54 protein-coding genes and 4 tRNA genes (1 of these 58 only partly in view) are annotated in these 56,739 nt (G+C 66.8%); 33 read left to right on the top strand and 25 right to left on the bottom strand.

Annotated elements, in window-relative coordinates; genetic code table 11:
• From G154_RS04790 to G154_RS04765, 6 genes are all read right to left on the bottom strand, one after another.
• Positions 1–716: the 5' portion of a DUF1837 domain-containing protein gene (locus G154_RS04790; protein WP_019512684.1), read on the bottom strand. The gene continues 169 nt to the left of window position 1, outside the view; the window shows 716 of its 885 coding nt (coding positions 1–716); the start codon lies at positions 714–716; its stop codon lies beyond the left edge, outside the window.
• 487 nt (positions 717–1,203) lie between these two features.
• Positions 1,204–1,278, bottom strand: a tRNA-Val gene (locus G154_RS04785).
• Positions 1,279–1,291: 13 nt separating this feature from the next.
• A tRNA-Cys gene (locus G154_RS04780) sits at positions 1,292–1,365 on the bottom strand.
• A gap of 27 nt (positions 1,366–1,392) precedes the next feature.
• Positions 1,393–1,465: transfer RNA gene (locus G154_RS04775), tRNA-Gly, on the bottom strand.
• Positions 1,466–1,560: 95 nt separating this feature from the next.
• Entirely contained in the window at positions 1,561–1,977 is a 417-nt protein-coding gene (locus G154_RS04770) for a DUF6636 domain-containing protein (protein WP_019512683.1), read from the bottom strand.
• A gap of 22 nt (positions 1,978–1,999) precedes the next feature.
• Positions 2,000–3,013 (bottom strand): alcohol dehydrogenase catalytic domain-containing protein, encoded by a 1,014-nt coding sequence (locus G154_RS04765; protein WP_019512682.1) that lies wholly within the window; start codon positions 3,011–3,013, stop codon positions 2,000–2,002.
• A gap of 146 nt (positions 3,014–3,159) precedes the next feature.
• Here G154_RS04765 and G154_RS04760 point away from each other — a divergent pair.
• The 4 genes from G154_RS04760 to pip all read left to right on the top strand — a co-directional run bounded on the left by G154_RS04760 (position 3,160) and on the right by pip (position 8,348).
• Positions 3,160–3,231: transfer RNA gene (locus tag G154_RS04760), tRNA-Val, on the top strand.
• A 160-nt stretch (positions 3,232–3,391) separates the two neighbouring features.
• On the top strand, positions 3,392–6,709 hold the full coding sequence (locus tag G154_RS04755) for an EAL domain-containing protein (protein ID WP_019512681.1): 3,318 nt from the start codon (positions 3,392–3,394) through the stop codon (positions 6,707–6,709).
• An 88-nt stretch (positions 6,710–6,797) separates the two neighbouring features.
• On the top strand, positions 6,798–7,421 hold the full coding sequence (locus G154_RS04750; RefSeq protein ID WP_019512680.1) for a flavin reductase family protein: 624 nt from the start codon (positions 6,798–6,800) through the stop codon (positions 7,419–7,421).
• Between the two features lie 6 nt (positions 7,422–7,427).
• Positions 7,428–8,348 (top strand): prolyl aminopeptidase, encoded by a 921-nt coding sequence (gene pip, locus G154_RS04745; RefSeq protein ID WP_019512679.1) that lies wholly within the window; start codon positions 7,428–7,430, stop codon positions 8,346–8,348.
• A gap of 5 nt (positions 8,349–8,353) precedes the next feature.
• Here the strand turns inward: pip and G154_RS04740 are convergent, their stop codons facing one another.
• The 8 genes from G154_RS04740 to G154_RS04710 all read right to left on the bottom strand — a co-directional run bounded on the left by G154_RS04740 (position 8,354) and on the right by G154_RS04710 (position 17,971).
• The gene (locus G154_RS04740; protein WP_019512678.1) at positions 8,354–8,722 is read right to left on the bottom strand and encodes an STAS/SEC14 domain-containing protein; all 369 of its coding nucleotides are present in this window, start codon (positions 8,720–8,722) and stop codon (positions 8,354–8,356) included.
• A gap of 32 nt (positions 8,723–8,754) precedes the next feature.
• Positions 8,755–9,108: a ferredoxin gene (gene fdxA / locus G154_RS04735; RefSeq protein ID WP_019512677.1), complete on the bottom strand. Its 354-nt coding sequence runs from the start codon at positions 9,106–9,108 to the stop codon at positions 8,755–8,757.
• A 74-nt stretch (positions 9,109–9,182) separates the two neighbouring features.
• The gene (locus G154_RS04730) at positions 9,183–10,523 is read right to left on the bottom strand and encodes an NtaA/DmoA family FMN-dependent monooxygenase (protein ID WP_019512676.1); all 1,341 of its coding nucleotides are present in this window, start codon (positions 10,521–10,523) and stop codon (positions 9,183–9,185) included.
• Between the two features lie 7 nt (positions 10,524–10,530).
• The gene (locus G154_RS04725; protein ID WP_234713174.1) at positions 10,531–11,676 is read right to left on the bottom strand and encodes an LLM class flavin-dependent oxidoreductase; all 1,146 of its coding nucleotides are present in this window, start codon (positions 11,674–11,676) and stop codon (positions 10,531–10,533) included.
• Positions 11,677–11,746: 70 nt separating this feature from the next.
• Entirely contained in the window at positions 11,747–12,841 is a 1,095-nt protein-coding gene (locus G154_RS04720; protein WP_019512674.1) for a 12-oxophytodienoate reductase, read from the bottom strand.
• A gap of 42 nt (positions 12,842–12,883) precedes the next feature.
• Positions 12,884–13,009: a hypothetical protein gene (locus G154_RS27285; protein WP_019512673.1), complete on the bottom strand. Its 126-nt coding sequence runs from the start codon at positions 13,007–13,009 to the stop codon at positions 12,884–12,886.
• A 64-nt stretch (positions 13,010–13,073) separates the two neighbouring features.
• On the bottom strand, positions 13,074–15,437 hold the full coding sequence (locus G154_RS04715) for a phosphoketolase (protein ID WP_019512672.1): 2,364 nt from the start codon (positions 15,435–15,437) through the stop codon (positions 13,074–13,076).
• A 41-nt stretch (positions 15,438–15,478) separates the two neighbouring features.
• Positions 15,479–17,971, bottom strand: a complete 2,493-nt coding sequence (locus tag G154_RS04710; RefSeq protein WP_019512671.1) for a glycogen/starch/alpha-glucan phosphorylase — start codon at positions 17,969–17,971, stop codon at positions 15,479–15,481.
• 81 nt (positions 17,972–18,052) lie between these two features.
• On the opposite strand from G154_RS04710, the gene G154_RS04705 reads away from it, so the two are divergent.
• On the top strand, positions 18,053–19,102 hold the full coding sequence (locus tag G154_RS04705) for a phosphotransferase family protein (RefSeq protein WP_019512670.1): 1,050 nt from the start codon (positions 18,053–18,055) through the stop codon (positions 19,100–19,102).
• A gap of 11 nt (positions 19,103–19,113) precedes the next feature.
• Here the strand turns inward: G154_RS04705 and G154_RS04700 are convergent, their stop codons facing one another.
• Entirely contained in the window at positions 19,114–19,587 is a 474-nt protein-coding gene (locus G154_RS04700; protein ID WP_019512669.1) for a DUF1990 domain-containing protein, read from the bottom strand.
• 61 nt (positions 19,588–19,648) lie between these two features.
• Here G154_RS04700 and G154_RS26325 point away from each other — a divergent pair, with 61 nt between their 5' ends.
• The 11 genes from G154_RS26325 (at position 19,649) to pdxT (ending at position 29,598) form a co-directional block, all read left to right on the top strand.
• A complete protein-coding gene (locus tag G154_RS26325; protein WP_019512668.1) occupies positions 19,649–20,266 on the top strand; it encodes a PaaI family thioesterase in 618 nt (205 codons plus the stop codon).
• Positions 20,263–20,688, top strand: coding sequence for a TIGR02611 family protein (locus G154_RS26320; protein ID WP_019512667.1), 426 nt, complete (start codon positions 20,263–20,265; stop codon positions 20,686–20,688). The genes G154_RS26325 and G154_RS26320 overlap by 4 nt, the downstream gene beginning before the upstream one ends.
• Before the next feature lie 66 nt (positions 20,689–20,754).
• A complete protein-coding gene (gene thrS / locus G154_RS04685; RefSeq protein WP_023985676.1) occupies positions 20,755–22,809 on the top strand; it encodes a threonine--tRNA ligase in 2,055 nt (684 codons plus the stop codon).
• Positions 22,806–23,390, top strand: a complete 585-nt coding sequence (locus tag G154_RS04680) for an HIT domain-containing protein (RefSeq protein WP_019512665.1) — start codon at positions 22,806–22,808, stop codon at positions 23,388–23,390. Before thrS ends, G154_RS04680 begins: the two co-directional genes overlap by 4 nt.
• The gene (gene pgsA / locus G154_RS04675) at positions 23,387–24,043 is read left to right on the top strand and encodes a phosphatidylinositol phosphate synthase (protein ID WP_019512664.1); all 657 of its coding nucleotides are present in this window, start codon (positions 23,387–23,389) and stop codon (positions 24,041–24,043) included. Before G154_RS04680 ends, pgsA begins: the two co-directional genes overlap by 4 nt.
• Positions 24,044–24,069: 26 nt before the next feature.
• Positions 24,070–24,990 (top strand): phosphatidylinositol mannoside acyltransferase, encoded by a 921-nt coding sequence (locus G154_RS04670; protein WP_031601457.1) that lies wholly within the window; start codon positions 24,070–24,072, stop codon positions 24,988–24,990.
• 8 nt (positions 24,991–24,998) lie between these two features.
• Positions 24,999–26,144, top strand: a complete 1,146-nt coding sequence (locus G154_RS04665) for a glycosyltransferase family 4 protein (protein ID WP_019512662.1) — start codon at positions 24,999–25,001, stop codon at positions 26,142–26,144.
• A complete protein-coding gene (locus G154_RS04660; protein ID WP_023985677.1) occupies positions 26,141–27,163 on the top strand; it encodes an NUDIX domain-containing protein in 1,023 nt (340 codons plus the stop codon). The genes G154_RS04665 and G154_RS04660 overlap by 4 nt, the downstream gene beginning before the upstream one ends.
• A 67-nt stretch (positions 27,164–27,230) precedes the next feature.
• Positions 27,231–28,133, top strand: coding sequence for a pyridoxal 5'-phosphate synthase lyase subunit PdxS (pdxS, locus tag G154_RS04655; RefSeq protein WP_019511267.1), 903 nt, complete (start codon positions 27,231–27,233; stop codon positions 28,131–28,133).
• 35 nt (positions 28,134–28,168) lie between these two features.
• Positions 28,169–29,017 (top strand): acyl-CoA thioesterase II, encoded by an 849-nt coding sequence (tesB, locus tag G154_RS04650; protein WP_019511268.1) that lies wholly within the window; start codon positions 28,169–28,171, stop codon positions 29,015–29,017.
• Positions 29,014–29,598 (top strand): pyridoxal 5'-phosphate synthase glutaminase subunit PdxT, encoded by a 585-nt coding sequence (pdxT, locus tag G154_RS04645; protein ID WP_019511269.1) that lies wholly within the window; start codon positions 29,014–29,016, stop codon positions 29,596–29,598. The genes tesB and pdxT overlap by 4 nt, the downstream gene beginning before the upstream one ends.
• Here pdxT and G154_RS04640 read toward each other — a convergent pair whose 3' ends face one another.
• On the bottom strand, positions 29,599–30,810 hold the full coding sequence (locus tag G154_RS04640) for an acyl-CoA dehydrogenase family protein (protein ID WP_019511270.1): 1,212 nt from the start codon (positions 30,808–30,810) through the stop codon (positions 29,599–29,601).
• A gap of 169 nt (positions 30,811–30,979) precedes the next feature.
• Between G154_RS04640 and G154_RS04635 the strand changes: the two genes are divergently transcribed.
• On the top strand, positions 30,980–31,735 hold the full coding sequence (locus G154_RS04635; protein WP_019511271.1) for a YebC/PmpR family DNA-binding transcriptional regulator: 756 nt from the start codon (positions 30,980–30,982) through the stop codon (positions 31,733–31,735).
• Positions 31,736–31,745: 10 nt separating this feature from the next.
• Here G154_RS04635 and G154_RS04630 read toward each other — a convergent pair whose 3' ends face one another.
• On the bottom strand, positions 31,746–32,393 hold the full coding sequence (locus G154_RS04630) for an NAD(P)H-binding protein (protein ID WP_019511272.1): 648 nt from the start codon (positions 32,391–32,393) through the stop codon (positions 31,746–31,748).
• 91 nt (positions 32,394–32,484) lie between these two features.
• On the opposite strand from G154_RS04630, the gene ruvC reads away from it, so the two are divergent.
• From ruvC to G154_RS04605, 5 genes are read left to right on the top strand one after another with little or no spacing between them, the layout of a single operon-like run.
• Positions 32,485–33,042 (top strand): crossover junction endodeoxyribonuclease RuvC, encoded by a 558-nt coding sequence (ruvC, locus tag G154_RS04625; RefSeq protein WP_023985678.1) that lies wholly within the window; start codon positions 32,485–32,487, stop codon positions 33,040–33,042.
• Positions 33,039–33,629 carry a Holliday junction branch migration protein RuvA gene (gene ruvA, locus G154_RS04620; RefSeq protein WP_019511274.1) on the top strand — a complete coding sequence of 197 codons (591 nt, stop codon included), beginning with the start codon at positions 33,039–33,041 and terminating at the stop codon, positions 33,627–33,629. Before ruvC ends, ruvA begins: the two co-directional genes overlap by 4 nt.
• A 2-nt stretch (positions 33,630–33,631) precedes the next feature.
• A complete protein-coding gene (ruvB, locus tag G154_RS04615) occupies positions 33,632–34,687 on the top strand; it encodes a Holliday junction branch migration DNA helicase RuvB (protein ID WP_019511275.1) in 1,056 nt (351 codons plus the stop codon).
• Between the two features lie 5 nt (positions 34,688–34,692).
• The gene (locus tag G154_RS04610) at positions 34,693–35,079 is read left to right on the top strand and encodes a DUF1304 domain-containing protein (RefSeq protein WP_019511276.1); all 387 of its coding nucleotides are present in this window, start codon (positions 34,693–34,695) and stop codon (positions 35,077–35,079) included.
• A 54-nt stretch (positions 35,080–35,133) separates the two neighbouring features.
• Positions 35,134–35,841, top strand: a complete 708-nt coding sequence (locus G154_RS04605; RefSeq protein WP_023985679.1) for a hypothetical protein — start codon at positions 35,134–35,136, stop codon at positions 35,839–35,841.
• A gap of 19 nt (positions 35,842–35,860) precedes the next feature.
• On the opposite strand, the gene gabT is transcribed toward G154_RS04605, so the two are convergent.
• Positions 35,861–37,204 carry a 4-aminobutyrate--2-oxoglutarate transaminase gene (gabT, locus tag G154_RS04600; protein ID WP_019511278.1) on the bottom strand — a complete coding sequence of 448 codons (1,344 nt, stop codon included), beginning with the start codon at positions 37,202–37,204 and terminating at the stop codon, positions 35,861–35,863.
• 197 nt (positions 37,205–37,401) lie between these two features.
• Between gabT and yajC the strand changes: the two genes are divergently transcribed.
• From yajC to G154_RS04570, 6 genes are all read left to right on the top strand, one after another.
• A complete protein-coding gene (yajC, locus tag G154_RS04595; RefSeq protein WP_019511279.1) occupies positions 37,402–37,761 on the top strand; it encodes a preprotein translocase subunit YajC in 360 nt (119 codons plus the stop codon).
• An 80-nt stretch (positions 37,762–37,841) separates the two neighbouring features.
• Entirely contained in the window at positions 37,842–39,641 is a 1,800-nt protein-coding gene (secD, locus tag G154_RS04590; protein ID WP_019511280.1) for a protein translocase subunit SecD, read from the top strand.
• Positions 39,642–39,645: 4 nt separating this feature from the next.
• A complete protein-coding gene (secF, locus tag G154_RS04585; protein WP_019511281.1) occupies positions 39,646–40,878 on the top strand; it encodes a protein translocase subunit SecF in 1,233 nt (410 codons plus the stop codon).
• Positions 40,879–40,916: 38 nt separating this feature from the next.
• Positions 40,917–42,557 carry an ABC transporter substrate-binding protein gene (locus tag G154_RS04580; RefSeq protein WP_019511282.1) on the top strand — a complete coding sequence of 547 codons (1,641 nt, stop codon included), beginning with the start codon at positions 40,917–40,919 and terminating at the stop codon, positions 42,555–42,557.
• Between the two features lie 31 nt (positions 42,558–42,588).
• A complete protein-coding gene (locus G154_RS04575) occupies positions 42,589–43,113 on the top strand; it encodes an adenine phosphoribosyltransferase (protein WP_019511283.1) in 525 nt (174 codons plus the stop codon).
• Between the two features lie 79 nt (positions 43,114–43,192).
• On the top strand, positions 43,193–45,502 hold the full coding sequence (locus G154_RS04570) for a bifunctional (p)ppGpp synthetase/guanosine-3',5'-bis(diphosphate) 3'-pyrophosphohydrolase (RefSeq protein WP_081649931.1): 2,310 nt from the start codon (positions 43,193–43,195) through the stop codon (positions 45,500–45,502).
• A 56-nt stretch (positions 45,503–45,558) separates the two neighbouring features.
• Here the strand turns inward: G154_RS04570 and G154_RS04565 are convergent, their stop codons facing one another.
• Complete coding sequence (locus G154_RS04565; protein ID WP_019511285.1) at positions 45,559–46,551, bottom strand: peptidylprolyl isomerase; 993 nt, start codon at positions 46,549–46,551, stop codon at positions 45,559–45,561.
• A gap of 28 nt (positions 46,552–46,579) precedes the next feature.
• The gene (locus G154_RS04560; RefSeq protein WP_019511286.1) at positions 46,580–47,455 is read right to left on the bottom strand and encodes a peptidylprolyl isomerase; all 876 of its coding nucleotides are present in this window, start codon (positions 47,453–47,455) and stop codon (positions 46,580–46,582) included.
• Between the two features lie 120 nt (positions 47,456–47,575).
• Between G154_RS04560 and G154_RS04555 the strand changes: the two genes are divergently transcribed.
• The 3 genes from G154_RS04555 (at position 47,576) to dtd (ending at position 50,076) form a co-directional block, all read left to right on the top strand.
• On the top strand, positions 47,576–48,244 hold the full coding sequence (locus tag G154_RS04555) for an MBL fold metallo-hydrolase (RefSeq protein WP_019511287.1): 669 nt from the start codon (positions 47,576–47,578) through the stop codon (positions 48,242–48,244).
• Entirely contained in the window at positions 48,241–49,500 is a 1,260-nt protein-coding gene (gene hisS / locus G154_RS04550) for a histidine--tRNA ligase (protein WP_019511288.1), read from the top strand. The genes G154_RS04555 and hisS overlap by 4 nt, the downstream gene beginning before the upstream one ends.
• Before the next feature lie 138 nt (positions 49,501–49,638).
• Entirely contained in the window at positions 49,639–50,076 is a 438-nt protein-coding gene (gene dtd, locus G154_RS04545; RefSeq protein WP_019511289.1) for a D-aminoacyl-tRNA deacylase, read from the top strand.
• Positions 50,077–50,090: 14 nt separating this feature from the next.
• Here dtd and urtE read toward each other — a convergent pair whose 3' ends face one another.
• From urtE to urtA, 5 genes are read right to left on the bottom strand one after another with little or no spacing between them, the layout of a single operon-like run.
• Entirely contained in the window at positions 50,091–50,783 is a 693-nt protein-coding gene (gene urtE, locus G154_RS04540; protein ID WP_019511290.1) for an urea ABC transporter ATP-binding subunit UrtE, read from the bottom strand.
• Positions 50,783–51,616, bottom strand: coding sequence for an urea ABC transporter ATP-binding protein UrtD (gene urtD / locus G154_RS04535; protein ID WP_019511291.1), 834 nt, complete (start codon positions 51,614–51,616; stop codon positions 50,783–50,785). Before urtD ends, urtE begins: the two co-directional genes overlap by 1 nt.
• Positions 51,613–52,743: an urea ABC transporter permease subunit UrtC gene (urtC, locus tag G154_RS04530; protein WP_023985680.1), complete on the bottom strand. Its 1,131-nt coding sequence runs from the start codon at positions 52,741–52,743 to the stop codon at positions 51,613–51,615. Before urtC ends, urtD begins: the two co-directional genes overlap by 4 nt.
• Positions 52,740–53,624: an urea ABC transporter permease subunit UrtB gene (urtB, locus tag G154_RS04525; RefSeq protein WP_019511293.1), complete on the bottom strand. Its 885-nt coding sequence runs from the start codon at positions 53,622–53,624 to the stop codon at positions 52,740–52,742. The genes urtC and urtB overlap by 4 nt, the downstream gene beginning before the upstream one ends.
• Before the next feature lie 7 nt (positions 53,625–53,631).
• Positions 53,632–54,894: an urea ABC transporter substrate-binding protein gene (gene urtA, locus G154_RS04520; protein ID WP_023985681.1), complete on the bottom strand. Its 1,263-nt coding sequence runs from the start codon at positions 54,892–54,894 to the stop codon at positions 53,632–53,634.
• Between the two features lie 208 nt (positions 54,895–55,102).
• Between urtA and G154_RS04515 the strand changes: the two genes are divergently transcribed.
• On the top strand, positions 55,103–55,546 hold the full coding sequence (locus G154_RS04515; RefSeq protein WP_023985682.1) for a hypothetical protein: 444 nt from the start codon (positions 55,103–55,105) through the stop codon (positions 55,544–55,546).
• A 48-nt stretch (positions 55,547–55,594) separates the two neighbouring features.
• Entirely contained in the window at positions 55,595–56,638 is a 1,044-nt protein-coding gene (locus G154_RS04510; protein WP_023985683.1) for an Rv2578c family radical SAM protein, read from the top strand.
• The last annotated feature ends 101 nt before the right edge of the window (positions 56,639–56,739 follow it).

Genomic DNA, 56,739 nt, shown 5'->3' with positions numbered 1-56,739 from the left:
TGAATGGCAGTTTTATATTCTGCAGAAAATGAAGTGTGATTTGTCGTAGTTGGACTGTCAAATGTTATGAATACCGGAACAACCACGCTCTCAAACACAGTGTCAAGGGAGACCGTGCGGTCCAGAAGTGCTTTAACTTCTTCTTTGTACGCCCAGCCGGCAGGAATTTTATCGCAGATTACGCCGAACTCGGCCCGCAAATAGTCCGCCTGGAGATGTTCTTTGAGTTCTGCAATAATGGCGTACATGGCTGAGGAGCTGTCAGTGTAAAATTTTGACTCACCCAACCACAATTGTAACTTCTTGCCGCTGTTTGGCTCGGGCTCAACTATGTGGACCGCGTCAAACCCTTTCACGGTATCGTTGGTCGCGTCCTTAAAATACATACGCGATATTACTTTTTGAGTCTTCATGAAACGACGCAAGATTATGTGTAAAAGCAGCTCGCCAATTTCTCCGCGTCGCTCGTAGTCCGTTGTTTTGTAGATTCGAGCTAGAGCTTTACCGACTTGGTCTAGCGCGTTGGCGTACCCGACCCCGCTTAGCTCTGCGGGGGTCAATACCCAATCAAGCGCCCAGCCGAGCAGGTCGAGGGAGAGCTGAGAGCAACGCCAACAACCGTCTTCGTAGCCAGCACACACCCCAAGGAGATGCACTGCGTCGTGCGGCTCGGTCACAACGACTTCGAGAATCGAGTCGGGAAGCGTTTGAGTCACGGCATATCAACCCATGGTTTGCGGTGCACGGTCGACCTGCTAGTCACTCGAATCCTTGTTGCTTAAGCAATGCTTGTGGGGCGAATGCACCCGTGTTCGTACCAACGGCGTCAGTATTGCATCCCCGAATCGCTATTACTCGTATGCCGCGCTTAGTTTGATGACGCGCCACCTTCCGGTTGAGCCGGCCGGGGGGCTACTGGGACGTGTTGATTCGCGGATTGTTCCGTATTGCATCGGCTCGAATGCCTCGGCGATGGCCTTCGGGAGTGGCTGGCGCATTGGAACTGCTCGCCGCGACCGGCCTGGCCGTGGTTGGCAAAAGGTCGGTGGCGTGCTGAGCGTTGACCCGCAGATCCGTCAGGGGGTCGGCATTAGAGAGCCGCCAACTTCCGTGGAGATCAACACATTGCGGAAGCGTCAGTTCACGTTCAGTTCACGGGCTGGCGATCGAACGCCTGTCAGGCGTCGTGAGCAGGCCAAACTGTGGTGCGCGATACTGGGATTGAACCAGTGACCTCTTCCGTGTCAGGGAAGCGCTCTCCCGCTGAGCTAATCGCGCCGGGGGTCGAACTTGGAGGTGGAGACGGGAATCGAACCCGTGTGCACGGCTTTGCAGGCCGTTGCCTCACCACTCGGCCACTCCACCATTGGGGTTGATGCCACTGCACCTTCGAGCGGATGACGGGATTCGAACCCGCGACCCTCACCTTGGCAAGGTGATGCGCTACCAACTGCGCTACATCCGCGTGCTCCGAGTGAGATCGTCACCCGGTGCGGATCAGAACATTAGTCCAACCCCACGCGTAACCACAAATCACTCGAAACATGCAGGCAATCAGTCCTAAAACACCTGGTAAACCTGGCGTGAGATCGAGAAGCCGTGTCCGCCGTCGCCCTCCCGGCACGACATCGCGCTCTCGGTGCTGGTGCAACTGAGCGCTCCGCGCGTGATCGTCTGGCCGTATCCCAGGACGTCGGCTCCGCCCAGCGTCGTATCCCCAGCACAGACGAACGTCGCAGGCTCGCCGACAGCCATCTGCAAGCCCTGACCGTAATCAAACTCACAGTCGGCCGGTCGGGCCGGCGGTGCCCAATCCCGCTCGGAGATATCGCAGCGCACATAGTCCACATCCAGCACGCACCCGACGTTGCCGCTCGGCGAGCGGAAGTGCGTCAGGTCCTGCGCGACGGCCGGAGCCGCCCACACGATCGTCGCGGCACCGGTGAAGGCAAGCGCGACCGCCACCCGAATGATCATGGCGCAAATCTAACGCCCCAGGTCAGACCGTGAGCACCATTCGGTAGCGGGCCTTGCCGGTATCCATCGCCGTATACGCCTCGGCCGCCTGTGCCAGCGGCAGCTCCTGGATGCGGGCCCGCACCCCGGACTGCACCGCGAACTTCATGGTGTCCTCGACATCGCGCGCGGTCCCCGACGGATGCCCGGTGATGCTTACCCCGGGCGTGATCAGCTGCAGCGGGCTCACCGGCAGAGGATCGGGCGTCACCCCGACCACAATCAGCTCACCGCGGGGGAGCAGCCCGCCGACGGTATCGGCCATCGCCTGGGAGTTGGCCGCCGTGGCCAGCACCACCTGGACCCCGCCGAGCCCCTGCAGCGCCTCGCTGACATCACCGGCCCTGGAGTCGATGTAGTGATGCGCCCCGAGGTCGAGGGCGTCCTGCTTCTTGTCGGCCCCACGCGCGATGGCGACGGTCTCGAAGCCCATCGCCCTGGCGAACTGCACGCCCAGATGCCCTAGGCCGCCGACGCCGAGCACGGCCACCCGGTCACCGGGCTTGGCGCGGGTCTCGCGCAATCCGTGGAACACCGTGACACCCGCACACGCCATCGGGGCGGCCTCGGCGAAGGACAGGCCCTCGGGAATCCGGGCGAGCGCGCTCGCCGGCGCCGTCACCGATTCGGCATAACCGCCGGGGTAGTGCCAGCTGGGAATCTGGCCGTTCTCGCAGTGGATGAAATCGCCCTTGCGGCACTGGGTGCAGTGCCCACAGTTGCCGCCGAACCAGCCGACGGCCACCCGGTCGCCCACCGCGAACTCCTGCACGCCGTCGCCGATCTCGGCGATGGTGCCCGCGATCTCGTGGCCCGGCGTCAGCGGCCAGCTCAGCCCGGGGAAACCGCCGTTGACGAAGGCGTGGTCGGTGCCGCAGACCCCGCAGGCCGCTACCGCGATACGGACGTGGTCGCGGCCCGGCGACGTGGTCTCGACATCGGTGAGTTCCAGCGGCGCTCCGGCCGATGCGACATGTACCGCTTGATGACGTGCCATCTCGTTCCTCGCTCCTCGGTGGTGGTGTCATATACATACCCACGCATGGGTCATTCGAGAGCACGGATTCGCCGAAAATCGCGCCACCGTGACCAGCGGATTCCAGCTGGCAGGTAAGTGCGTGCTAGTCTTCGTCCTCGTTCCCCGGTCTCGTAGCTCAGGGGGAGAGCGTCCGCCTCACACGCGGAAGGTCACTGGTTCGATCCCAGTCGGGACCACAACAATGCCGCCCGTATGGGCGGCATTTTGCTTGAGTCAGTAGCGAGCTTCAGCAAAGGCCGGACTCCGCCATCGGCCGTTCATTCATCAATTCACCTCGCGGTGGGCCTTTCGAGCGCGCATGCTGATAATTGACGCTTCCGACAAAGTGGGGGTGCCATGACGCTACGTGCACGTTCGGCGACGATCCTGGTCGTCTTCGCGGTGGCCTATGCGCTGGCCATCGCCGCAGGACGTGCGACTCGGCTGGTCGGTGGTGAGGTGGCACTGGCGTGGCCCGCGGCCGCGGTGGCAATCATGTGGCTGCTCGTGGTGCAGCGCCGTGGACCGGTGGAACGAGGTGTCCACCTCACGACCCTGGCGATCGTCACCTTCGCCACCAATCTGGCCACCGGGGCGCCGCTGGGACTGGCCGCCTGGTTCGTTCTGGTCAACCTCGTCCTCGCGGTGGTCACCGTCCGCTTGCTGCAGTGGCGGGGCACCGCGGCGACGCTGTGCGACCCGGCGGATCTGGCGCACTTGGTCGTGGCGGTGATCGGCGGCGCGAGTTGCGCGGCTGTGCTGGCCACGGTGTACCTCTACGCGAACGGCGATACTCGGATCTGGGAGACATTCGCCCTGTTTCTCGTCCGGAACGGAACATCTGCGCTGCTCGGGGTGTCGATCTGGCTGAGGTTGCGCAATGTGCAGTGGCTGCGCCCGAGGTTCACCGTAGGAAAGGCCGTTGAAGCGGTGGCCGTTACAGCGGCGGTGACTGTGGTGTTCGTCTGGACGTTCTGGGTCAACACCGGTGCGTCACTGGCATTCCTGAGTCTGGTTCCGGCGATGTGGCTGGCACTGCGCTACAGCACCACGGTGAACACGGTGTTCCTCGCGCTGGCCGGCACCTGGATCATCTACGCGACGCTGTCGCATCGGGGAGGGTTCGCGCTTGCCGAGGCGGAGACCCGCGCGCTGCTGGCGCAGACGACGGTGTGCACGCTGACCATCGTGACGCTGGCGCTGTCGCTGTACCGAGATTCCCGGGCGCGACTCATCACGCAATTGGAAGCTGCACGTGACCGGGCGGACCGTGACTCGCAGATGCTGGGCGCCGTCCTGGACAGTATCCATGACGGCGTGGTCGTGGTTGCTCCGGATGGAACGGTGGTGCTGGAGAACGCTCGGGCAGGCGAGTCGAATCTGGTAACGGAGGTGCTCTCCGCTGTCGAGTTATCGGATCCGGCCGGCAGCGAAAGCGATGACACCGCAAGGCGAGACGTCATCGTCGCTTCCCATGACGCCCGGGTGATCGAGGTGACTGCGTCGCCGATGGCAGACCTGCCCCGACACAAGGTCATCGCGTTCCGAGACGTGACCGACGAACGCAAAAACGCGGACGCCCTGCGGGAGGCGCGCGATCTGTTCGCCAGCGTCTTGCAGGCCGCGTCAGAACAGGCGATCATCGGCACGGACCCCGCTGGCCGGGTCACAGTGTTCAACAACGGAGCCGAGCGACTGCTCGGCTGGGCCCGTGCGGAGATGGTGGGTCGTTCGCTGCTGACCATCCACCACATGCCCGAGGTCCGTTCCCGTGCAGCAGAGTTGGACATCCCCGCGGGTTTCGAGGTGCTCACCCACCGGGTCTCGCCGGGCCATGCCGAAGTTCGCGAGTGGACATACGTCAAACGTGATGGTGCTTCCATCCGCGTCAACCTGGCGGTATCGCAGATGTCCGACCCCGACGGTGCGTGCTCCGGGTACATCGGTGTCGCCACGGACATCACCGAGCGGGCAGCCGCCGAGCAGGCACTGGCCGAGAGTGAAGAGCGATTCAGGCTCGCCTTCGACACCGCACCCATGGGGATGTTCCTGTTCGACGCGGCAACGGGATCCGCTGGACGAATCACTCGGTGCAACCAGGCGATGGCGAATCTGCTCGGGCGGCGGGTGGACGAGATACCAGGAATGCTCGTCACCGATCTCTGTGACTGTGAGGAAGATTCGTGTTCTGAGAGTCTGGGGCAACTGCGCGAGCTTCTGGTCGGCGACCGATTCGAAGCCGAGATTGCCCTGCGTCGAGCAGACGGTTGTGTCGAATGGGGTTCGGCGTCGGCGTCGGTCATCGCTGCCGGCGGAGCAGTACCGTACGGCATCTGCATGGTCGAGCACATCACCGCGCGGAAACAGGCCGAGGCCACTCTGCAGCACATGGTTTCGCATGATCAGTTGACGGGTCTGGCCAACCGCGCATTTTTGGTGGACCGCGTGGAGCAGGCACTATCCGACGCAGGACGCGACGGGGTCGGCACCGTCGGGATGATCTTCCTGGACCTCGACGGCTTCAAGGCGGTCAACGACACCTGGGGTCACGGCGAGGGCGACGACGTTCTGACGGTGGTGGCTCAGCGGATCCAGTCGGTGATCAGGGCGGGTGACACCGCGGCGCGATTGGGCGGGGATGAGTTCGCGGTGCTGTGCCCCGATATTGCCGACCCCGGCGTGGTGCAGCGGGTGGCAGAACGTATTCGCACCGAGGTCAGCCGGCCGATACAACTGTCCACTGGGCACATCGTCGATCAATTGTCGGTCAGTGCGGGTGTGACGCTCTCGCAACCGGATTCCACGGCAGAGACGCTCTTGCGGAGAGCGGACGAGTTGATGTACTCGTCCAAGCGCAGCGGCAAGAACAGCATCACGTTGGGAGGCCAGTTCGACACGACGACCGTGATGTTTGCATCGCAACTGATCTCGGAGTTGGAGCGTGCTGTCCGGCTCGGGGAGCTGGTCGTGCACTTTCAGCCGATCGTCGACTTGGCTACGGGTCGCTGCGCGGCAATGGAGGCCTTACTGCGGTGGCAACACCCGGAACAGGGTCTCTTGCTGCCTGACAGGTTTCTCGATGTCGCGGAGAACTCGCCCCACATGCCGGCGATCGGACGCTTCGTGTTGCACGAGGCGTGTCGCCAGGCCGCCCAGTGGACCGAATCCCTGGCGTCGGCGGCCATCCACGTCAATGTGTCCGGACGCCAGCTCGAAGTCAGCGATCTGTACTCCGATGTCACCAATGCGTTGAAAAGCTCGCAGCTGACTTCGGACAGGCTGGTGCTGGAGTTGACGGAAACCTACGCGGGGCGAATCATCCAGTCCGCCAAGGCCGATCTGGTGCGGTTGCACAAAGCGGGTGTGCGCATAGCCATCGATGACGTCGGTACCGGGTTCAGCAGTCTGTCGAAGATCGTCGATTTGCCGGTCGACATCTTGAAGATCGACAAGCAGTTCATCGCCGGCTTACCCCACGACGCGCGGTGTGCGGCCGTCACTCAGGCGGTGCTGAGTCTGGGGGAGACCCTGGGTTTGTCGACCATCGCGGAGGGTATCGAGACGGAGATGCAGCGTGAGCTGCTGATGGATTGGGGCTGTGCGCTCGGACAGGGATTCTTGTTCGGGCGCAGCGCAGCGCAGGGTGGGAATACCGATGAGCTCGCCGCCAGGTGACCGGGTCATCGGCTCGGCACCAGGGTTCTTCATCGGGGGTCGGTAGGGTTGACGTGTCGACGCGAATTCCGAGAAGGAAGAGGGTGCAGTGGCCGGACCAGAGGCCCATTTCTATCTGACCGCCGAGGGCACCGGGCTGCCGCACGACCCCTTCAACGCCATCGTGGGGCCCCGGCCGATCGGCTGGATCTCCACGGTCAACGCCGAGGGTGTCCGCAACCTGGCGCCCTACAGCTTCTTCAACGGATTCAACTACCGGCCGCCGATCATCGGGTTCTCCTCGGTCGGCTGGAAGGACAGCGTCGCCAACATCGAGGCCACCGGGGAGTTCGTCTGGAATCTGGCCACCCGCGACCTCGCCGTGGCGATGAACGAGACCTCGGCATCGCTGCCCCCGGACGAGGACGAATTCGTCCGCGCCGGGTTGACCGCCGCGCCGTCGCGCACCGTTGCCGCACCGCGCGTGCTGGAAAGCCCGGTCAACTTCGAATGTGTACTCACCCAACTGATTCAGCTCCGCGACACCGCAGGTGACCCTGTCGACACCTGGATGGTGCTCGGCCAGGTGATCGCGGTGCACATCGACCGGCAGTGGCTGGTCGACGGGGTCTATGACACCACGGGTCCACGTCCGATCCTGCGCGCCGGCGGCCCGGCCAACTATTCCGAGGCCGGCCCCGACGGTGTGTTCGCCATGCAGCGACCGAACTGACCGAGCATGGGACTGCTCGACGTCGGTGACGGCAACCAGATCTTCTGGGAGCGGCGCGGCAATCCGGACGGCCCCACCGTGCTGATCGTGCACGGCGGTCCCGGCAGCGGTCGATCCCGGACGGCGCACAAGACGTTCGACGACAACCACTTTCAGATCGTGTCCTTCGATCAGCGAGGTTGCGGGGACAGCCGGCCGCACGCCGCCGACCCGGCCACCGACATGAGCGTCAACACCACCTGGCACCTGATCGCCGATATGGAGAAACTGCGCGAGCACCTCGGCGTGCAACGCTGGCTGCTCTTCGGCGGTTCCTGGGCGTCCACGCTGATCCTGGCCTACGCGCAGCAGTACCCGCAGCGCGTCTGCGGCATCATCCTGATCGGGGTCACCATGACCCGGCCCGCCGAGATCGACTGGCTCTACCGCGGCCTGCGGCTACTGCTGCCCGCGCAGTGGGAGCGTTTCCGTGCAGCGGTGCCCCCGTCATTGCGCGACGGCAACCTCGTCGAGGCCTACCGGCAGTTGATGGAGGACCCCGATCCGGCGGTGCGCCACCGGGCCGCGCATGAATGGTGCACCTGGGAGGACGCTGCGATCGCCCACGAGCACACCGGCACGCCCGGACAGTACAGCGCGAAACCGGATACCGCGAAACTGGCGTTCGTGCGTATCTGCACGCACTATTTCGCTCGGCACGGTTGGCTGACCGACGGTCAGCTGCTTCGCGACGCCCACCGACTGGCCGGCATCCCCGGGGTTCTCATCCACGGTCGGCTGGATCTGTCGGCACCGTTGCTCACCGCATGGGAACTGGCCCGTGCGTGGCCGGACGCGGAACTGATCGTCATCGAGGATTCCGGGCACACCGGCAGCCCGGCCATGAGATCGGCTATCGCACAGGCCATCTCACGCTTCACGTCGTGATCGGCTCAGCCCGCGGCCCACTCGGCGGCACGGTCCAGCTCGTTACCGCCGAAGACGGCCAGCTCGCCGGGGACCATCCAGCCGATGGCATGCATCGTATGGCGTACCCAGTCCTTGTCGGACACCACCGCGATCCGCTTGAACGCCGAATGGTGATGCAAGAGCGCGCCGAAACCCATCTTCAGGTCCTCGGTCAGCCCGCCGGGGCCGAACCCGTCGTAATCCTGGTCGATCACCTCGACGATGCGGATCTCGGCGGACTTGCCGAGGTCCTCCATGACGGGCTGGAACTCGCGCAGTTCCTCGCCGGAGATGCGCCCGGACACCCGGATCCCGGTCACACCGGTCGGCATGTCGGTCAGTATTTCGATCATGGCTCCATCATGCTCCCGACGAACGCGACGCGTCAGTGCGCGGGCACGTCGCGTGTGGGCATCGCGGCCACCAGCGGGGTGTCGACACCGACGCGGCCCACCGCGGCCGCCCCGCCCGGCGATCCCAGGGGAGCGTCACGGCCCGGCAACACCGTCTCGAAGAATGCCGCATTGTCGGCCATATAGGGCAGCTCGGTCTCGTCGAGATCGCTCTCGTAGGCGATCGCATCAACCCGGCAGGCGATGCGGCAGGCGCCGCAGTCCACGCATTCGTCGGGGTTGATGTACATCGACCGGGCGCCCTCGTAGATGCAGTCGGCCGGGCATTCGGCCACACATGACTTGTCCATCACGTCGATACATGCCGATCCGATCACGTAGGTCATAGGTCGACGGTAGAAAACCTGTGTCACATGCACCGGAGTCCAAGGGCCGCACTCGGGAGGGACTTTGGTCCTTTCTAGCCCGCCAGCCCCAAGTGCTCGCGCAGCGTGGTGCCCGTGTAGTCGGCGCGGAACACCCCGCGTTCCTGCAGCAGTGGAACCACCGTATCGACGAACGGGTCCAGTCCGCCCGGGGTGACGTGCGGCACCAGGATGAAACCGTCGCTGGCATCGGCCTGGACAATGGCGTTGATCTGTTCGGCCACCGTCGCCGGTGACCCGATGAAGTTCTGTCGGCCGGTGACCTCGATGATCAGCTCTCGGCTGGTGAGGTTCTCCGCCTCGGCCCTGGCGCGCCACTCGTTGGCCACCGCCACCGGGTCACGGTGCATCCGCACGCTGGCCCGACCCCTGGCGATGGTGTTCTCACCGACGACCGGATCGACCGATGGCAGCGGCCCGTCCGGATCATGGTCGGACAGATCGCGATTCCAGAGTTGTTCGAGGAATTTGATTGCCGTGGCGGGGGAGACCTGTGCCAACCGGACCTCGTGGGCGATATCGGCGGCCTCGGCATCGGTGTCACCGAGCACAAACGTCGCGGCAGGCAGGATCAACAGCTGGTCATGGCTACGCCCGTGTGCGGCGAGTCTGCCCTTCACATCGGCGTAGAACGCCCGTCCGTCGGCAAGGGTGCCGTGCCGGGAGAAGATCGCATCGGCGGCACGGGCGGCGAACTCGCGACCGTGATCGGAGTCGCCGGCCTGGAAGATGACCGGGCGACCCTGCGGACTGCGCGGCACGTTGAAGCGGCCGGTGACGTCGAAATGGTCGTCGCGATAAGCGAATCGGCCGGCCTCGCCGGTCGAAAGGAAGGTCCCGCTCGTCTTGTCCGCGATGATCTCGTCACCGCGCCACGAGTCGAACAGCGTGTGCGCGGCCGCCAGAAAGCTCTCGGCGCGTGCGTAGCGCTGATCCTCGGCAAGGAACCCGCCGCGCCGGAAGTTCGCCCCGGTGAAGGCATCCCACGAGGTGACGACGTTCCACGCCGCCCGCCCACCGGACAGATGGTCCAGCGATGCGAATTGGCGTGCCACCTCATAGGGTTCGTTGAATGTCGAGTTGATGGTGCCGGTCAGCCCGAGCCGGTCGGTCACCGCAGCCAGCGCGGCCAGCACCGTGAAGGTGTCCGGCCGGCCGACCACATCCAGGTCGTAGATCTGGCCGCCCTGCTCGCGCAACCGAAGTCCTTCGGCCAGGAACAGAAAATCGAACTTGCCCCGTTCGGCGGTGCGCGCGAAGTGCGCGAACGACGCGAAGTCGATATGACTGCCCGAGTTCGGATCGCTCCACACCGTCGTGTTGTTGACGCCGGGAAAATGCGCGGCGAGATGAATCTGCTTGATCGGCTTGCTCATATCCGCCCTAGGGGTGTGCGTACCGGTTGGCCGGGCGGGACAGTCCGAACAACCCGCGCAGGGTCGACTGCGCGTAGCCCGTGCGGAAGATCCCGCGCCGCTGCAGTTCGGGAACCAGCCCGCCGGTGATCTGGCGCAGATCGTGGGGTACCGTCGCCGGCCGCAATCGGAAACCATCGGCGCCGCCGGCCTGCCACTGTTGCAGCTGGTCGGCCAATTGTGCCGGTGTTCCGACGAAAACGTGCGCGTCACTGATGTATTCGCGACCAAGCAGCTCGTCGAGCCGCGTGCGGTGCGCTGTGGCGGCGGTGCCGGTGTCGGCCAGGAAAACCACCACGTCGGCGATGAGGCGCACCGCGGTGGCCCCGGCAGGCCGGTGTGCGGCGATGGTGTCGGCGATGCCGGTGATCTCGTCGGCATGGTGCGGGGTGATGAAGCCCAGATCGGCACTGGCGGCGATCAGCCGGTAGGCCGGGTCACCGTGGGCCAGGGCGGCGACCAGGGGCTGGCCCTGCGGCGGGCGCGGAGTGATCGACGGGCCCTTGGCGGAGAACCAGCGTCCCTGGAAGTCGATGTAGTGCAGCTTGTCGCGGTCGACGAATCGCCCGGTGGCCGTATCGCGGATCTCCGCGTCGTCCTCCCAGCTGTCCCAGAGCCTGCGCAGCACCTCTGTGTAGTCGGCGGCCTCGGACATCCCGTCCTCGGCGACCTCGCGGCCGAAATGACCCACCGATTCCGGGTTGGAGGACACCTGGACGCGGACTCCGGCACGGCCGGTGCTCACATAGTCGAGCGTGGCGATGGCCTTGGACAGGTGAAACGGCTCGGTGTGCGTGGTGATCGCGGTCGGGATCAGGCCGATGTGCCGGGTCACCGGTGCCACCCGTGCGGCGATCTGCACGGCGTCCAGTCGCCCGCGCAACCGGTCGGTGCGGGTGTCCGGGCGGAACGGATGGTCCGACTGCAACGCCAGCCCGTCCTCGATCGTGACGAAGTCGGCGAGCCCGCGTTCGGCCTCCTGGATCACATCGGTCCAGTAGCCGGCGGTCAGCACCTCGGTGGGCCGGGCGTCGGGTAGTCGCCAGGACGCCGGATGCCACCCGGTGCCGTCGAGGGCGATGCCGAGATGCAGCGGTGCCACCGGTCTGCTCACACCCTCAGTCTTCCCGGCTGCGCCGTGGCGGCAAGGGATCTGCGCAGCCTGATTCGCTCCGTCCGGCCGGTCACGCCAACGCTGCCAGCGCCTTCGCGGGGTCGTAGCCCGCGAAATCGGCCAGCGTGCCCTCGCGGAGACGATTCACCCACGCCGGATCGGCCAGCAGCGCCCGGCCGACCGCCGCGATATCGAACTCACCGGCCTCGAACTGGGCGACCAGTCGATCCGCCGAGTCGGGTTCGATCAGCTGGCCGGGCTTCTCACTGCGGAACTGGGTCTGCAGACCGACCGAGCCCACGGCGATGACCGGCAGTCCGGTGATCTTCTTGGTCCAGCCGGCCAGGCTGAGCTCACTGCCGGAATCGGCGAACGCGGGAACGTAGTGGCGGCGGGTCGAGGGATGGAAGATGTCCACACCCGCCGCTGCCAGGGGCGTCAGGATGGCGTCGAGTTCGCCCGGATCGGATGCGATGGTTGCCGAGTAGTCGGCGCCCTTCCACTGCGAGTACCGGAAGATGATCGGGTAGTCGGCGCCGACGGCGGCGCGCACAGCGGCCACCACTTCGGCCGGGAAACGTGTTCTCGCGGCCAGCGATCCGCCGTAGGAGTCGGTGCGTTGATTGGTCTTCTCCCAGAGGAACTCGTCGACCAGGTAGCCGTGCGCACCGTGAATCTCGACTGCGTCGAACCCCACGTCGCGCGCCGCCGACGCAGCGTCGGCGAACGAGGCGGCCACCGCGGCGAGCTCGTCGCGGTCCAACGCCCGGCCCTTCGGCTCGCCCTTGCCGTTGATCCCGGATGGGCTGACCACGGTGACGCCGTCGGAGTCGCTGCGTTCGGCGCCCTGATGCCACAGTTGCGCGGCGACGGTGCCGCCCTCTGCGTGCACCGCCTCGGTGACCCGGCGCCAACCCTGCAGGACCTCATCGCCGGCGATGGTCGGGACGGAGGTCGGGTAGCCCGCCGCGGGGTCGGGAAGCCGAACGCCCTCGGTGATGATCAGACCGACGCCGCCTGCCGCGCGTCGGCGGTAGTACTCCGCGACATCGGCACCCGGCACGCCACCGGGGGAGGCCTGCCGCGTCATGGGTGCCATCGCGAAGCGATTGGGCACTGTCAGCGAACGAACGGTCAGTGGGGTGAAGAGTGGGTCGACGCTCATGGATCGATTCAACCCGAGGCCCGCGCCCGATAATCCCCGGCGTCAGCGATTGGCGAGCAACAGCACAATCGCGGCGATGGTGAGCAGTACGGAGGTGGCGATCGGCACGAGCACCCAGTTGCGCATGGCGTCGGGCCGAGGCGAGTTGTTCTTTGCCGGTGTGGGCATCGCGGTATTCCTTTCGGTCGACCGGATGCAATTATGATTACCCGCCCCGCCGGACGCGAAAACGTCAGTCCGACCGTTCCCACGTCCAGCCGGTGATCGACGGGTGGTCTTCGCCGTGTTCGCGGGTGTAGAGACGGGCTGCCAGCCGGGCGTCGACCATCTCCTGACGGAGCCCGGCGGCGTTACTTCCCAGTCCCGCGACGCGGTCGATCACGTCGATGACCAGGTGGAAACGGTCCAGATCGTTGAGCATCACCATGTCGAACGGGGTGGTTGTGGTCCCGCGCTCCTTGAACCCGCGAACGTGAAGTTGATCATGATTTCTGCGCCGGTAGGCAAGGCGGTGGATGAGCCACGGATACCCGTGGTAGGCGAAGATGACCGGTTTGTCGGGCGTGAACAACGCGTCGAACTCGGGATCGGACATGCCGTGCGGATGCTCGGAATCCGGTTGTAGACGCATGATGTCGACCACATTGACCACCCGGACCCTCAGGTCGGGCAAGTGGCGACGCAGGATATCCGCTGCGGCAAGGATTTCCAGCGTCGGAATGTCGCCGGCGCAGGCCAGCACCACATCGGGTTCGCTGGTATTGGTGCTCGCCCACTCCCAGATGCCGGCCCCGCGGGTGCAGTGTGCGACGGCCTCGTCCATGGTCAGATAGTTCAGCGCGGGCTGCTTTCCGGCGACGATGACGTTGATGTACTGCCTGCTGCGCAGGCAGTGATCGGCCACCGACAGCAGGGTGTTGGCATCCGGCGGCAGGTATACGCGCACGACTTCGGGGCGCTTGTTGGCGACGTGGTCGATGAACCCGGGGTCCTGGTGGGAGGCGCCGTTGTGATCCTGGCGCCAGACATGCGATGTGAGAAGATAATTCAGCGATGCGATGGGCAGACGCCAGTCGAGGTGGTTGCTGCTGGTCAACCATTTGGCGTGCTGGTTGGCCATGCTGTCGACGATGTGGATGAAGGCCTCGTAACAGCTGAAGAAACCGTGCCGGCCGGTCAGTAGATAGCCTTCCAGCCACCCCTGGCACATGTGTTCGGAAAGCACTTCCATGACGCGGCCATCGGGCGCCAGATGCTCGTCATCGGCGGATTGCTCTGCCTGCCAGGCTTTGTCGGTCTTCTCGAACACCGCGGACAGTCGGTTCGACGCGGTCTCGTCGGGTCCCATCAGGCGGAAGTTATCGGGATTGGCGGCGATCACATCACGCAGATAGGTGCCCAGCACCCGGGTCGCCTCAGCGGTGGTGCTCGCCGGACCGGGCACCTCCACGGCGTAGTCCGTGATCGGCGGCAGGTTCAGCTCACGCAGCAGCACACCGCCGTTGGCGTGCGGATTGGCGCTCATCCGCCGGTCACCAACCGGGGCCAGGACACGTAGTTCGGGGCGCAGGGCACCGGAGGAGTCGAACAACTCCTCGGGCCGATAGCTGCTCATCCATTCCCGCAGCGCCTCCAGATGCGCTGCGTTGGTCCGCGTTTCCGACAGTGGCACCTGATGCGCGCGCCAGGTGCCCTCCACCTTATTGCCATCCACCTCGTGCGGGCCCGTCCAGCCCTTCGGGGTGCGCAGGATGATCATCGGCCACAGCGGCCGGCCGGTCTGGCCGTCTTCGCGCGCGGCGCGTTGAATGGCCGCGATCTGGTCGAATGCATCATCGAGAGCGCCTGCCAGCTGCCGGTGCACATCGGCGGGATCATCGCCTGCGACGGTGATCGGGATGTAGCCGTAACCACGCATCAGGGAATCGAGTTCCTCGGCCGGGATGCGGGCGAGCACCGTCGGGTTGGCGATCTTGTAGCCGTTCAGATGCAGGATCGGCAGCACCGCGCCGTCCCGGGCGGGGTCGAGGAACTTGTTGGAATGCCAGCTGGTGGCCAGCGGGCCGGTCTCGGCCTCACCGTCCCCGACCACGGCGGCGACCACCAGATCGGGGTTGTCGAAGGCTGCGCCGAACGCGTGCACCAGGGCGTAGCCGAGCTCACCACCCTCGTGGATGGAACCCGGCGTCTCGGCCGCCACGTGGCTGGGGATGCCGCCAGGAAAGGAGAACTGCCGAAACAGCTTCCGCAGGCCCTCGACGTCCTCGCCGATGCCGGTGTACACCTCCGAATAGGTGCCCTCCAGGTAGGCGTTGGCCACCAGTCCCGGCCCGCCGTGCCCGGGGCCGGTGATGTAGATGACGTTGGCATCACGCTGCCGGATCACCCGGTTCAGATGCGCATAGAGCAGGTTGAGACCCGGCGTGGTGCCCCAATGCCCCAGCAGCCGCGGCTTGACGTGTTCGGGCGCCAGGTCCTCGCGCAGCAGCGGATTGTCCAGCAGATAGATCTGGCCGACGGACAGATAGTTCGCGGCTCGCCAATACGCGTTCAGCGCGGTGACTTCGTCCTCGGTCAGGGATGCGGATAAAGTCATGATCTAGGCCTACCACGACTGGCGCGATATAAACACCCGCGTCATTTTCCGTTCGTCACCGTGACGGCGTGCACCCCCCAGATGTCATCGCAGTATTCAGCGATCGCCCGGTCGGAGGAGAATTTGCCGCTGCGGGCGGAGTTGAGTATCGACATCCGCGACCAGGCGTCACGGTCCTGCCAGGCGGCGCTGACCCGGTCCTGGCACCCGACATACGAGGCGTAGTCGGCCAGCACCAGGAACGGGTCGTCGTAGGTGAGGTTGTCGATCAGCGGCCGGAACACCTCGGTGTCCCCGTGCGAGAAATGGCCGCCGGCAATCAGATCGAGGACGGCCCGCAGTTCCGGATCCGCGGCGATGTAGGACGACGGCCGATAACCGTTGCGCTTGAGCTTCTCGACCTCCTCCACGGTGAGCCCGAACAGGAAGAAGTTCTCCGGACCGGCCTCGGCGCGGATCTCGACGTTCGCACCGTCGAGCGTGCCGATGGTCAACGCACCGTTCATCATGAACTTCATGTTGCCGGTGCCCGAGGCCTCCTTGCCCGCGGTGGAGATCTGCTCGGAGAGGTTGGCGGCCGGATAGATCAGGTGGGCGTTCTGCACGTTGAAGTTCGGCAGGAAGACCACCTTCATGTACCGGTTGACCTCGGGATCGAAGTTGACCATGTCGCCGACGGCGGTGATGAGCTTGATGATCCGTTTGGCCAGGAAGTACCCGGGGGCGGCCTTGCCGCCGAAGATGTACGCCCGCGGCGCCATGTCGATGCCGGGATTGTTCTTGATGCGCAGATACTGCGTGACGATATTGAGCACGTTGAGGTGCTGGCGCTTGTACTCGTGGATGCGCTTGACCTGGATGTCGAACAACCAGGTGGGATCGAGCTCGACACCGGTCTCGGCGTAGACGAAGTCGGCCAGCCGGGATTTGTTGGCGCGCTTCACATCGCGCCACTCGGCGCGGAAACCGTCATCGTCGATGAAGGCCTCCAGCCCGCGTAACCGGTCCAGGTGGGTCAGCCAGCCGTCGCCGACGGTGCGGTCGAACAGTTGGCGCAGCCCGGGATTGGACAGTGCGACGAAGCGGCGCGGGGTCACCCCGTTGGTCTTGTTGGAGAACCGCTCCGGCCACATCTCGTAGAAATCCTTGAGCACACTCTCCTTGAGCAGCTCGCTGTGCAGGGCGGCAACGCCGTTGATCGCGTGGCTGCCCACGGTGGCCAGATGCGCCATCCGCACCGACTTGGCACCGTCCTCGTCGATCAGCGACATCCGCCGGACCCGGTCCTCGTCACCGGGGAAGCGCGCCCGGACCTCGTCGAGGAACCGGCTGTTGATCTCGTAGATGATCTCCAGATGCCGGGGCAGGCTCTCGCCGAAGATCCCCAGCGGCCATTTCTCCAACGCCTCCGGTAGCAGCGTGTGGTTGGTGTAGCCGAAGGTGGCCACCGTGATCGTCCACGCCGTGTTCCAGTCCAGGCGGCGCTCGTCGACCAGTAGCCGCATCAGCTCGGCGACACCGATCGAGGGATGGGTGTCGTTGAGCTGGATGGCGAACCTTTCGGCCAGTTCGTAGATGGACAGATCGGCCAGATCGTCGACGATGTGCAGCACATGCTGCAGCGAGCACGAGACGAAGAAGAACTGCTGCAGCAGGCGCAGCCGCTTGCCCACCTCGGGCTCGTCATTGGGGTAGAGCACCTTGGTGACGGTCTCGGAGGTGACCTCCTCCTCGACGGCCTTGTAGTAGTCGCCGGTGTTGAAGGCCTCCAGGGCGAACGACTGCACCGCCCGCGCGCTCCACAGGGTGAGCACATTGCAGGTCTTGACGCCGTAGCCCTGGATCGGGGTGTCATAGGCGACGCCCTGGATGACACGCTGGGGGATCCAGCGGGCGCGCAGCACCCCGGCGTCATCGTGATAGCGCTCGGTGTGCCCACCCCACAGCACCGGATAGTGGACATCGGGTTTGGCGATCTCCCAAGGATTTCCGTTGAGCAACCAGTTGTCGGTCTTCTCGACCTGCCAGCCGTCCTGCAGCTCCTGGTCGAAGATGCCGAATTCGTAGCGGATGCCGTAGCCGATCGCGGGCCGCTCCAGGGTGGCCAGCGAGTCCAGATAACAGGCGGCCAACCGGCCGAGGCCGCCGTTGCCCAACCCGGGCTCCTCCTCGCAGTCCAGCACCTCCTCGAGATCCTGACCGAGCTCGGCCAGCGCGGTGCGCGCCGCGTTCTCGATGCCGAGGTTGAGCAGATTGGCACCCAGCTGCGGGCCCATCAAGAATTCCGCGGACAGGTAACAGGTGAGCTTGCTGCCCAGGTCCAACGACGTCTGGGTGGAGGCGACCCGGTTGTCCTGCATCCGGTCACGCACCGCCAGCGCCAGCGCCCGGTAGTAGTGCTCGGGGCGCAGCGCGGCGGCCGGCCTGCCGATCGAGTAGCGGATGTGGTCGATGATGGCCCGTCGCAGCGCGTCGGCCGACAGTCCGGTGCGGCTGGGTTCGTAGGCGGGCGCGGAGGCGGCGACATCGGTCATGATCGAAGTCTTGCAGCCACGCGCGTACCGCGCGCGCTCAATGCGCGTCGGCCCGGTGAACGGATATGAGACGCTGCCCGCATGTCCGGTGTGCCCGAACTCGTCGACGTCCTGCCCCAGCATCGGTTCGACGAGCAATCGCTGGCCCGTTTCCTGGGCGGGCACGGTATCGACGGTCCGCTGCAGATCCGTCAGTTCCAGGGCGGACAGAGTAACCCGACCTTTCACATCGGCAGTGCGACAGGCGAATTCGTCCTGCGCAAGAAACCGCCCGGCGTGCTGCTACCCAAGGCGCACGATGTGGCACGCGAGTACCGGGTGATGTCCGCGCTGGCCGACAGCGCGGTCCCGGTGCCCAGGATGCGGGTGTTGTGCACCGACGACTCGGTGCTGGGCACCCCGTTCTTCGTGATGGACCATGTGCCGGGCCGGATTTTCGCCGACCGGGTGCTGCGCGAGGGCACACCCGCCGAGCGGGCCGCGGTCTATGCGGACCTGGCCAGGGTGCTGGCCGCCCTGCACACCGTGGACTGGCGGTCGGCGGGGCTGTCCGACTTCGGGCGCCCCGACGGTTATCTGGCGCGGCAGGTGGCGCTGTGGACCAGGACCTGGGAGACCGTCAAGGTCGAGGAGTGCGCCGAGATGGACCGGCTGGCGGCATGGCTGCCCGCGCACCTGCCTAGCACCGACGAGGCCTGTATCGCCCACGGTGACTACCGTCTGGGCAATTTGCTGCTGCATCCCACCGAACCACGCATCGTCGCCGTGCTGGACTGGGAGCTGTCCACCATCGGCCATCCGCTGGCCGATCTCGGCTATGCGGCGATGACCTACCACCTGCCCGGTGACAGCGACCCGCTGATGGGGGTGGCGGGGGAGGACCTGACCGGCACCGGGATCCCGGACGAATCCGCCTTCGTCGCCGAGTACTGCCGCCACGCCGGCCGCGAGATCCCGCATAATCTGCCGATTTTCGTCATCTTCTCGATGTTCCGGTTGGCCGCGATCGTGGCGGGGGTGTGGCGGCGCGGTCTGGACGGTAATGCCGCCGACTCCCGCGCAGGCACCGAGTTGTTCCGCACCCGCTACCGCGGGTTGGCCGAACGGGCCTGGGCACTGGCCGGTGGGTGAGTGAGCGTCCGCTACACCGTGGTCAGATAGCGGCGGGTGATCACCCGCTGGGCCAGCCGGGTCACCGGACCGCCCAGCTTGCTCCACCACGTCGCGTGCCTGGAAAAGGCGGTCACCTCGGCATGGACCGAACCGTCGGTGGGGTCGTAGCGGACCGCGAACAGTTCCTCGCCGGTCTCCGGGTGCCCCGGCAATGTCCCGTAGGCGAAGCCACGCCGGTCCGGTTCGTCGAGCAGATAGACCACCCGGCACGGTGCTCGCAGCGGCCAGAAACCCACGGTCACCTCGACCCCGACGGCGGCCGATGCGGCATCGGCATGTACCAGCACCCCCGCGCCGCGCTGCATGCCCCAGTGCAGGACGGCATCGGCGGCCTCTTCGAAACGGGCGCGCCCGTGCCCGATGACCGCGGAGACCCCGACGTGCTGGTATCCGGCGGGTAGCGGGCCCCTGGTGGCACCCACCTCGGCATAGGTCAGATCCATCCCTGCCACTATCGCAGGCGCGTGCGCTGCGGCGGCGCGGTCGTGCAATAACGTGACAGCCGTGACCACCGGCAACGCGCACCCCGGCGGCGGATTCAATCCGCCCGAACCGACCGACAAGGGTGGCCCCGACTACGGACGTTTCGTCGAAGCGGTCCGCACGCTGCAGGACCACGCGCGGGCGGCCGACGCGCCCGACGAGGTGATCAGCGAAGCGGCCGATCTGGTCGAGAAGGTCTCGGCATTGCTGGCGCCCTACGAGGCCGACGAATGGCACTCCCCGTCGGGGCGCAGGCTCGACCTGCCCAACCGGGGCAACATCATGTCGGTCCCGATGGATCTGCGCGTCGCCGACGACCGGGTCACCGGCACCGTGCTGTTCCGCCGCTACCACCTCGGCCGCAACAGTGCCGTGCACGGCGGCGTGCTCGGGCTGCTGTTCGACTCACTGCTCGGGTTCACCACCGCCAAGCTCACCAAGAGCCTCTTCCAGCGCACCGCGCATCTGGGTATCGACTACCGCAAGATCGTTCCCATCGGCCGCGAGCTGCAGGTCGACGCGGGTATCGACCGTATCGACGGGCGCAAGATCTTCGTCAGCGGTCGGCTGCTCGACGGTGCCGAGGTGCTGACCGAGGCCGACGCGCTGTTCGTGCGACTGAAGCCGGGGCAGCCGTGACCGACACCGGTAAGCACGACAAGCGGGCGTGGGCGCGGTGGCGCGACAAGCTGCGTGACCGCCCGGTGGCCGACCTGGTCTACCGAACGGTGGTGGGCGTGGTCGGCACGCTGGTGCTGATCGTCGGCATCATCGCCATCCCGTACCCGGGCCCCGGGTGGGCCATCGTGTTCTTGGGGCTGGGAATTCTGGCCACCGAGTTCCGCGCCGCGCAGGTCGTCCTGCATTGGGTGCGTATCCGCTACGACAGGGCGATGGCCTGGTTCGGCAGACAGCACATCGCGGTGAAGGCACTGAGTGCGCTGCTGACGGCGGCCTTCGTCATCGCATCGCTGTGGCTGTTCGGGGCGCTCGCGCTGGTCGCCGGCTGGGTCGGAATCGATTGGTCCTGGCTGAAGAGCCCGATCGGCATCGGGTCGTAGGTATTGCGCTGGCCCAACCCCGATAGCATGGTCGCGATTCACTCGAGCCGATGAGGAGATCCACCGATGACCGCCGCCGCCAGTAAAGCCCCCGCAGCCCCGATCCGGGTTGCTGCCGGGACTACCGCCGGGGCGGCGGTGCGCGAGGCGGGACTGCCCGAGCGCGGCGCGCCCGACGCCATCGTCGTCGTGCGTGACGCCGAGGGCCGGCTGCGCGACCTGAGCTGGTCGCCGGACACCGACGTCGACGTCGAGCCGGTGGCCGCCGACACCGAGGACGGCCGAAGCGTCATCCGGCACTCGTGCGCCCACGTGCTGGCCCAAGCGGTGCAAGAGCTCTTCCCGCAGGCCAAGCTGGGCATCGGCCCGCCCATCACCGACGGCTTCTACTACGACTTCGACGTCGCCGAACCGTTCACCCCCGAGGACCTGGCCAAGCTGGAGAAGCGGATGGCCAAGATCATCAAGGATGGTCAGCTGTTCTCGCGGCGCGTCTACGAGTCCAAAGAGCAGGCGCGCGAAGAGCTTTCCGGTGAGCCCTACAAGCTCGAACTGGTCGACGACAAGTCCGGTGCCGACGACCCCGAGGTGATGGAGGTCGGTGGCGACGAGCTGACCGCCTACGACAACCTCAACCCGCGCACCAAGGAACGCATCTGGGGCGATCTGTGCCGCGGCCCGCACATCCCGACCACCCGCTACATCCCGGCGTTCAAACTGACCCGTAGCAGCGCGGCCTACTGGCGCGGCAATCAGGCCAACGCGAGTCTGCAGCGGGTGTACGGCACCGCATGGGAGTCCCAGGAAGCCCTCGACAAGCATCTGGAGCTCATCGAGGAGGCGCAGCGTCGCGATCACCGCAAGCTCGGCGTCGAGCTGGACCTGTTCAGCTTCCCCGACGAGCTCGGCTCGGGACTGCCCGTCTTCCACCCCAAAGGCGGCATCATCCGCAAGGAACTGGAGGACTACTCGCGGCGCAAGCACGAGCAGGCCGGCTACCAGTTCGTCAACACCCCGCACATCACCAAGGAAAATCTCTACATCACCTCGGGGCACCTGGAGTGGTACGCCGACGGCATGTTCCCGCCGATGCAGATCGACGCCGAGTACAACGAGGACGGCACGGTCCGCAAGCCCGGCCAGGACTACTACCTGAAGCCGATGAACTGCCCCATGCACCACCTGATCTACCGGTCGCGGGGCCGCTCCTACCGCGAGTTGCCGCTGCGGCTCTTCGAGTTCGGATCGGTGTACCGCTACGAGAAGTCCGGCGTGGTGCACGGCCTGACCCGGGTGCGCGGCATGACCCAGGACGATGCGCACATCTACACCACCCGCGAGCAGATGCGCGATGAGCTGACCTCACTGCTGCAGTTCGTGCTCGACCTGCTGTCCGACTACGGCCTCGACGATTTCTACCTGGAGCTCTCGACCAGGGACCCGGAGAAGTCCGTCGGTTCCGACGAGTTGTGGGAGGAGGCCACCGCCACGCTGCGCGAGGTGGCCGAGGCCTCCGGGCTGGACCTGGTGCCCGACCCGGGCGGCGCCGCCTTCTACGGTCCCAAGATCTCGGTACAGGTCAAGGACGCGTTGGGCCGTAACTGGCAGATGTCGACCATCCAGCTCGATTTCAACATGCCCGACCGGTTCGAGTTGGAATACACCGCCCCGGACGGTAGCAGGCAGCGCCCCGTGCTGATCCACCGCGCGCTGTTCGGTTCCATCGAGCGGTTCTTCGGGGTGCTCACCGAGCATTACGCCGGTGCGTTCCCGGCATGGCTCGCGCCGGTACAGGTGGTCGGGGTGCCCGTCGCCGACGCGCACCTTCCGTACCTGGAAGATGTTGCCGCGCAACTGCGTTCCCGCGGGGTGCGGGTCGAGGTGGACGGCAGTGACGACCGGATGGCCAAGAAGATCGTCAACCACACCAACCAGCGGGTGCCGTTCATGCTGCTGGCCGGTGACAAGGACGTCGACGCCGGGGCGGTCAGCTTCCGGTTCGGCGACCGCACCCAGGTCAACGGGATCGCCCGCGACGCCGCCGTGGACGCGATCGTCGACTGGATCGCCCGCCGCGAGAACGTCACTCCCACCGCGGATCTGCTGTCGGTGCCGACATGAGCGAGGACTCCGACGGCAACGACGCGATAGTCGACACCGGGGTCGGTGACCCCGACCATCTACAGCGGTTGTGGACTCCGCACCGGATGAGCTACATCGCCGAGTCGCCCATGAAGAAGGGTTCCGGTTCGGCACTGTCGACGGAACCGTTCACCGACATCCCCGCGATGTCGGACGAGGACGGCCTGATGGTGGCGCGCGGTGAACTGGTGTACGCGGTACTCAATCTGTACCCCTACAACCCGGGTCACCTCATGGTGGTGCCCTATCGGCGGGTGTCCGAGCTGGAAGACCTGAGCACCGACGAGACCGCCGAGTTGATGGCCTTCACCCAGAAGGCCATTCGGGTGATCAAGGCGGTGTCCCGCCCACACGGTTTCAACGTCGGGCTGAACCTCGGCACCTCGGCGGGCGGATCGCTGGCCGAACACCTGCACATGCACGTCGTGCCCCGCTGGGGCGGGGACGCCAACTTCATCACCATCATCGGCGGGTCGAAGGTGATCCCGCAGCTGCTGGGGGAGACCCGCACACTGCTGGCCGACGAATGGGCCAGGCAGGCGGAGCAGTCCCAGCCATGAGCAACTTCTACCTGATGACCCGGGCGGCCTACACCAAGATTTCGGGACCGGTCGCCAGGGCGGCACTGCGCACCGGGCTCACCCCGGACAGCATCACCATCCTCGGGACTGCCGGCTCCATCGTGGCGGCACTGACGCTGTACCCGATGGGACAGCTGTGGTGGGGCTCGGTGGCGGTGTTCTTCTTCGTGCTGGCCGACATGCTCGATGGGGCGATGGCCCGAGAACGTGGTGGTGGAACGCGATTCGGCGCCGTGCTGGACGCGACCTGTGACCGCCTCAGCGACGGTGCGATATTCGGCGGACTGGTGTGGTGGGCGGCATTCAGCGCCCACAACACCGCCCTGGTGGTGGCCGGACTGATCTGCTTGGTCACCTCCCAGGTCATCTCGTATATCAAGGCCCGCGCCGAGGCCAGCGGTCTACGCGGTGACGGTGGCATCATCGAACGCCCGGAACGGCTGGTCATCGTGCTGATGGGCGCCGGATTCGCTGGGCTGTTCGGGTTGCCGATCCTGCTGGACGTGGCGATGTGGGGTCTCGCGGTCGCCAGCCTGGTGACCCTGGCGCAGCGGTTGCATGCCGTGCGGACCTCGCCGGGGGCGATGGATTCGCTGCCGGCCCCGGCCGAACCCGCCGAGGACGGTCAGTGAGCACGCCGTCGGCGGGACTGCCGAACGTGCGCGGTTTCCGGGTGCCGCTCGGCGGTCAGCTGTCCGACCTCGGGTACGCGGCGGGCTGGCAACTGGTGCGCGCCATGCCGGAGTTCGCGGCCCGCAACATGTTCGACGCGGGTGCGCTCTATGCAGCGCGCGGCGGCGGCCCCGCCCAGTTGCGCAAGAATCTGGCGCGTGTCATCGGGGTGCCGTCCCACCAGGTACCCGACGCCTTGGTCCGCGCCTCGCTGGCCTCCTACGGCCGGTATTGGCGCGAGGCGTTCCGGCTGCCGTCGATGGACCATGCCGCGGTGGCCGCGCGAGTGCAGGAACGTGTGGAGGGCCACCTCCATGTCGAGCAGGCGCTGCAGGCCGGCCGTGGGGTGGTGCTGGCGCTGCCGCACAGCGGTAACTGGGATATCGCCGGGGTATGGATGACCAACACCTACGGTCGGTTCGCCACCGTCGCCGAGCGGCTCAAACCCGAATCCCTGTACAACAGGTTCGTCGCCTACCGCGAGAGCCTGGGCTTCGAGGTGCTGCCGCTGACCGGTGGACCCCGCCCACCCTCGGAGATCCTGCAGCAACGGTTGCGCGACAACGGAATCGTCTGCCTGATGTCCGACCGCGACCTGACCCGGTCCGGTGTCCCGGTGTCCTTCTTCGGTGAGCAGACCCGGTTGCCGTCGGGTCCGGCGAGGCTGGCGTGTGACACCGGTGCGGCCTTGCTGCCCACCCACACGTGGTTCGACGGTGACGGATGGGGCCTGCGGATCCACGCCCCGCTGGATACCTCCTCGGGTGATATCGCAGTGATCACCCAGGCGATGGCCGACCTGTTCGCCGACGGTATCGCCGAACACCCCGAGGATTGGCACATGCTGCAGCCGCAGTGGCTCGCCGATCTGTCGGCCGAGCGGCGCGCTCGCCTCGAAGGAAGCTAGGGGAGCGCATGCGCATCGGGATGGTGTGCCCGTACTCGTTCGACGTACACGGTGGTGTCCAGGCGCACGTGCTGCAGTTGGCCGAGGTCTTCCGCGCCCAGGGCCACGAGGTCAGTGTGCTGGCCCCGGCCTCCCCACATGTCAGCCTGCCCGAGTACGTCGTCTCCGGCGGCCGGGCCGTTCCGATCCCGTACAACGGTTCGGTGGCGCGGCTGCGCTTCGGCCCGGCCACCCACCGCAAGGTCAAGAGGTGGCTCATCGACGGCCAGTTCGACGTGCTGCATCTGCACGAACCGAACGCGCCGAGCGTCTCGATGCTCGCGTTGATGATCGCCGAGGGGCCCATCGTCGCGACCTTCCACACCTCGACGACGAAGTCGTTGACGCTCAGCGTCTTTCAGGGAATGTTGCGCCCGCTGAACGAGAAGATCGTCGGCCGCATCGCGGTGTCCGATCTGGCCAGGCGCTGGCAGATGGAGGCCCTCGGCTCGGATGCGGTGGAGATTCCCAACGGGCTCAACGTCGCCGAGTTCGCCGACGCGCCACCGCTGGACGGTTACCCGCGACCGGGGCGGGCGGTCCTGTTCCTCGGCCGCTTCGACGAGCCGCGCAAGGGGATGGCGGTGCTGCTGGGGGCTCTGCCGCGGCTGGTCGAGCGGTTTCCCGATATCGAGGTGCTGATCGTCGGTCGTGGGGACGAGGACGAATTGTCCGAGCAGGCCGGCGCATACGCGCGCAATCTGCGTTTCCTCGGTGCGGTGGATGATGCGACCAAGGCGTCGGCCTTGCGCAGCGCCGACGTGTACTGCGCACCGAACACCGGCGGTGAGAGCTTCGGCATCGTCCTGGTGGAGGCGATGGCGGCGGGCACCGCCGTGGTCGCCAGCGATCTGGACGCCTTCGGACGGGTGCTCGAAGGGGGAAAGGCCGGTCGGTTGGTGGCCGTCGACGACACCGATGCATTGGCCGACGGTCTGATCGAGGTCCTCGGCGATGACGAGATCCGGCACGGGTACGTCGCCGCCGCCGCCGCGGCCGTGCGCCGCTATGACTGGTCGGTGGTGGCCGGCGAGATCATGCGCGTGTACGAGACGGTCAGTGGCTCCGGTAACAAGGTGCAGGTCGCGGGTACGGCGGGCCGGAGCACCGCATGATGATCTGGGTCGTCGTGCTGCTGGTGGTGCTGGGTGCGGCCCTGCTGCTGACCGGTAGTTGGGCGTATCTGACCGCCAACCGGCTCGACCGGTTGCATGTCCGCTACGACATGTCCTGGCAGGCCCTGGATGCGGCGCTGGCCCGCCGTGCGGTGGTCGCGCGGGCGGTCGCCCTCGACGCATACGGTCACGGCCCGCAGGCGCAGCGGCTCGCCGCGCTGGCCGACGCGGCCGAGCGCGCCGATCGCCCGGCGCGGGAGGCCGCCGAGAATGCCCTCTCGGCGGCGCTGACACTGGTCGATCCGGCGGTCCTGCCCGCGGCGCTGGTCGCCGAACTGGCCGATGCCGAGGCGCGGGTACTGCTGGCGCGCCGCTTCCACAACGACGCGGTGCGCGACACCCTGGCGCTGCGCGAACGCCCCATGGTGCGGCTGCTGCACCTCGGCGGCACCGCCGCGCTGCCCACGTATTTCGAGATCGCCGAACGTGCGGGTCTGGCCGCGCGCCACGGCGTGGCCCAACGGGTGTCGGCTCGGATAGTGCTGCTCGACGAGCACGGTTGTGTGCTGCTGTTCCGGGGTTCGGACCCGGCAGGTGACGGCAGCCGCCGCTGGTGGTTCACCGTCGGCGGGGCGGTGGAGCCCGGTGAGGAGCTCGCCGACGCGGCGGCGCGTGAACTGTTCGAGGAGACCGGCCTGCGGGTGACGGCGGCGGAGCTGGTCGGACCCGTCTGGCGCCGGGACGCCCTCATCGATTTCAACGGGTCGGTGATGCGCAGCGAGGAACATTTCTTCGTGCACCGCACCCGGCGGTTCGACCCGTCCAGCGCCGGCCACGACGAGCTGGAGCGCCGCTACATTCAAGGCCATCGTTGGTGCGATGCGACAATGATCGCCGAGCTGGACGCCAACGGAGAATCCGTGTACCCCCGACAGCTCGGCGCGTTGTTGGCCAAGGCCGGCGAGCTCGCCGATGTACGGGGTGCGGGACCGGGAACGCAGCCTCAGATCATTCGCTGAGGCTGCGGATTCAATTGTTTTGGTGCCACCTTTAGACTGGATCGGTACCTGAGTAGAGGAGATTGCGATGGAATTCGGCGAGCAGGGCAGCCAGACCGGTACCGCGCGGGTGAAGCGCGGGATGGCCGAGATGCTCAAGGGCGGCGTCATCATGGATGTCGTCACCCCCGAGCAGGCGCGCATCGCCGAAGCGGCCGGTGCCGTCGCGGTGATGGCTCTGGAGCGGGTGCCCGCCGATATCCGGGCCCAGGGCGGCGTCTCGCGGATGAGCGACCCGGACATGATCGAGGGCATCATCGACGCGGTCACCATTCCGGTGATGGCCAAGGTGCGTATCGGCCATTTCGTCGAGGCGCAGATCCTGCAGAGCCTCGGTGTCGACTACATCGACGAGTCCGAGGTCCTCACCCCGGCCGACTACACCAACCACATCGACAAGTGGCGGTTCACCGTTCCGTTCGTGTGCGGGGCGACCAACCTCGGTGAGGCACTGCGCCGGATCACCGAGGGGGCGGCGATGATCCGCTCCAAGGGCGAGGCCGGTACCGGCGATGTCTCCAACGCCACCACGCACATGCGCAAGATCGGCGGCGAGATCCGCCGTCTCACCTCGCTGAGCGAGGACGAGTTGTTCGTGGCCGCCAAGGAACTGCAGGCGCCCTATGACCTGGTGGTCGAGGTGGCCAAGGCGGGCAAGTTGCCGGTCACGCTGTTCACCGCCGGTGGCATCGCGACCCCGGCCGATGCGGCGATGATGATGCAGCTCGGCGCCGAGGGCGTGTTCGTCGGGTCGGGCATCTTCAAGTCCGGCGATCCGGCTGCGCGCGCCGCGGCGATCGTCAAGGCGACCACCTTCTACGACGATCCCGACGTGCTGGCCAAGGTCTCGCGCGGGCTGGGCGAGGCCATGGTCGGTATCAACGTCGACGACATTCCGGCACCGCACCGGCTCGCCGAACGCGGCTGGTAGCCGGTGATGAGCGCTTGCGCGAAGAGCGGACGATAGTGGCGATCGAAGAGATCCTCGACCTGGAACAGATCGAGGTCAACATCTATCGCGGGGGTGTCTTCAGCCCCGAATCGGGTTTCCTGCAACGCACATTCGGTGGTCACGTGGCGGGGCAGTCGCTGGTGTCGGCGGTCCGCACCGTCGACCCGAAATTCCAGGTGCACTCGTTGCACGGGTATTTCCTGAAGGGCGGGGACGCGCGGTCTCCGACGGTGTACAGCGTCGAACGGCTTCGTGACGGCGGCTCGTTCTGCACCCGCCGGGTTTCGGCGATCCAGCACGGCGAGACGATCTTCTCGATGTCGGCATCGTTTCAGACCGACCAGAGCGGTATCGAGCACCAGGACGTCATGCCGACGGCGCCGCCGCCGGACGATATTCCCGACTTCAAGTCGGTCAGCCGGGTCTTCGATGACGCCAGCTTCCGCCAGTTCGACGAGTGGGATGTCCGCATCGTGCCGCGCGATCAAACCAATCGCTTGCCGGGCAAGGCATCTCAACAGCAGGTGTGGTTCCGCCACCGCGACCCACTGCCCGATGATCCGGTGCTGCACATCTGTGCGCTGGCCTATCTGTCGGATCTCACCCTGCTGGGCTCGGCGCAGGTGAACCATCCCGAAGAGCGCAAGCACCTGATGATCGCTTCGCTGGACCACGCGATGTGGTTCATGCGCCCGTTCCGCGCCGACGAGTGGCTGCTCTACGACCAGTCCTCACCCTCGGCCTGCGGTGGGCGCGCGCTGACCGAGGGCAAGCTGTTCAACCAGTACGGCGAGATGGTCGCCTCGGTGATGCAGGAGGGACTGACCCGCTATCAGCGCGATTTCGTCCCGTCGGCGAAGTGACGGTCAGGGTAGGGGTTCTCGCGCTGCAGGGTGACACCCGCGAGCACCTCGCGGCGCTCACCGAGGCCGGTGCGCAGGCCTGCACGGTGCGTCGGCTCGCCGAACTCGATTCGGTGGACGCGCTGGTCATCCCGGGCGGTGAGTCCACCGTGATGAGCCATCTGTTGCGCGAGTTCGAGTTGCTCGAACCGTTGCGGGCCCGGCTCGCCGACGGTATGCCCGCCTACGGGTCGTGCGCGGGGATGATCCTGCTGGCCACCGAGATCCTCGACGCCGGGGTGCCCGGCCGCGAGGCGCTCGCGCTACGCGGCATCGATATGACCGTGCGTCGCAACGCTTTCGGACGTCAGGTCGATTCCTTCGAAGAGTCCATCCCGTTCGCCGGCCTGGACTCCGACGTACACGCCGTCTTCATCCGGGCGCCATGGGTGGAACGGGTCGGAGAATCGGTGGAGGTGCTGGCCACCGCCGCCGGTCATCCGGTGGCGGTGCGCCAAGGCAAGGTCCTCGCGACGTCGTTCCATCCCGAGGTCACCGGCGACCGCCGGGTGCACCGGATGTTCGTGGACTCGCTGCGCTGACTAGCGGATGGCCAGCCCGGTCAGGGTGCGGGCCATCACCAGGCGCTGGATCTCGCTGGTGCCCTCGAAGATGGTGAAGATCTTGGCATCTCGGTGCATCCGCTCCACCGGGTACTCGCGGGTGTAACCATTGCCGCCAAGGATCTGGATGGCCTCGTCGGTCACATAGGTGGCGGTCTCGCTGGCGACCAGCTTGGCCATCGATCCCTCCGCGGACTCGAAAGCCTTGCCGTTGCGCGCCATCCAGCCCGCCCGGTAGACCAGCAGGCGGGCGGCATCGATGCGGGCCTTCATATCGGCCAGCTTGAACGCCACACCCTGGAACTCGCCGATCTTGCGGCCGAATTGCTCACGCTCGCAGGCATAGTCGAGGGCGTACTCGTAGGCGGCGCGAGCCACCCCGACGGCCATGGCGCCCACGGTGGGCCGGGTGCGCTCGAAGGTGGCCATCGCGGCCTGGCCGTTGGTCCGCTTGCCTTCGCGCACCCTGGCGATGCGCTCGTCGAATTTCTCCTTGCCGCCCAGGATCAGGTTTCCGGGGATGCGCACGTCCTCCAGGACCACCTCGGCGGTGTGCGAGGCGCGGATGCCGTGCTTGAGGAATTTCTGGCCCTGGCTGAAACCGGGGGTGTTGGGCGGGATGATGAACGACGCCTGCCCGCGGCTGCCGAATTCGGGATACACCGAGGCGACCACGATGTGGACCTCGGCGATACCGCCGTTGGTCGCCCACGTCTTCGTGCCGTTGAGCACCCACTCGTCGGTGGCTTCGTCGTAGCGCGCCTTGGTCAGGATCGAGCCGACATCGGAGCCGGCGCCGGGCTCGGAGGAACAGAACGCCGCGACCTTCGGGTCCTCGACGCTGCCGAACATCTGCGGCAGCCACTCGCCGATCTGTTCGGGAGTGCCACCGCCGGCCAGCGATGCCGCGGCCAGGCCCGTGCCCAGAATGGACAGCGCGATGCCGGCGTCACCCCAGAACATCTCCTCGAAGGCCACGATCATGCCGAGGCCGGAGGGCTCGGCTGCCTGCTCGGCGAAGAATTCCATGGAGTAGAGGCCGATCTTGGCGGCCTCCTTGATGATCGGCCACGGAGTCTCCTCGCGCTCGTCCCATTCGGGGGCGGCGGGCCGCACGACATCGGCGGCGAACTCGTGAACCCACTTCTGCACGTCGAGCAGGTCGGAGGACAACTCCAGGGAGAAGGTCATGGCCGAATCTTACTTTGGAGTAAGTTAACCAGGGAAGTGACTGTGGCTCAGTTAACACTTGTTCATTCGACGGTGCGACCGGCCGGACCGTGCCCCGCCACGCCGGTCCACGCCGTCTCTGCCCGTAGACTGGTCAACTGACGTTTCACCAGAAAGAGGGCGTACCTGCATGAGCGGCCATTCCAAGTGGGCCACCACCAAGCACAAGAAGGCGATCATCGACGCCCGTCGTGGCAAGAACTTCGCCAAGCTGATCAAGAACATCGAGGTCGCCGCCCGCACCGGCGGCGGTGACCCCGGCGGCAACCCCACGCTGTACGACGCCATCCAGAAGGCGAAGAAGAGCTCCGTTCCCAACGACAACATCGAGCGCGCGCGCAAGCGCGGCGCCGGTGAAGAGGCCGGCGGCGCCGACTGGCAGACCATCACCTACGAGGGCTACGGACCCAACGGTGTCGCCGTCCTCGTCGAGTGCCTGACCGACAACAAGAACCGCGCGGCCGGTGAGGTCCGCGTCGCCATGACCCGCAACGGCGGCAACATGGCCGACCCGGGGTCGGTGTCCTACCTGTTCTCCCGCAAGGGCATCGTGACTCTGGAGAAGAACGACCTCTCCGAGGATGACGTCCTTGCCGCGGTGCTGGAGGCCGGTGCCGAGGAGATCAACGACCTCGGCGACAGCTTCCAGGTGGTCTCGGAGCCCACCGACCTGGTGGCCGTGCGCACCGCGCTGCAGGATGCCGGTATCGACTACGACTCCGCCGAGGCCAGCTTCCAGCCCTCGGTGAGCGTCCAGGTCGATCTGGAGGGCGCCCGCAAGGTGCTCAAGCTGGTCGACGCCCTCGAGGACAGCGATGACGTGCAAGACGTCTACACCAACGTCGACATCCCCGATGATGTCGCCGCGCAGCTCGACGAAGACTAGGGACCGAGGACTAGAACAGCGCGCTGATCGGGGTGTCCCCGGCGATCAGCTCGAAGGTGCGCCCCGCGGTGTCCGGATGGTCGAGCACTGCCAGTAGTACCGCCGCGACATCGGCGCGCGGGATCTCGCCGCGTCCGGTGGATTCGGCGATGTGTACCCGTCCGGTACCGGCATCGTCGGTCAGCCGTCCCGGCCGCACGATGGTGCTGTGCAAGCCGGAGCGTGCCCGCACATCGGCGTCGGCCTCGGCCTTGGCTCGGATGTAGGCGCGGTACACCTCGTCGTAGGCGTCATCGAGGCTGCGATCGTCGGCCGAGATGGCCGAGACCATGACATAGCGCGGCACACCGGCGGCCTCGGCCGCGTCGGCGAGCAGGATCGCGGCATCGCGGTCGACGGTCTGCTTGCGCGCCGCGCCACTGCCCGGGCCTGCGCCCGCGGCGAAGACAACGGCATCGGCCCCGCCCAACACCTCGGCAAGGGCGGCCGTCGATGTGCGCTCCAGGTCGAGCACCTCGGCGCTCGCCCCGACCGCCTCCAGATCCGGCACGTGCGCGGGATTGCGCACCAGGCCCACGGCGGTGTCGCCGCGCTCGGCCAACAGCCTTTCCAGGATGAGGGCTATCTGACCATGTCCACCGGCGATGACGACGCGCATGTGTCCAGCCTGCCATGGCGTGTCCCTGCCGGGCGGTGTCGGTCCGGGCGGCTAATCTATCGAACAGGTGTTCTGATGTGAAGGGGTTGGCGTGCGGGTAATGGGAGTCGATCCCGGTTTGACGCGCTGTGGGCTGTCCATGATCGAGAGCGGTCGGGGCAGACATGTGACGGCGCTCGATGTCGACGTCGTGCGCACGCCCGCCGACGAGCCGTTGCAGAAGCGGCTGCTGACCATCAGCGACACGGTGGAGCACTGGATGGACACCCACGTCCCCGATGTCATCGCGATCGAGCGGGTGTTCGCCAACCACAATGCCAACACCGCGATGGGCACCGCCCAGGCCGGCGGGGTGATCGCGCTGGCCGCGGCCCGCCGAAATATCGACGTGTACTTCCACACTCCTTCGGAGGTGAAGGCCGCGGTGACCGGAAACGGGCGCGCAGACAAGGCCCAGATCACCACCATGGTGACCAAGATCCTTGCGCTGCAACAGAAGCCGACCCCGGCCGATGCCGCCGACGCGTTGGCGCTCGCCATCTGCCACTGCTGGCGCGCGCCGATGATCGCCAGGATGGCCGAGGCCGAGGCCAAGGCGGCCGAACAGAAGAAGCGCTATCAGGCGCGGCTCAAGGCGGTGCGGGCATGATCGCCTCGGTGCGCGGTGAGGTCCTCGACATCGCCCTCGACCACGTCGTCATCGAGGCCGCCGGCGTGGGTTACAAGGTGATGGCCACACCGTCGACACTGTCCACGCTGCGGCGCGGGGCAGACGCCCGGCTGATCACCGCGATGATCGTGCGCGAGGACTCGATGACGCTCTACGGTTTCGCCGACGGCGAGGCCCGCGACCTGTTCACCACCCTGCTCGGGGTGTCCGGTGTGGGGCCGAAGATCGCGCTGGCCACACTGGCGGTCTATGACGCCCCGACGCTGCGGCAGGCGCTCGCCGACGGTGACGTCGCCGCGCTGACCCGGGTGCCCGGCATCGGCAAGCGCGGCGCCGAACGGATGGTGCTGGAACTGCGCGACAAGATCGGCGCGGTGCCCGGTTCCGGCGGTGTGGCCACGGCCACCGGGCACGCGGTGCGCACCCCGGTGGTGGAAGCGCTTGTCGGCCTTGGATTTGCGGCCAAACAGGCCGAGGATGCCACCGACAAGGTGCTCGCCGACGATCCGACCGCCACCACCTCCGGCGCACTGCGCGCCGCGCTGTCGATGCTGGGTAAGAAGTAGCCATGGGCCGTTTCGAGGACGAGGAACCCGAAGAACGTGATGTCTCGCCGGCGTTGACCGTCGGTGAGGGGGATGTCGACGCCAGCCTGCGGCCGCGGTCGCTCGGCGAGTTCATCGGCCAGCACCGGGTGCGCGAGCAGCTGCAGCTGGTCCTGGAGGGTGCCAAGAATCGCGGCGGCACACCGGATCACATCCTGCTGTCCGGGCCACCCGGCCTTGGCAAGACCTCGTTGGCGATGATCATCGCCGCCGAATTGAGCTCGGCGCTGCGGGTCACCTCGGGCCCGGCGCTGGAGCGTGCGGGCGATCTGGCGGCGATGCTGTCGAATCTGGTCGAGGGCGATGTGCTGTTCATCGACGAGATCCACCGCATCGCCCGGCCCGCCGAGGAGATGCTCTACCTGGCGATGGAGGACTTCCGGGTCGACGTCGTCGTCGGTAAAGGCCCGGGGGCGACGTCGATTCCCCTCGATGTCGCGCCCTTCACCCTGGTCGGCGCGACGACCCGATCCGGAGCGTTGACCGGACCGCTGCGCGACCGGTTCGGGTTCACCGCCCACATGGACTTCTACGAACCCGCCGACCTTGAGCGGGTGCTGCATCGCTCGGCAGGCATCCTCGGTATCGGATTGGAGGCCACCGCCGGTGCCGAGGTCGCCCGCCGTTCCCGCGGCACCCCACGTATCGCGAACAGGTTGTTGCGTCGGGTGCGCGACTACGCCGAGGTCCGCGCCGACGGAGTGATCACCCGCGATATCGCCAAGGCCGCACTGGCGGTGTACGACGTCGACGAACTCGGGCTGGATCGGCTGGACCGGGCGGTGCTCACGGCGCTGACCCGCAGTTTCAACGGCGGCCCGGTCGGGGTGTCGACGCTGGCGGTGGCGGTCGGGGAGGAGGCCACCACCGTCGAGGAGGTATGCGAGCCGTTCCTGGTGCGCGCTGGGATGATCGCCCGCACCCCGCGCGGACGGGTGGCGACCCCGTTGGCGTGGACACATCTCGGGCTGGAACCACCGGTTCGTGGTCTCGGTCAGCAGAGCGGCCTGTTTGAATAGTCGGCATGCTTGTCGCCGCTCTGATCATCGCCGGCATCGCCGCGCTGCTGCACGTCTACATCTTCGTCATGGAATCGGTGACCTGGACCTCGCCGCGCACCCGCGCGACGTTCGGGATGAGCGCCGATGAGGCGGCCGCCACCAAGGAGCTCGCCTTCAACCAGGGCTTCTACAACCTGTTCCTGGCCATCGTGTCCGCGATCGGGATCGCCGCAGTCGCAATGGGGCACAGCGGTATCGGGGCGGCGTTGATCCTCGCCGGGGTCGGCTCGATGCTGGCCGCGGCGCTGGTGCTGCTGATCTCCTCGCCGGACAAGGCGCGCGCCGCCATCAGCCAGGGTCTGTTCCCGCTGATCGCCGTCGTGCTGCTGGTGATACACCTCGTCGGCTAGCGGTTTTCGCGGGCTCCGAGCTGGGTAAACAGCGTTCGGCAGAGGAGGCCACCCATGACCGGTACACACGTTTCCCCCCGCGGCAGCAGATTGCACATCGCGCGCAGCCGCGGCGCACTCAGCGGAGTCCTGTTGATCGCCCTGGGGTTGTGGGGCGCCCTCATCCCGTTCGTGGGGCCGTACTTCGAGTTCGCCTACACACCCGATACGCCGTGGGCGTGGACCATGGGCCGGGGCTGGTTACAGCTACTTCCCGGAGTGGTGGCCGTCATCGGTGGCCTGTTGCTGCTGGTCTCGCGCAACCGCGCCACCGCCATGCTGGGTGGCTGGCTCGGCGTCGCCGCGGGCGTCTGGTTCGTGGTGGGTCGGGTGCTGGCCGCGCCGCTGGGTCTCGGCACGCCGGGCAGCCCCGTCGCGGTGACCGAGGCCAAGAGCGTGGCACTGGAGCTGGCCTACTTCTCCGGTCTCGGCGCGCTGATCGTGTTCCTGGCCGCCGCCGCCATCGGCCGCGTGTCGGTGCGCAGCGTGCGCGATGTCCGGCTGCGTGACGATGAGCGCATGGACGACACGGTCACCAGGGACGACGTCGACCACGACGACCACACCAGGGCCATCCCGCTGCACCAGACGTCGGCGCAGACCCCGACCGCGACCGGTCCCATCGTGGCGACCGAACCGGACCACACGACCGTGCCGACCCGGCGCAGGGGCCTCAAGGACCGCCTGTTCGGGTCGTCGAAGAAGACACCGGTGGCGCACTGAGCGGGCGGCCCAAGACTGGTCAGCGAAGTGCGGCCAGCGCCTCGGCCAGGATCTCGAGGGCCTCGTTCAGCAGGTCGTCGCTGATCGCCAGCGGCGGCAGGAAACGCAACACGTTGCCGTAGGTACCGCAGGACAACACGATGACACCCTTGGCGTGAGCGGCCGCGCACAGCGCCTTGGTCAGATCTGCATCGGGTTCGGTGCCACCGGACTTGACCAGTTCCACGGCGATCATCGCACCGCGGCCACGCACATCGCCGATCCGGTCGTCGTCGGCCTGCATCCGGTGCAGCCGGTCCTTCATGAGCCGTTCGATGGCACCGGCGCGGGCCACCAGGCCGTCGGTCTCGATGGTCTCGATGGTCGCCAACGCCGCGGCGCAGGCGATCGGATTGCCGCCGTAGGTGCCGCCGAGCCCGGACACGTGCGGGGCATCCATGATCTCGGCGCGCCCGGTGACCGCCGAGAGGGGCAGCCCGTCGGCGATGCCCTTCGCGGTGACGATCAGGTCGGGTTCGATGCCCTCGTGCTCACAGGCGAACATCGCCCCGGTCCGCGCGAACCCGGTCTGCACCTCGTCGGCGATGAACACCACATTGTTGTCCCGGCACCAGGCGAGCAGTGCGGGCAGGAATCCCGGTGCGGGGACGATGAATCCGCCCTCGCCCTGGATGGGCTCGATGATGACGGCGGCCAGGTTGTCGGCGCCGATCTGCTTGTCGATGACGGTGATGGCGCGCTTGGCCGCCAGTTCGCCGTCCTCTGCCAACTCCTTGCCGAACTCCGCGTCGCGGAAGGGATACGACAGCGGAGCCCGGTAGATCTCCGGGGCGAACGGGCCGAAACCACTCTTGTAGGGCATCGATTTGGCGGTCAGCGCCATCGTGAGGTTGGTGCGGCCGTGATAGGCGTGGTCGAAGGACACCACGGCCTGCTTGCGGGTGTAGGAGCGGGCGATCTTGATCGCGTTCTCGACCGCCTCGGATCCGGTGTTGAACAGCGCCGAACGCTTGTCCCCGCTGCCGGGGGTGAGCCGGTTGAGGTGTTCGGCCACGGCGACGTAACCCTCGTAGGGCGTCACCATGAAGCAGGTGTGGGTGAACAGATCGACCTGCGCGGTCACCGCGTCGACCACCCGCGGCGCGGCGTTGCCGATGGTGGTGACGGCAATGCCCGAACCGAGGTCGATCAGCCGGTTGCCGTCGATGTCCTCCAGGATGCCGCCGGCGGCACGTGCGGCGTAGACGGGCATCGTCGTGCCGACACCGCGGGCGACCGCGGAATTCTTGCGCTCGATCAGCGCCGAGGACTTCGGGCCGGGGATGGCGGTGGCGAGATGGCGGCTCTGTTCGACGGCAGGCACGGCTGACTCCTGTGGCGTTACGGGTGAAAACAGCAACTCAAGCGCGGTCCATCTTCGAATCGCGTCGGTTCCACGCCATTGTGTCACGGTTTCCGTCGGTCGGGGCCGGGTTGCCCGGGTGACCGGCAAATCGGGGGAGCCGATAGTGGCACACTGGTGTGCCGTACCCGCTGACAACTGCGAAGGACAGCAGCTCCATGGATCTCGTCGTATTCCTGCCCCTCTTCATCATTCTGGGCGCCTTCATGTTCTTCGCGTCGCGCCGCCAGAAGAAGGCCATGCAGGCCACGATCGATCTGCACGAGTCGCTGACCGTCGGTGACCGGGTGCACACCACCTCGGGTCTGAAGGGCACCATCGTCGGAATCACCGACGACTACGTCGACCTGGAGATCGCCCCCGGTGTGGTGACCACCTGGATGAAGCTGGCCATCCGCGATCGCATCGAAGACCTCGACGACGACGATGACGCCGCCGACGATGACGAGACGTTCGAGAGCCAATCGGGCGCCGTCGAACTCACCGACCGCCCGACACCCAAGACTGACAGCAACTGAGCCAGGCTCACCGCGTACCCTCCCGGTAGCGCAGTCCCTGTCAACGCCGTCCTTAATCGTTTCGAGGAGACCCAAGAACCGTGGCATCGTCTTCGGCGCCGGTCCACCCTGCCCGCTATCTGTCGCTCTTCCTGGCACTCCTCGTCGGTGTGTATCTGCTGGTCTTTCTGACCGGCGATAAGAATCCCGAGCCCAAGCTGGGTATCGACCTGCAGGGTGGCACCCGCGTCACACTCACCGCCCGTACCCCCGACGGCTCGCGGCCCACCCGCGACGCCCTGATCCAGGCGCAGGAGATCATCAGCTCGCGCGTCGACGGTCTCGGCGTCTCCGGCTCCGAGGTCGTGATCGACGGTGACAACCTGGTCATCACGGTCCCCGGCAACGACGGAACCGAGGCCCGCAGCCTCGGCCAGACCGCCCGCCTCTACATCCGGCCGGTCATCCACGCGATGCCCGCCCAGCCGGCCAGTGACCAGCCGCCCGCCGAGGGTGCGCCCCCGGGGCTGCCGCCGGGTGGTCAGATCCCCGGCATACCGCCCGGAATGGACCCCGGCGGTATGCCCCCGCTGATCGCACCGGCCGAGCCCGAGGCACCCGTTCGGACACCCGGTCAGCCGGGCGCCCCCGCCGCGCCGCCGGCCGCTCAGCCGCGGCCCTACCCGCTGGAACCGGCACCCTCGCCGTCTCCGTCGCCCACACCGACGCCGTCACCCGCACCGGCTCCCGGTGCGCCGGCGTCGCAGGCGCCCGGCGCGCCGAACGAAGACGCCTCGCTGGCCCAGCGCATCGCCGACGAGAAGCAGTTGCGCCAGAGCACCGACCAGAGCATCCAGTTGTTGGCACTGCAGTTCCAGGCCACCCGGTGCAACGAGGACGACGTGCTGGCCGGTAACGACGACCCGAACCTGCCGCTGGTCACCTGCTCGACCGATCACAAGACCGTCTTCCTGCTGGACAAGTCGATCATGAGCGGCGAGGAGATCCAGACCGCCGGATCCGGCTTGGACCAGCAGCGCGGCGATTACGTCGTCGACGTCGAGTTCAAGAGCGGCGGTTCGAAGATCTGGGCCGATTTCACCGCGGCCAACGTCGGGACCCAGACGGCCTTCACGCTCGACTCGCAGGTCGTCAGCGCCCCCGAGATCCAGGAAGCGATCCCCGGCGGACGCACCCAGATCACCGGGCAGTTCACCGATTCCTCGGCCCGCGAACTGGCCAACGTCCTCAAGTACGGCTCGCTACCCCTGTCGTTCGAATCGTCGGAGGCCGAAACTGTCTCGGCGACACTGGGTTTGACCTCGCTGAAGGCCGGTCTCATTGCCGGTGCCGTCGGCCTGGCGCTGGTGCTGCTGTACTCGCTGCTGTACTACCGGGTGCTCGGCCTGTTGACCGCGCTGTCGCTGATCCTTGCCGGGGCCATGGTCTACGCCCTGTTGGTGCTGCTCGGCAGATGGATCAACTACACCCTTGATCTGGCCGGTATCGCCGGTCTGATCATCGGTATAGGCACGACCGCCGACTCGTTCGTGGTGTTCTTCGAGCGCATCAAGGACGAGATCCGGGAGGGCCGTTCGTTCCGATCGGCCGTACCGCGCGGCTGGGCCCGTGCCCGCAAGACGATTCTTTCCGGCAACGCGGTGACCTTCCTGGCCGCGGCGGTGCTCTACATCCTGGCCGTCGGTCAGGTGAAGGGTTTCGCGTTCACCCTCGGGCTGACCACCATCCTCGACGTGCTGGTGGTGTTCCTGGTGACCTGGCCGCTGGTGTACCTGTCATCGAAGTCCACGACGCTGGCCAAACCGGCGTTCAACGGTCTCGGTGCCGTCCAGCAGATCGCCCGCGAACGGCGTGCCGCGCCCACGACAGGACGGGGTTAGTCAGATGTCGGCCAAGAATTCTTCTCCGGAGACCCTCGGGACCGAGGCGGGCACCGGATCGGCTCAGCAGCACGGCTTCTTCGTGCGCCTCTACACCGGTACCGGCGCCTTCGAGGTCATCGGTAAGCGCAAGCTGTGGTACGCCGTCAGCGGTGTGATCGTCGGGATATCGATCCTGGCCATGCTGATCCGCGGGTTCGCCTTCGGTATCGACTTCGAGGGTGGCACCAAGATCTCCATGCCGGTCGACGGAGCCAAGGGGCAGGCGACCACCGAACAGGTCGAGACCGTGTTCGGTGACGCCATGGGCAGCGCCCCCGAGACCGTCGTCATCGTCGGCAGCGGACCGTCGGCCACCGTGCAGATCCGCACCGAGACGCTGAGCAACGAAGACACCGAGAAGGTGCGTACGGCGCTGTTCGATGCGTTCGCACCCAAGGGCACCGACGGTCAGCCCAGCATCCAGGCCATCAGCGACTCGGCCGTCTCGTCGACCTGGGGTGGCCAGATCACCCAGAAGGCGCTGATCGCGCTGGTGGTGTTCCTGGTCCTGGTGTCGATCTACATCACCGTGCGGTACGAGCGGTATATGGCCATGGCGGCTCTGGCGGCCATGTTCTTCGACCTCATCGTCACCGCGGGCGTGTACGCGCTGGTGGGCTTCGAGGTCACCCCGGCCACGGTGATCGGTCTGCTCACCATCCTCGGCTTCTCGATCTATGACACCGTCATCGTGTTCGACAAGGTCGAGGAGAACACTGAGGGCTTCGAGCACACCACCCGCCGAACGTTCGCCGAACAGGCCAACCTGGCGGTCAACCAGACCTTCATGCGGTCGATCAACACCAGTCTGATCTCGGCACTGCCGATCATCGCGCTGATGGTCATCGCCGTCTGGCTGCTTGGTGTGGGCACCCTGCAGGACCTGGCGCTGGTGCAGCTTGTCGGCGTGCTCGTCGGTACCTATTCGTCGATCTACTTCGCCACGCCGCTGCTGGTGACCCTGCGTGAGCGCACCGATGTGGTGCGTAACCACACCCGCAAGGTCATGCGCCGCCGCGCGGCGGTGGCCGCGAAGTCCGAAGGGGCCACCGAGCTCGACGATGACGATGCGGCCCAGGATCTGACCGCCGACGCCGTCGAGGTCAGCACCCCGGCCGGTCCGGCACCGGACAAGCCCGCGCCCGGTGCCAAACCGCTGCGGCCCAACCGACCGTCGGGCAAACGGCGGCCATAGTGCCGAGCGTGCGAGGCACCCGACTGATAGTGCCGAGCGTGCGAGGCACCCGCCGCGCAGCTACCGCCCTGGCCCTGACGGCGGGGCTGGTCGTGGCGGGCTGTTCGGCAGGCTCCGACGGTGTCATCGACTACGCCGTCGACGGCACGCTGACCAGCTACAACACCAACACCGTCAGCGGTGCCGCCTCCGGCGGCCCGCAGGCGTTCGCCCGCGTGCTCACCGGATTCACCTATCGCGGTCCCGACGGGCAGACGGTCAGCGACCGGGACTACGGCACCGTCGCCGTGGTCGGCCGCGCACCGCTGATCCTGGACTACGAGATCAACTCGGCCGCCGTGTACTCCGACGGCAAGCCGATCACCTGTGACGACATGGTGCTGACCTGGGCCGCGCAGTCCGGGCGATTCCCGTTGTTCAACGCGGCCAGCACCGCGGGGTACCGCGATATCGCGACCGTCGACTGCGTGCCCGGACAGAAGAAAGCCCGGGTGACGTTCAATCCGGACCGTGGAATCGTCGATTACGGTTCGCTGTTCGGCGCGACCGCGCTGCTGCCCGCCCATGTGCTCGGCGATCAGCTCGGACTGGGGGAGGCCGGGGTCACCCGCGCCATCCAGAACCAGGATCTCCCGGCGGTCGACCGCATCGCCGCCGCGTGGAACGCCAGCTGGAATCTCGGTCCCGACACCGACATCAAGCTGTTGCCCTCCTCCGGGCCCTACAAGGTGGAGTCCATCACCGATCAGGGCGCGGTGGTGCTGACGGCCAACGACAAGTGGTGGGGCGCGAAGCCGGTGACCCCGCGGGTGACGGTGTGGCCGCGCGGGGCCGATATCCAGGACCGGATCAACGACGGCACCTTCGACATCGTCGACATCGCGGCCGGATCGTCGGGCATCATCAACCTGCCCGCCGGTTACACCCGCACCGACACCCCGTCGGCGGGAATCGAGCAGCTGATCTTCTCCGCGCAGGGCCTGATGGCCGCACCCCCGAACCGGCGGGCTCTGGCGTTGTGTACCCCGCGGGAGAACATCGCCCGCAACGCGCAGGTGCCGGTTGCCAATGCGCGTCTGAACCCGACCGCCGAGGACGCCCTTTCGGCCGCCGAGAGTGCCGTCGCGGCAGGGCAGTTCGTGGCCCCCGATATCGAGGGCGCCCGGGTGGCGCTGAACAATCAACCGCTGACCGTGCGCATCGGATACCAGAGCCCGAACCCGCGGCTGGCCGCCACGGTGGGTGCTATCGCGCAGGCGTGCGGACCGGCGGGGATCACCGTCACCGATGCGGCGGGCGCCGGCGTCGGCCCGCAGAGCCTGCTCGACAATTCCGTCGACGTCCTCATCGGCAGCACCGGCGGCGCCGTGGGCAGCGGTTCCACCGGCTCGAGCTCGCTGGATGCCTACGACCTGCACACCGGCAACGGCAACAACCTCTCCGGGTACAGCAACGAGCGCATCGACGGCATCATCGACGCGCTGGTGGTGACTGCCGATCCCAAGGAGCAGTCTCGGCTGTTGGGGGAGAGCGGCCCCATCCTCTGGGCGGACGTGCCGACCCTTCCGCTGTACCGTCAGCAGCGCACCCTGCTGACCGCCAAATCGGTGGGTGCCGTCAGCAGCAACCCGACCCGCTGGGGAGCAGGATGGAACATGGACCGATGGACACTGTCGTGAGTTCGGACACTGTCGTGAATCTGGCACTGTCGTGAGTGATACTGCGGCACTGATCAGCCGGCTGACCCGCGAGGTGGACGACTTCCCGAGCCCGGGCGTGCAGTTCAAGGACCTCACCCCGGTGCTCGCCGATCCGCAGGGCCTGGTGGTGCTGACCGATGCGCTGGCCGAGGCCGCCGAGGGAGCCGACCTGATCGCCGGCGTCGACGCCCGCGGCTTCTTGCTCGGCGCGGCGGTGGCGCTGCGCCGCGGTACCGGGGTGCTCGCCGTGCGCAAGGGTGGCAAGTTACCGCCACCGGTGCACACCGTGTCCTACGACCTGGAGTACGGGTCGGCGACCCTGGAGATCCCGGCCGACGGTATCGAACTGGCCGGTCGCAACGTTCTGGTGATCGATGATGTGCTGGCCACCGGCGGCACACTGGCCGCGGCAGCCCAGGTGCTGGAACAGGCCGGGGCCCGGGTGATCGGTGCGGCCGTGGTGCTGGAGCTGGTGGCTCTCAACGGGCGCGCCGCGATCCAACCACTACCGGTCACCAGTCTCATCACGGGCTGAGAGATATCCTCGAAGTCTTGACGATGGCGAGGAGGTGAACGTGGCCGGCGAAGACAACGTTGCGAGCGGCACCGGGCAGGTGGTCCAGACGCCGCCGTCGGCCGAGGCCGCCGCCGCGGACACCGCCAAGATCAGCGCCTCGCGCCGCGTGCGGGCCCGGCTCGCCCGGCGGATGACCGCCCAGCGCAGCCCCGTCAACCCCGTGCTCGAACCGCTGGTGGCGGTGCACCGGCAGTTCCACCCGAAGGCTGATCTGGCCATCCTGCAGCGCGCCTACGATGTCGCCGAACAGCGCCACGCCGACCAGATGCGTCGCTCCGGTGATCCCTACATCACCCATCCGCTGGCCGTGGCGAACATCCTCGCCGAACTGGGCATGGACACCACCACACTGGTGGCCGCACTCCTGCACGACACCGTGGAGGACACCGGGTACTCCCTCGACGAGCTCACCAACGACTTCGGCAGCGAGGTCGGTCACCTCGTCGACGGGGTGACCAAACTCGACAAGGTCGCGCTCGGCACCGCCGCCGAGGGCGAGACCATCCGCAAGATGATCATCGCCATGGCCCGCGACCCCCGCGTGCTGGTGATCAAGGTCGCCGACCGGCTGCACAACATGCGCACCATGCGATTCCTGCCGCCGGAGAAGCAGGCCCGCAAGGCTCGCGAGACGCTGGAAGTCATTGCCCCGCTGGCACATCGGCTGGGTATGGCGACCGTCAAATGGGAGCTGGAAGACCTGTCGTTCGCGATCCTGCACCCCAAGCGGTACGAGGAGATCGTCCGACTGGTCGCCGACCGTGCGCCGTCGCGGGACACCTACCTGGCCAGGGTGCGCGCCGAGATCGGTTCGTCGCTGGCGGCCATGAAGATCAGCGCCACTGTCGAGGGCAGGCCCAAGCACTACTGGTCGATCTATCAGAAGATGATTGTCAAGGGCCGTGACTTCGACGATATCCACGACCTGGTCGGCGTCCGCATCCTGTGTGACGACATGCGCGACTGTTATGCCGCCGTCGGTGTGGTGCACTCGCTGTGGCAGCCGATGGCGGGCCGGTTCAAGGATTACATCGCCCAGCCGCGGTACGGGGTGTACCAGTCGCTGCATACCACCGTCATCGGCCCGGAGGGCAAGCCGCTGGAGGTGCAGATCCGCACCAACGACATGCACGACACCGCCGAGTTCGGCATCGCGGCGCACTGGCGATACAAGGAAGCCAAGGGGCGCAACGGTGTTCCCGGTGGGCACACCGCCGCCGAGATCGACGAGATGGCGTGGATGCGACAGCTTCTCGATTGGCAACGGGAAGCCGCCGACCCCGGTGAGTTCCTCGAATCGTTGCGTTACGACCTTGCGGTGCAGGAGATCTTCGTCTTCACCCCGAAGGGTGACGTCATCACCCTGCCGACCGGGTCGACACCGGTGGACTTCGCCTACGCCGTGCACACCGAGGTCGGTCACCGCTGCATCGGGGCACGGGTCAACCATCGTCTCGTCGCGCTGGAGCGCAAGCTCGAAAATGGCGACCAGGTCGAGGTTTTCACCTCCAAAGCCGCCAACGCCGGACCGTCGCGGGACTGGCAGACCTTCGTCGTTTCGCCGCGGGCGAAGGCGAAGATCCGTCAGTGGTTCGCCAAGGAGCGCCGCGAGGAGGCGCTCGAAGCGGGCAAGGATGCGATCGTCCGTGAGGTCCGCCGCGGTGGACTCCCGTTGCAGCGGTTGATGAGTGCGGACTCCATGACTAACCTGGCCCGCGAACTGCACTACGCCGATGTCTCCGCGCTCTACACCGCGGTCGGCGAGGGCCACACCTCGGCTCGGCACGTCGTGCAGCGCCTGCTTGCCCAGTTCGGCGGCGACGAAGAGGCCGAGGACGAGATCGCCGAGCGGTCGACGCCGGCCACCATGCCGGTGCGGCACCGCACCAGCGATGACGTCGGGGTGTCGGTGCCCGGCGCGGTCGGGGTGTTGACCAAGCTGGCCAAGTGCTGCACCCCGGTCCCCGGCGATGTCATCATGGGCTTCGTCACCCGTGGCGGCGGGGTCAGCGTGCACCGCACCGACTGCACCAATGCCGAATCACTGCAGGAGCAGTCCGAACGCATCATCGAGGTGCAGTGGGCCCCCTCGCCGTCCTCGGTGTTCCTGGTCGCTATCCAGGTCGAGGCGCTGGACCGGCACCGGTTGCTCTCCGATGTCACCCGCGTGCTCGCCGATGAGAAGGTCAACATCCTGTCGGCGTCGGTGACGACCTCCAACGACCGGGTCGCGATCAGCCGGTTCACCTTCGAGATGGGCGATCCCAAACACCTGGGTCATGTGCTCAACGTCGTGCGCAATGTCGAGGGTGTCTACGACGTGTACCGGGTGACTTCCGCGGCGTGAGCCGCAGTCCGGCTTGCGCGGCGTGAGCCGCAGTCCGGCTTGCGCGGCGTGAGCCGTTACTGCACCACGACCGCTTCGATGGTCACCGTGGTCGCGGGCTCGCCGTCGTCACCACCGCCGGCGACCCCGTCCGACGCGATCTCGTCGAGCACCTTGAGCCCGCTGGGGTCGATGGTGCCGAACACCGTGTACGTGGGCGGCAGCTGAGAGTCCTTGTACACCAGGAAGAACTGGCTGCCGTTGGTGCCCGCCCCGGCATTGGCCATGGCCAGCGTGCCGCGCGGGTACAGCATGGGGGCGCGGATGGCGGGGTCGGTCAGCCGGAACTGGTTGGTCGGGTATTCGTTGGGGAACTGATAGCCCGGTCCGCCGTCACCGCTGCCCGTGGGATCGCCGCACTGCAACACCCCGAGCGTGTCGCTGGTGGTCAACCGATGACAGGTGGTGTCGTCGAAGAAACCCTGCGCCGACAGGCTGGCGAAATTGTTCACCGTGCAGGGCGCCTGGCCGTTGTCGAGCTGCAGGCCGATATAGCCGCGGTCGGTGCTGATCTCGGCCTCGATCGTCGCCGGTGTCGTGGGGACCCGGCCCATCAGTGGCGGATCCACCGGCTTGGCCGCCTTTTCCGGGGTCGGCAGGTACTGGCAGTTCGAACCGAGCGTCGCCGGCGCCTTGAACTCCGGCAGCGGTTCGACGACACCGGGGGTGGCCGAGTATCCCGGCGCGGACGGGTTGTAGTGCCGGATGTCCTCGATGACCGCGCGGGTGGCCACGATGGCCACGATCAGCACGAGCACGCCGAAGGCGGTCAGCAGGTAGCCGAGCACCAGTCCGGCGATGGCCATCCCGCGGCCTTCGTCACCGCTGCGTTTGATCTGGTACAGCGAGATGTGCCCGAACACGATGCCTAGCGGAGCGACCAGGATCCCGCAGATCAGCGCGGCCACCGCCAGTGAGTTGGTGGGCCGCCGCTGCGGCGGATACCCGTACTGCTCCGGCGGATAGCCGTACGGCGGTGGCGGGTAGCCGTACGGCGGCGGGACGCTCATCGGGTCGGACGACAGCTCGGTCGGTCGCTCAGTCGACCGCGATGGACTTGACCATCACCTTGGTCGCGGGCTCCCCGTCCTGTCCGCCACCGGCGACGCCGCCCGCGGCGATCTTGTCCAGGGTGGCCAGTCCGGTCTCGTCGATGGTGCCGAACACGGTGTAGCCCGGCGGCAGCTGGGAGTCCTTGTACACCAGGAAGAACTGGCTGCCGTTGGTGCCCGCACCGGCATTGGCCATGGCCAGCGTGCCGCGCGGGTACAGCACGGGCTGCTGCAGCGCCGGGTTGTCGGGCTGGTACTGGTTGGTCGGGTACTCGTTGGCGAACTGATAGCCCGGCCCGCCGGTGCCCTGGCCGGTCGGGTCGCCGCACTGCAGAACCGACAGGCTGTCGCTGGTGGTCAGCCGGTGACACGGGGTGTCGTTGAAGTAGCCCTGCTGGGCCAGGCTGGCGAAGCTGTTGGTGGTGCAGGGCGCCTGCGCGTTGTTCAGCTCCAGACCGATATTGCCCTGATCGGTCGACATGCTGACGCTGACCTCGGCCTCATCCATCGGGATGGCGCCGGTCCGCGGCGGGTTGACCGGTTTGCTGGCCTTCCCGGCCGCCGGGTACTGGCAGTTCTGGCCGAGTCCGGCCGGCGCGACGAACGCGGGCAGCTTGCCGTCGGCGGCGGGCTGCGGGGCGTTGGGGTCGACCGTCGTGGTGGTGGACGCCGAGGCCGTCGTGTCGGAATCCTTGGTGGTGATCACAACCGTGGCCACCACAGCGCCGATGACGACGACCGCACCCACCGCCGAGGCGACGATGGTGAGCAGTCGCTGCCGCTTGGCCTGTGCGGCCCGTCGCTCCAGCTGCCGCTCGAGCTTGCGCTTGGCCGCTGCCCTTCGCTGTTCGTTGGTCGGCACCGCCGCTGTCCTCCTCATTCGCCGAACACGTCGGCAACGAGTGTGCCAGGCGTTTCTGAGTGTCGGCCGTGCGACCCGCGCGAATACCGGTCCGCCGAGTGGACATGGGAAACTGACCGGGTGCTGATCACCGGATTTCCGACGGGGGTGCTGGCGTGCAACTGCTATGTGTTCGCAGCGCACGCGGGCGCCGACGCCGTCATCGTCGACCCCGGACAGTCGGCGTCGGCGCGGCTGCAGCGCATCCTCGACGAGCACCGGCTCACGCCGGCCGCGGTACTGCTGACCCACGGCCACATCGACCACATGTGGTCGGCGCAGAAGGTGGCCGACCGGTACGGCTGCCCGGTGTACATCCATCCCGCCGACCGGGCGATGCTCACCGACCCGGTACAGGGCCTGACCAGCGGCGGGCTGTGGGGGACGCTGGGCCGGCTGACGCTGGGCGCGGTGTTCTCCGAGCCACGCCAGCTCGTCGAACTGCGCACCGACGGTCAGGTGTTGGACCTCGGCGGCATCCGGGTGAGCGTCGACCACACGCCCGGCCACACCCGCGGGTCGGTGTGTTTTCGAACCCAGGGTCAGGTGTTCACCGGTGACACCCTGTTCCAGGGTTCGGTGGGGCGTACCGACCTGCCCGGTGGCAGCGGCAATTCCCTGATCGATTCGATCATGACCAAACTGATGGTGCTCGACGACGACACCGTGATACTCCCGGGCCACGGCCCGAGGTCCACGATCGGCATCGAACGCCGCACCAACCCATTTCTCGAAGGCCTGGTTCTGTGACTGATTTCCGCGCCCCCAAGGGTGTGCCCGACTACTTCCCGCCCGATTCGGCGGCGTTCGTCGCCGTGCGTGACGGCCTGCTCGGGGCGGCCCGGCGGGCCGGCTACGGCGATATCGAGTTGCCGATCTTCGAAGAGACCGCGCTGTTCGCGCGCGGCGTCGGCGAGTCCACCGATGTGGTGAGCAAGGAGATGTACACCTTCGCCGATCGCGGTGACCGGTCGGTGACGCTGCGGCCGGAGGGCACCGCCGGGGTCATGCGGGCCGTCATCGAGCACGGTCTGGACCGCGGGGCGCTGCCGGTGAAACTCTGCTACTCGGGGCCGTTCTTCCGGTACGAGCGTCCGCAGGCCGGCCGCTACCGCCAGCTGCAGCAGGTCGGTGTGGAGGCCATCGGTATCGACGATCCGGCGCTGGACGCCGAGGTGATCGCCGTCGCCGACGCCGGATTCCGCGCACTGGGTCTCGACGGTTTCCGGCTGGAGATCACCTCCCTCGGTGATGACACCTGCCGCCCGCAGTACCGGGAGTTGCTGCAGGACTTCCTGTTTGCGCTCGACCTCGACGAGGAGACCCGCCAGCGCGCCCGGCTGAACCCGCTGCGGGTGCTCGACGACAAGCGACCGCATGTGCGGGAGATGACCGCCGACGCCCCGGTTATGCTCGATCACCTCTCCGATGCGGCCAAGGTGCATTTCGAGACCGTGCTGGCTCACCTGGACGCACTCGGTGTGCCCTACGTGGTCAATCCGCGGATGGTGCGCGGCCTGGACTACTACACCAAGACCACGTTCGAGTTCGTGCACGACGGGCTGGGCGCGCAGTCCGGTATCGGCGGCGGCGGCCGCTATGACGGCCTGATGAGTCAGCTCGGCGGGCAGGATCTTTCCGGCATCGGGTTCGGCCTGGGTGTGGACCGCACGCTGTTGGCATTGCGCGCCGAAGGCAGGACGGTCGGCGCGACGAACAGGGTGGATGTGTTCGGTGTGCCCCTGGGCGAAGCGGCCAAGCTGGAGCTCGCGAAGCTGGCGGCGGCGCTGCGCGCCAACGGTATCCGGGTGGATCTGGCCTACGGGGATCGCAGCCTGAAGGCGTCGATGAAGGGCGCCGACCGCTCCGGTGCACGCCTGGCGCTGGTGGCGGGCGACCGTGACATCGAGGCGGGCACGGTCGGGGTGAAGGACCTGTCCAACGGTGAGCAGACCGATATCCCCGTCGACGCCGTCGTGGCCGAGGTGCTCTCCCGGCTGGGCTGACTTCCCGGCGAGCGTGCGTGTCTGCACCAAGACACGCCGTGGTCAACGACGAGTCGGCGCACGCTCACCGGCCGAACCCGCACCAGCCCGCCGTGCTCGGCGATGATGCCCATCATGGGCACACTCTAAGGTCGGGGGATGCGAGTTCTGGTGCAACGGGTGAAGTCGGCGCGGGTGACCGTCGACGGTGCGACGGTGGGGGAGATCAAGCCCTCCGGTCAGGGCCTGCTCGCACTGGTGGGCATCACCCACACCGATGATGTGGCGTTGGCTGCGAAAATGGCCGAAAAGCTTTGGCGGCTACGCATTCTCGATGACGAGGCGGCAGCGGCCGATGTCGATGCGCCGATCCTGGTGGTCAGCCAGTTCACCCTGTACGCCAACACCGTCAAGGGCAGGCGGCCGTCCTGGAACGCGGCCGCCCCGCGTCCGGTGGCCGAACCGCTGATCGACGCCTTCACCGCCGCGCTGCGCGAGCTGGGCGCGCAGGTCGGCACGGGGGTGTTCGGCGCCGATATGCAGGTCGAGCTGGTCAACGACGGCCCGGTGACGGTGCTGCTGGAGCTCGATGCGTGATCGGTCGGCGAACGTCAGATGGCCATCGCCGCGCGCACCTCGGCCTCCGAGGACGACCCACCAACGCCGTTTGAGGTGACCCGGCCCGACTCCAGGATGTAATAGCGCTGTGCGGATTCCAGCGCGAAGCCGATGTGCTGTTCGACCAGCAGCACCCCGAGATCGCCCCGCTGGGTCAGCGCGGTGATGGCCTGCTCGATCTCGTGCACCACCGAGGGCTGGATGCCTTCGGTGGGCTCGTCGAGGATGAGGCATTTCGGTGTGGTGATGAGGGCGCGGGCGATCGCCAGCTGCTGGCGTTGACCACCGGAGAGCAACCCGGCCCGCCGACCCAACAATTCCTTCAATGCCGGGAACAGGTCCAACTGTTCGTCGATGAGCGCCTTGCCGTTCTTACGGCCGTCGGCGACCACCTGCAGATTCTCGGCGGTGGTCAGCTGGCCGAAGGATTGCTGGCCTTGGGGCACATAGGCGATACCGCGCGCGACGCGGGCGCTCGGACGCAGTTTGGTGATGTCCTCACCCCCGAACCGCACCGTGCCGGCACTGCATTTGAGCAACCCGACCGCGGCCCGCAACAGGGTCGTCTTGCCCGCGCCGTTGTGCCCCATCACGGCGGCCACGCCATCGGAGGGCACCTCCAGGGACACCCCGTGGATGACCTCCGAGCGGCCGTAACCGGAGCGGACGTCGACGAGTTCGAGCATCAGGATTCCTCTTTCAGTTCGTCGGGCACGCCCTCGGTGCCCGCCGCCGCGGTGCCCAGATAGACCTCCTGCACCTTGGGGTTGGCCTGAACCTCGGCGACCGAACCCTCGGCGATCACCTGACCGCGGGCCAGCACGGTCACCGAGGTGGCGAACGCCCGCATGAAGTCCATATCGTGCTCGACCACGACGACGGTGCGCTCACCGCCGATGCGCCGCAGCAGGTTTCCGGTCTCCTCGCGTTCCTCGTGGCTCATCCCGGCCACGGGCTCGTCGAGCAACAGCACCTCGGCGTTCTGCACCAGCAGCATGCCGATCTCCAACCACTGCTTCTGGCCGTGTGCGAGCACCCCGGCCGGCTTGTCCGCCAACGCGGTCAATCCCGTTGTTTCCAGGGCCTCTTCGATGGCGGGTAGGACACCCGCACGACGGCGCAGCAGCGTCCATGCCGAGCGGCCCGCTCCCGCGGCGATATCCAGGTTCTGCAGCACGGTCAGCTGCTCGAAGACCGTCGCGGTCTGGAAGGTGCGGCCCACGCCATTACGGGCGATCTGGTGGACCTTCTTGCCCAGCAGTTCCACCCCGGACTTGCTGACCGACCCGGTGGCCGGCACCAGACCGGTGATCGCATCGATCACGGTGGTCTTGCCCGCACCGTTGGGGCCGATCAGGAACCTCAGGTCACCCTGGAACAGGGTCAGGTCGACATCGCTGACGGCCTTGAAGCCGTCGAAATCGACTGTCAGTCCGCGTACTTCGAGGTACTGGGTACCCATGCCGACGTTACCGCCTGCGGTGGGCTCCGGATGGTTGTCGGTCACGGTGACGCTCATGTGCTGGCTCCGGCCTTCTCGGATTCCGGTTCGGGATCAGGGTCGGGCACCGACACCGGGTCCGGCGCGTCGCCGTCACCGGGGGTGCCCTTGTTCTTGCGGCGCAGGAACACCGCCAGTCCGGCCAGACCCGCCGGGAAGAACCCGACGACCAGGATGAACAGCAGGCCCTGCCCGTAGATCCACCCCGAGGGGTACTGCTCGGAGAACAGGGTCTGTGCCCACGCCACACCGATGGCGCCGAGCACCGGTCCCAACAGTGTCGTCCGCCCGCCGATGGCCACCCCGATCAGGAAGGCGATCGAGGGCAGGATGCCCACCTGCGACGGGCTGATGAAGCCCACGATGGGCGCGAACAGCGCTCCGGCGATGCTGGCGAACAACGCGGCGGTCGTGTAAGCGACGACCTTGATGTTCGCCGGATCGTAGCCCAGGAACCGGACCCGCTCCTCGCCGTCGCGCACCGCCACCAGCAGTTCGCCGTAGCGGCTCTGCATCAACTGCCGTACCACGGCGACGACCACCAGCAGGGTGCCCGCAGCGATGAAGTACAGCATCTGCTTGTTGGCCGGATCGGCAAGGCGGAACCCGAAGAATGTGCGGAACCCGTTGAGCCCGTTGGATCCACCGAGGCTCATCTGGCCGACGAGCAGGATGGCCAACGCAGCCGCCAGCGCCTGGGACAGGATCGCGAAATAGGCGCCCTTGACGCGGCGCTTGAACACGCCCAGACCGAGCACAGCCGCGATGGCGGTCGGGATCAGCACGATCGACACCAGCGTCACCAGGGGAGAGGCGAACGGAGCCCAGAAGCCGGGCAGCTCACGGACGCCCTGGATCTGCATGAAGTCCGGCACGCTGTTGCCCGCGAACTCGGCGTCGGCGATCTTGAGGTGCATCCCCATGATGTAGCCGCCGATACCGAAGAACACCCCCTGCCCGAGCACCAGCATGCCGCCGCGGCCCCAGGCCAGCCCGATACCGACCGCCACGATGGCGTAGCACAGGAACTGGCCGAGCAGGCCGAGCCGGAAGGTCGACAGCGCCGCGGGAGCCACGCCGAACAGCAGTACCGCCGCCACACCGAACCCGGCCCATGTCTGCCAGCGTCCAAGGATTGTTCTCACACCAAACTCCTTGTCCGGACGGTGAACAGGCCCTGCGGGCGGGCCTGCAGGAAGATCACGATGATGACGAACAGGATCACCTTGGCCAGCGATGCCGTGGTGTTGTACTCGATCACCGAGTTCAGGAAGCCGATGCCGAACGCGGCGATCACCGTGCCCTTGATCTGGCCCAGACCACCGACCACTACCACCAGGAAGGCGTCGATCAGATAGGCCTGACCGATCGTCGGGCTGGTGGAGCCGATCAGCGTCAGCGCCACACCTGCGACGCCGGCCAGACCCGACCCGATGAAGAAGGTCGTGATGTCGGTCTTGCGCGACGAGATGCCGCTGGTCTCTGCGAGATCGCGGTTCTGCACCACCGCCCTGATCCGCCGGCCCATCGGGCTGGCCTTGAGCGCGACGGCCAGCGCGGTGACGCAGGCGACGGCCAACACCAGGATGAAGATGCGGGTCTTGGGCACGACGGCACCGAAGATCTCGAACCCGCCAGACAACCAGGACGGGGCGATGACGTTGACCGCCGGCGCACCGAAGATGTCACGGGCCAACTGCTGCAGGACGAGTCCCACGCCGAAGGTGACCAGCAGGGTGTCCAACGGTCGGTGGTACATCCGCTGGATCAGGGTGACCTCCAGCAGTACACCGAACAATCCGCCGATCACGAAGCCCACGATCAGCGAGATGATCAGCGAGACACCGGCATTGGAGATGATCTGCTGGACGACGAAGGTGGTGTAGCAGCCGGCCATGATGAATTCGCCATGCGCCATGTTGATGACACCCATCTGACCGAACGTGAGGGACAGGCCGAGTGCAGCCAGCAACAGGATCGAGCCGAGGCTCAATCCCGTTGCCAGCTGTCCGATGAGGACATCCATGCTGTTCTTACCCGGACAGGCCGGCGGCCCACGGGTAGGACTTCAGGTACGGGTCCGGTTCGATGGGTGCGGGCGACTCCCACACGGTGTAGATCAGACCGTCGGGCTTGATCTCGCCGATGCGGGCGGTCTTGGTGATGTGGTTGTTCTCACCGTCGATGGTGACCTTGCCCTCGGGGGCGTCGAAGCTCACGCCACCGGCGTTGTCCTGAATTGCCTTGACGTCGAACGACCCTGCCTTCTCGACGGTGTTCTTCCACAGGTGCACCGAGACGTAGGCGGCCTCCATCGGATCGGAGGTGGGCTTGTTCGCGCCGTAGGCCTTCTTGTACGCAGCGACGAACGCGTCGTTCACCGGGGTGTCGATGGTCTGGTAGTAGTTCCACGCCGTCAGCTGGTCGGTGACGTTCTGTACGCCGATACCGCCGACCTCTTCCTCGGCGATGGACACCGAGACCACCGGCATCGCCTGCGGGGTCAGCCCGACGTTCTTGTACTCACGGAAGAAGGCGACGTTGGAATCGCCGTTGAGGGTGTTGAACACCGCGTCGGCATCCGCGGTGCGGACCTTGTTGATGATCGTCGAGAAGTCCGTCGAGCCCAGCGGCGTGTAATCCTCGCCCTTGATCTCGATCCCGTTGGCCGCGGCGTAGGCCTTGATGATGCGGTTGGCGGTCTGCGGGAAGACGTAGTCGCTGCCGACCAGGTACAGCGACTTGGTGCCCTTTTCCTTCAGATAGTCCAGCGCCGGGACGATCTGCTGGTTGGTGGTCGCTCCGGTGTAGAAGATGTTGGGGGAGGACTCCAGGCCCTCGTACTGGACCGGGTAGTAGAGCAGGGAGTTGTTGTCTTCGAACACCGGCAGCATGGCCTTGCGGCTCGAGGACGTCCAGCCACCGAAGACGGCCGCCACGCAGTCGCTGTTGATCAGCTTCTGCGCCTTCTCGGCGAATACGGTCGGCTCCGAGGCGCCGTCCTCGCCCACCAGTTGGATCTGCTTTCCGAGAACACCGCCGCCGGCATTGATCTCGTCGACGGCCAGTTTGATGGAATCACGCACGGTGACCTCGGAGATCGCCATGGTTCCCGACAGCGAGTTCAGCGAGCCGACCTTGATGGTGTCACCGGAGGTGTCCACACAGGATGCGGCGGCGCTGCCGCCCTCGTCGGTGGCCTTGCTGCCGCAGGCAGAGAGCAGCATCGAGGCGGTGACCACGACGCTTCCCGCTAACAGAAATGATCTCTTCGACGTCGGTCGGAGGTGTGCCATCAACGGCCTTTCGTTCGAGTTCGGCTGTATGAGCGGAACTTTCGGACCCGTGTGGGTGTCGAATCGGCACGTTATGGGCGCGAGGTTTCTGTGAAATTTCTGTTTGTGACGAACAAATTAACCTCTTGCTCACGCCCTGTTTTCTCGCTCTTCGCGGCGTCTGGGCGACCGGTGTAACGATCCGGTAGCGTCCGGCGATGTGTTGGTCATGCGAAAAGCTACGAGCAAGATCGGGGCAAACGTCGGTGCAGCAGCGGGCGCGGCCGCCCTGCTGGCGGGTGCCGCACTGGCCTTCGGGCCTGCGGCCGCCCATGCCGAGCCGGAGGGCCAGCTGGTGCGGTACACCCTGACCTCGGGCGCGCCCTATCAGTTCCAGGTGTTCTATCTGACGGCTCAGCCGCCCAACATGGGTGCCTACAACGCCGACGCCTACGCATACGCCAAGCGCGAGACGATCACCGTCGGGCCGGGGGCCCCGTGGGTCTTCGAGACCACGCTCGCCGACCCGCAGTGGGCGATCCTGCAGGTCAGCAGCACCACCAAGGGCAGCGTCGGCGCGCCGAACGCGCACTGCGACATCGTGGCGGGTGACCAGGTCATCGCGGCTGCGGACAACCCCTACAGCCCCATCTGCCAGGGCAGTCAGTGGTAGTTCGCTGACCGCTTGACAAATCCTATCGAACAATTGTTCGATAGGATCATGCGATGGGACGGGCAGGGGGTGCGGGTCGACGACGGCGCGTTGCCGGGTCTGGCTCGTCTCGGTTTCGTGCGCAGCGTGCGGACCCCGGAGTTCGACGGGATCACCTTCCACGAGATCCTGTGCAAATCGGCGCTCAACAAGGTGCCCGATGCGGCCATGCTGCCTTTTCGGTACACCGTCAACGGCTACCGCGGGTGTGCGCACGCGTGCCGCTACTGCTTCGCCAGGACCACCCACGAGTATCTCGACTTCGACCCCGGTGCGGATTTCGACACCGAGATCGTCGTCAAGACCAATGTGGCCGAGGTGCTCGCCCGGGAACTCCGGCGCAGATCGTGGACCCGGGAGGCGGTGGCGCTCGGCACCAACACCGATCCGTACCAGCGTGCGGAGGGTCGCTATCGGTTGATGCCGGGCATCCTGGCCGCGCTCGCCGAATCCGGCACGCCGTTCTCGATCCTGACCAAGGGCACCCTGCTGCGCCGCGATCTGCCGCTCATCGCCGAGGCGGCCCATGACGGGGCCGGCGCGCGGGTATCGATCTCGTTGGCGATCGGTGATCCGGACCTGCAGCGGTCGATCGAACCCGGAACGCCGTCGCCGCAAGCCCGGTTGGCGTTGATCTCCGCGGTCCGCGATGCCGGGTTGGACTGCCATGTCATGGTGGCCCCTGTGCTGCCGCGGCTGACCGATTCCGTCGAGCATCTCGACGCCCTGCTGCGCCGGATCGCCGATGCAGGCGCGACCGGCGCCACGGTGTTCGGCCTGCACCTGCGCGGCGCGACGCGCGGCTGGTTCATGTCGTGGTTGCAGTGCACCCACCCTCAGCACGTTCCCGAATACCAGCGGCTCTACCGGCGTGGTGCGTACCTGCCTGCCGAGTACCGCAACGAACTCCGTATCAGGGCCGCTCCGCTGCTGGCCAGGTATGGACTGACCAGGCGATCGGCTGGTGTCGCGATGTCGGCACCGGCGACGCCAGCCGGCGCCGGTGCCGTTTCCTCCGAAGTCGCGGCACCGGCGCACCCCACCCTGTTCTGAGAAGAAATGTCGGTGTGCGCCGGTAGAATCGCACACATGTGGCGCTCCTAGTGTTTTAGTGGGCGTCTTTGTGCTGTTGAGGGTTGATTTGCAGTGCAGTG

This window comes from Mycobacterium sp. VKM Ac-1816D, from assembly GCF_000416385.1.
GTDB classification, from domain to species: domain Bacteria; phylum Actinomycetota; class Actinomycetes; order Mycobacteriales; family Mycobacteriaceae; genus Mycobacterium; species Mycobacterium neoaurum_A.
This window is presented reverse-complemented; position numbering and strand designations above follow the sequence as displayed.

Bases quoted from the DNA above. Each gene is read 5' to 3' on its own strand.
- G154_RS04770 (WP_019512683.1), bottom strand. From the start codon at position 1,977: ATGATCATTCGGGTGGCGGTCGCGCTTGCCTTCACCGGTGCCGCGACG.
- G154_RS04765 (WP_019512682.1), bottom strand. From the start codon at position 3,013: ATGGCACGTCATCAAGCGGTACATGTCGCATCGGCCGGAGCGCCGCTG.
- G154_RS04755 (WP_019512681.1), top strand. From the start codon at position 3,392: ATGACGCTACGTGCACGTTCGGCGACGATCCTGGTCGTCTTCGCGGTG.
- pip (WP_019512679.1), top strand. From the start codon at position 7,428: ATGGGACTGCTCGACGTCGGTGACGGCAACCAGATCTTCTGGGAGCGG.
- G154_RS04740 (WP_019512678.1), bottom strand. From the start codon at position 8,722: ATGATCGAAATACTGACCGACATGCCGACCGGTGTGACCGGGATCCGG.
- fdxA (WP_019512677.1), bottom strand. From the start codon at position 9,108: ATGACCTACGTGATCGGATCGGCATGTATCGACGTGATGGACAAGTCA.
- G154_RS04730 (WP_019512676.1), bottom strand. From the start codon at position 10,523: ATGAGCAAGCCGATCAAGCAGATTCATCTCGCCGCGCATTTTCCCGGC.
- G154_RS04720 (WP_019512674.1), bottom strand. From the start codon at position 12,841: ATGAGCGTCGACCCACTCTTCACCCCACTGACCGTTCGTTCGCTGACA.
- G154_RS27285 (WP_019512673.1), bottom strand. From the start codon at position 13,009: ATGCCCACACCGGCAAAGAACAACTCGCCTCGGCCCGACGCCATGCGC.
- G154_RS04715 (WP_019512672.1), bottom strand. From the start codon at position 15,437: ATGACTTTATCCGCATCCCTGACCGAGGACGAAGTCACCGCGCTGAAC.
- G154_RS04710 (WP_019512671.1), bottom strand. From the start codon at position 17,971: ATGACCGATGTCGCCGCCTCCGCGCCCGCCTACGAACCCAGCCGCACC.
- G154_RS04705 (WP_019512670.1), top strand. From the start codon at position 18,053: ATGTCCGGTGTGCCCGAACTCGTCGACGTCCTGCCCCAGCATCGGTTC.
- G154_RS04700 (WP_019512669.1), bottom strand. From the start codon at position 19,587: ATGGATCTGACCTATGCCGAGGTGGGTGCCACCAGGGGCCCGCTACCC.
- thrS (WP_023985676.1), top strand. From the start codon at position 20,755: ATGACCGCCGCCGCCAGTAAAGCCCCCGCAGCCCCGATCCGGGTTGCT.
- G154_RS04680 (WP_019512665.1), top strand. From the start codon at position 22,806: ATGAGCGAGGACTCCGACGGCAACGACGCGATAGTCGACACCGGGGTC.
- pgsA (WP_019512664.1), top strand. From the start codon at position 23,387: ATGAGCAACTTCTACCTGATGACCCGGGCGGCCTACACCAAGATTTCG.
- G154_RS04665 (WP_019512662.1), top strand. From the start codon at position 24,999: ATGCGCATCGGGATGGTGTGCCCGTACTCGTTCGACGTACACGGTGGT.
- G154_RS04660 (WP_023985677.1), top strand. From the start codon at position 26,141: ATGATGATCTGGGTCGTCGTGCTGCTGGTGGTGCTGGGTGCGGCCCTG.
- pdxS (WP_019511267.1), top strand. From the start codon at position 27,231: ATGGAATTCGGCGAGCAGGGCAGCCAGACCGGTACCGCGCGGGTGAAG.
- G154_RS04640 (WP_019511270.1), bottom strand. From the start codon at position 30,810: ATGACCTTCTCCCTGGAGTTGTCCTCCGACCTGCTCGACGTGCAGAAG.
- G154_RS04635 (WP_019511271.1), top strand. From the start codon at position 30,980: ATGAGCGGCCATTCCAAGTGGGCCACCACCAAGCACAAGAAGGCGATC.
- G154_RS04630 (WP_019511272.1), bottom strand. From the start codon at position 32,393: ATGCGCGTCGTCATCGCCGGTGGACATGGTCAGATAGCCCTCATCCTG.
- ruvA (WP_019511274.1), top strand. From the start codon at position 33,039: ATGATCGCCTCGGTGCGCGGTGAGGTCCTCGACATCGCCCTCGACCAC.
- ruvB (WP_019511275.1), top strand. From the start codon at position 33,632: ATGGGCCGTTTCGAGGACGAGGAACCCGAAGAACGTGATGTCTCGCCG.
- G154_RS04610 (WP_019511276.1), top strand. From the start codon at position 34,693: ATGCTTGTCGCCGCTCTGATCATCGCCGGCATCGCCGCGCTGCTGCAC.
- G154_RS04605 (WP_023985679.1), top strand. From the start codon at position 35,134: ATGACCGGTACACACGTTTCCCCCCGCGGCAGCAGATTGCACATCGCG.
- yajC (WP_019511279.1), top strand. From the start codon at position 37,402: ATGGATCTCGTCGTATTCCTGCCCCTCTTCATCATTCTGGGCGCCTTC.
- secF (WP_019511281.1), top strand. From the start codon at position 39,646: ATGTCGGCCAAGAATTCTTCTCCGGAGACCCTCGGGACCGAGGCGGGC.
- G154_RS04565 (WP_019511285.1), bottom strand. From the start codon at position 46,551: ATGAGCGTCCCGCCGCCGTACGGCTACCCGCCACCGCCGTACGGCTAT.
- dtd (WP_019511289.1), top strand. From the start codon at position 49,639: ATGCGAGTTCTGGTGCAACGGGTGAAGTCGGCGCGGGTGACCGTCGAC.
- urtE (WP_019511290.1), bottom strand. From the start codon at position 50,783: ATGCTCGAACTCGTCGACGTCCGCTCCGGTTACGGCCGCTCGGAGGTC.
- urtD (WP_019511291.1), bottom strand. From the start codon at position 51,616: ATGAGCGTCACCGTGACCGACAACCATCCGGAGCCCACCGCAGGCGGT.
- urtB (WP_019511293.1), bottom strand. From the start codon at position 53,624: ATGGATGTCCTCATCGGACAGCTGGCAACGGGATTGAGCCTCGGCTCG.
- urtA (WP_023985681.1), bottom strand. From the start codon at position 54,894: ATGGCACACCTCCGACCGACGTCGAAGAGATCATTTCTGTTAGCGGGA.
- G154_RS04515 (WP_023985682.1), top strand. From the start codon at position 55,103: ATGCGAAAAGCTACGAGCAAGATCGGGGCAAACGTCGGTGCAGCAGCG.
- G154_RS04510 (WP_023985683.1), top strand. From the start codon at position 55,595: ATGCGATGGGACGGGCAGGGGGTGCGGGTCGACGACGGCGCGTTGCCG.